Annotated in this window: 51 protein-coding genes (2 of these 51 cut by a window edge); 42 read left to right on the forward strand and 9 right to left on the reverse strand. The window is 70.3% G+C overall.

Annotated features, from left to right (window positions below; all coding sequences use genetic code 11):
• The 3 genes in view from FCL41_RS07475 to FCL41_RS07485 are tightly spaced (at most 48 nt apart) and all read left to right on the forward strand, a layout consistent with a single transcriptional unit that may run on beyond the window.
• Positions 1-1,120, forward strand: partial view of an NAD(P)/FAD-dependent oxidoreductase gene (locus FCL41_RS07475; protein ID WP_239021833.1) — the 3' portion only. The gene continues 74 nt to the left of window position 1, outside the view; the window shows 1,120 of its 1,194 coding nt (coding positions 75-1,194); the start codon falls outside the window, past its left edge; its stop codon occupies positions 1,118-1,120.
• A gap of 48 nt (positions 1,121-1,168) precedes the next feature.
• Positions 1,169-2,245, forward strand: coding sequence for a PIG-L family deacetylase (locus FCL41_RS07480; RefSeq protein WP_137065455.1), 1,077 nt, complete (start codon positions 1,169-1,171; stop codon positions 2,243-2,245).
• Positions 2,245-4,059, forward strand: a complete 1,815-nt coding sequence (locus FCL41_RS07485; protein ID WP_137065456.1) for a sensor histidine kinase — start codon at positions 2,245-2,247, stop codon at positions 4,057-4,059. Before FCL41_RS07480 ends, FCL41_RS07485 begins: the two co-directional genes overlap by 1 nt.
• On the opposite strand, the gene FCL41_RS07490 is transcribed toward FCL41_RS07485, so the two are convergent.
• The 3 genes from FCL41_RS07490 to FCL41_RS07500 form a co-directional block, all read right to left on the reverse strand.
• Positions 3,989-5,044, reverse strand: coding sequence for a hypothetical protein (locus FCL41_RS07490; protein ID WP_212723094.1), 1,056 nt, complete (start codon positions 5,042-5,044; stop codon positions 3,989-3,991). The two genes, FCL41_RS07485 and FCL41_RS07490, sit on opposite strands and share 71 nt — an antisense overlap.
• A gap of 77 nt (positions 5,045-5,121) precedes the next feature.
• Positions 5,122-6,396 carry a glycosyltransferase family 2 protein gene (locus tag FCL41_RS07495; protein ID WP_137065457.1) on the reverse strand — a complete coding sequence of 425 codons (1,275 nt, stop codon included), beginning with the start codon at positions 6,394-6,396 and terminating at the stop codon, positions 5,122-5,124.
• Positions 6,397-6,398: 2 nt separating this feature from the next.
• Complete coding sequence (locus FCL41_RS07500; RefSeq protein WP_137065458.1) at positions 6,399-7,304, reverse strand: ATP-grasp domain-containing protein; 906 nt, start codon at positions 7,302-7,304, stop codon at positions 6,399-6,401.
• A gap of 128 nt (positions 7,305-7,432) precedes the next feature.
• Between FCL41_RS07500 and FCL41_RS07505 the strand changes: the two genes are divergently transcribed.
• The 7 genes from FCL41_RS07505 (at position 7,433) to FCL41_RS07535 (ending at position 16,110) form a co-directional block, all read left to right on the forward strand.
• Complete coding sequence (locus FCL41_RS07505; protein ID WP_137065459.1) at positions 7,433-7,522, forward strand: potassium-transporting ATPase subunit F; 90 nt, start codon at positions 7,433-7,435, stop codon at positions 7,520-7,522.
• Positions 7,522-9,180 carry a potassium-transporting ATPase subunit KdpA gene (gene kdpA / locus FCL41_RS07510; RefSeq protein ID WP_137065460.1) on the forward strand — a complete coding sequence of 553 codons (1,659 nt, stop codon included), beginning with the start codon at positions 7,522-7,524 and terminating at the stop codon, positions 9,178-9,180. Before FCL41_RS07505 ends, kdpA begins: the two co-directional genes overlap by 1 nt.
• On the forward strand, positions 9,177-11,273 hold the full coding sequence (gene kdpB, locus FCL41_RS07515) for a potassium-transporting ATPase subunit KdpB (RefSeq protein ID WP_137065461.1): 2,097 nt from the start codon (positions 9,177-9,179) through the stop codon (positions 11,271-11,273). Before kdpA ends, kdpB begins: the two co-directional genes overlap by 4 nt.
• A 4-nt stretch (positions 11,274-11,277) precedes the next feature.
• Positions 11,278-11,862 (forward strand): potassium-transporting ATPase subunit KdpC, encoded by a 585-nt coding sequence (kdpC, locus tag FCL41_RS07520; RefSeq protein WP_137065462.1) that lies wholly within the window; start codon positions 11,278-11,280, stop codon positions 11,860-11,862.
• A 4-nt stretch (positions 11,863-11,866) separates the two neighbouring features.
• Entirely contained in the window at positions 11,867-14,416 is a 2,550-nt protein-coding gene (locus FCL41_RS07525; RefSeq protein ID WP_137065463.1) for an ATP-binding protein, read from the forward strand.
• Complete coding sequence (locus tag FCL41_RS07530; protein ID WP_137065464.1) at positions 14,413-15,114, forward strand: response regulator; 702 nt, start codon at positions 14,413-14,415, stop codon at positions 15,112-15,114. The genes FCL41_RS07525 and FCL41_RS07530 overlap by 4 nt, the downstream gene beginning before the upstream one ends.
• Positions 15,115-15,381: 267 nt before the next feature.
• Positions 15,382-16,110, forward strand: a complete 729-nt coding sequence (locus FCL41_RS07535; protein WP_170970217.1) for a phosphatase PAP2 family protein — start codon at positions 15,382-15,384, stop codon at positions 16,108-16,110.
• Positions 16,111-16,172: 62 nt separating this feature from the next.
• Here FCL41_RS07535 and dps read toward each other — a convergent pair whose 3' ends face one another.
• On the reverse strand, positions 16,173-16,697 hold the full coding sequence (gene dps / locus FCL41_RS07540; RefSeq protein WP_137065466.1) for a DNA starvation/stationary phase protection protein Dps: 525 nt from the start codon (positions 16,695-16,697) through the stop codon (positions 16,173-16,175).
• Between the two features lie 150 nt (positions 16,698-16,847).
• On the opposite strand from dps, the gene FCL41_RS07545 reads away from it, so the two are divergent.
• The 5 genes from FCL41_RS07545 (at position 16,848) to FCL41_RS17635 (ending at position 20,256) form a co-directional block, all read left to right on the forward strand.
• On the forward strand, positions 16,848-17,711 hold the full coding sequence (locus tag FCL41_RS07545; RefSeq protein WP_212723095.1) for an alpha/beta fold hydrolase: 864 nt from the start codon (positions 16,848-16,850) through the stop codon (positions 17,709-17,711).
• Positions 17,708-18,148, forward strand: a complete 441-nt coding sequence (locus FCL41_RS07550; RefSeq protein ID WP_137065467.1) for a hypothetical protein — start codon at positions 17,708-17,710, stop codon at positions 18,146-18,148. Before FCL41_RS07545 ends, FCL41_RS07550 begins: the two co-directional genes overlap by 4 nt.
• Positions 18,145-18,792 (forward strand): hypothetical protein, encoded by a 648-nt coding sequence (locus FCL41_RS07555; RefSeq protein WP_137065468.1) that lies wholly within the window; start codon positions 18,145-18,147, stop codon positions 18,790-18,792. Before FCL41_RS07550 ends, FCL41_RS07555 begins: the two co-directional genes overlap by 4 nt.
• Before the next feature lie 278 nt (positions 18,793-19,070).
• Positions 19,071-19,496: an AMP-binding protein gene (locus FCL41_RS17630; protein WP_275403774.1), complete on the forward strand. Its 426-nt coding sequence runs from the start codon at positions 19,071-19,073 to the stop codon at positions 19,494-19,496.
• 49 nt (positions 19,497-19,545) lie between these two features.
• On the forward strand, positions 19,546-20,256 hold the full coding sequence (locus tag FCL41_RS17635; protein ID WP_275403775.1) for an AMP-binding protein: 711 nt from the start codon (positions 19,546-19,548) through the stop codon (positions 20,254-20,256).
• Between the two features lie 94 nt (positions 20,257-20,350).
• Here the strand turns inward: FCL41_RS17635 and FCL41_RS17260 are convergent, their stop codons facing one another.
• The gene (locus FCL41_RS17260; protein ID WP_212723096.1) at positions 20,351-20,692 is read right to left on the reverse strand and encodes an AMP-binding enzyme; all 342 of its coding nucleotides are present in this window, start codon (positions 20,690-20,692) and stop codon (positions 20,351-20,353) included.
• A gap of 12 nt (positions 20,693-20,704) precedes the next feature.
• The gene (locus FCL41_RS07565; RefSeq protein WP_170970218.1) at positions 20,705-21,958 is read right to left on the reverse strand and encodes an AMP-binding protein; all 1,254 of its coding nucleotides are present in this window, start codon (positions 21,956-21,958) and stop codon (positions 20,705-20,707) included.
• Positions 21,959-22,162: 204 nt separating this feature from the next.
• Here FCL41_RS07565 and FCL41_RS07570 point away from each other — a divergent pair, with 204 nt between their 5' ends.
• Positions 22,163-23,350, forward strand: coding sequence for a TetR/AcrR family transcriptional regulator (locus FCL41_RS07570; RefSeq protein ID WP_137065469.1), 1,188 nt, complete (start codon positions 22,163-22,165; stop codon positions 23,348-23,350).
• Positions 23,351-23,434: 84 nt separating this feature from the next.
• On the opposite strand, the gene FCL41_RS07575 is transcribed toward FCL41_RS07570, so the two are convergent.
• A complete protein-coding gene (locus FCL41_RS07575) occupies positions 23,435-24,622 on the reverse strand; it encodes an oxygenase MpaB family protein (protein ID WP_212723097.1) in 1,188 nt (395 codons plus the stop codon).
• A 263-nt stretch (positions 24,623-24,885) separates the two neighbouring features.
• Here FCL41_RS07575 and FCL41_RS07580 point away from each other — a divergent pair, with 263 nt between their 5' ends.
• Positions 24,886-26,535 (forward strand): succinic semialdehyde dehydrogenase, encoded by a 1,650-nt coding sequence (locus tag FCL41_RS07580; protein ID WP_137065471.1) that lies wholly within the window; start codon positions 24,886-24,888, stop codon positions 26,533-26,535.
• 43 nt (positions 26,536-26,578) lie between these two features.
• Positions 26,579-27,742 (forward strand): acyl-CoA dehydrogenase family protein, encoded by a 1,164-nt coding sequence (locus tag FCL41_RS07585; RefSeq protein WP_137065472.1) that lies wholly within the window; start codon positions 26,579-26,581, stop codon positions 27,740-27,742.
• Between the two features lie 5 nt (positions 27,743-27,747).
• On the opposite strand, the gene FCL41_RS07590 is transcribed toward FCL41_RS07585, so the two are convergent.
• Positions 27,748-28,155 (reverse strand): DoxX family protein, encoded by a 408-nt coding sequence (locus FCL41_RS07590; RefSeq protein WP_137065473.1) that lies wholly within the window; start codon positions 28,153-28,155, stop codon positions 27,748-27,750.
• 136 nt (positions 28,156-28,291) lie between these two features.
• Between FCL41_RS07590 and FCL41_RS07595 the strand changes: the two genes are divergently transcribed.
• The 3 genes from FCL41_RS07595 to FCL41_RS07605 all read left to right on the forward strand — a co-directional run bounded on the left by FCL41_RS07595 (position 28,292) and on the right by FCL41_RS07605 (position 30,505).
• A complete protein-coding gene (locus FCL41_RS07595) occupies positions 28,292-28,567 on the forward strand; it encodes a DUF7218 family protein (RefSeq protein WP_137065474.1) in 276 nt (91 codons plus the stop codon).
• 101 nt (positions 28,568-28,668) lie between these two features.
• Positions 28,669-29,481 carry a tryptophan-rich sensory protein gene (locus FCL41_RS07600; RefSeq protein WP_170970219.1) on the forward strand — a complete coding sequence of 271 codons (813 nt, stop codon included), beginning with the start codon at positions 28,669-28,671 and terminating at the stop codon, positions 29,479-29,481.
• Positions 29,482-29,545: 64 nt separating this feature from the next.
• Positions 29,546-30,505 carry a TIGR03557 family F420-dependent LLM class oxidoreductase gene (locus FCL41_RS07605; RefSeq protein ID WP_137065476.1) on the forward strand — a complete coding sequence of 320 codons (960 nt, stop codon included), beginning with the start codon at positions 29,546-29,548 and terminating at the stop codon, positions 30,503-30,505.
• 19 nt (positions 30,506-30,524) lie between these two features.
• On the opposite strand, the gene FCL41_RS17015 is transcribed toward FCL41_RS07605, so the two are convergent.
• Positions 30,525-30,701, reverse strand: a complete 177-nt coding sequence (locus FCL41_RS17015; protein WP_170970220.1) for a hypothetical protein — start codon at positions 30,699-30,701, stop codon at positions 30,525-30,527.
• A gap of 100 nt (positions 30,702-30,801) precedes the next feature.
• Here FCL41_RS17015 and FCL41_RS07610 point away from each other — a divergent pair, with 100 nt between their 5' ends.
• The 21 genes from FCL41_RS07610 to FCL41_RS07710 form a co-directional block, all read left to right on the forward strand.
• Complete coding sequence (locus tag FCL41_RS07610) at positions 30,802-30,993, forward strand: CsbD family protein (protein WP_137065477.1); 192 nt, start codon at positions 30,802-30,804, stop codon at positions 30,991-30,993.
• A gap of 29 nt (positions 30,994-31,022) precedes the next feature.
• On the forward strand, positions 31,023-31,667 hold the full coding sequence (locus FCL41_RS07615) for a trimeric intracellular cation channel family protein (protein WP_137065478.1): 645 nt from the start codon (positions 31,023-31,025) through the stop codon (positions 31,665-31,667).
• 104 nt (positions 31,668-31,771) lie between these two features.
• Complete coding sequence (locus FCL41_RS07620) at positions 31,772-32,932, forward strand: exonuclease SbcCD subunit D (protein ID WP_137065479.1); 1,161 nt, start codon at positions 31,772-31,774, stop codon at positions 32,930-32,932.
• The gene (locus FCL41_RS07625) at positions 32,929-35,817 is read left to right on the forward strand and encodes an AAA family ATPase (protein ID WP_137065480.1); all 2,889 of its coding nucleotides are present in this window, start codon (positions 32,929-32,931) and stop codon (positions 35,815-35,817) included. Before FCL41_RS07620 ends, FCL41_RS07625 begins: the two co-directional genes overlap by 4 nt.
• Before the next feature lie 64 nt (positions 35,818-35,881).
• A complete protein-coding gene (locus FCL41_RS07630) occupies positions 35,882-39,391 on the forward strand; it encodes a proline dehydrogenase family protein (protein WP_137065481.1) in 3,510 nt (1,169 codons plus the stop codon).
• Positions 39,388-40,272: a matrixin family metalloprotease gene (locus FCL41_RS07635; RefSeq protein WP_137065482.1), complete on the forward strand. Its 885-nt coding sequence runs from the start codon at positions 39,388-39,390 to the stop codon at positions 40,270-40,272. Before FCL41_RS07630 ends, FCL41_RS07635 begins: the two co-directional genes overlap by 4 nt.
• A gap of 155 nt (positions 40,273-40,427) precedes the next feature.
• Positions 40,428-43,322 carry an ExeM/NucH family extracellular endonuclease gene (locus FCL41_RS07640; protein ID WP_137065483.1) on the forward strand — a complete coding sequence of 965 codons (2,895 nt, stop codon included), beginning with the start codon at positions 40,428-40,430 and terminating at the stop codon, positions 43,320-43,322.
• A gap of 73 nt (positions 43,323-43,395) precedes the next feature.
• Positions 43,396-43,815, forward strand: coding sequence for a Fur family transcriptional regulator (locus tag FCL41_RS07645; RefSeq protein WP_137065484.1), 420 nt, complete (start codon positions 43,396-43,398; stop codon positions 43,813-43,815).
• Positions 43,816-43,855: 40 nt separating this feature from the next.
• Positions 43,856-46,051 carry a catalase/peroxidase HPI gene (gene katG, locus FCL41_RS07650; protein WP_239021834.1) on the forward strand — a complete coding sequence of 732 codons (2,196 nt, stop codon included), beginning with the start codon at positions 43,856-43,858 and terminating at the stop codon, positions 46,049-46,051.
• A 215-nt stretch (positions 46,052-46,266) separates the two neighbouring features.
• Positions 46,267-46,803 (forward strand): MaoC family dehydratase, encoded by a 537-nt coding sequence (locus tag FCL41_RS07655; protein ID WP_137065485.1) that lies wholly within the window; start codon positions 46,267-46,269, stop codon positions 46,801-46,803.
• Between the two features lie 4 nt (positions 46,804-46,807).
• Positions 46,808-47,842, forward strand: a complete 1,035-nt coding sequence (locus tag FCL41_RS07660) for an LLM class flavin-dependent oxidoreductase (RefSeq protein WP_137065486.1) — start codon at positions 46,808-46,810, stop codon at positions 47,840-47,842.
• Entirely contained in the window at positions 47,839-49,068 is a 1,230-nt protein-coding gene (locus FCL41_RS07665) for a CaiB/BaiF CoA transferase family protein (RefSeq protein ID WP_137065487.1), read from the forward strand. Before FCL41_RS07660 ends, FCL41_RS07665 begins: the two co-directional genes overlap by 4 nt.
• Positions 49,068-50,471 (forward strand): MmgE/PrpD family protein, encoded by a 1,404-nt coding sequence (locus FCL41_RS07670; protein ID WP_137065488.1) that lies wholly within the window; start codon positions 49,068-49,070, stop codon positions 50,469-50,471. Before FCL41_RS07665 ends, FCL41_RS07670 begins: the two co-directional genes overlap by 1 nt.
• Complete coding sequence (locus FCL41_RS07675; protein ID WP_137065489.1) at positions 50,468-51,709, forward strand: RidA family protein; 1,242 nt, start codon at positions 50,468-50,470, stop codon at positions 51,707-51,709. Before FCL41_RS07670 ends, FCL41_RS07675 begins: the two co-directional genes overlap by 4 nt.
• Before the next feature lie 9 nt (positions 51,710-51,718).
• Positions 51,719-52,234 (forward strand): FAS1-like dehydratase domain-containing protein, encoded by a 516-nt coding sequence (locus FCL41_RS07680; protein ID WP_137065490.1) that lies wholly within the window; start codon positions 51,719-51,721, stop codon positions 52,232-52,234.
• A complete protein-coding gene (locus FCL41_RS07685; protein ID WP_137065491.1) occupies positions 52,231-52,707 on the forward strand; it encodes a MaoC/PaaZ C-terminal domain-containing protein in 477 nt (158 codons plus the stop codon). Before FCL41_RS07680 ends, FCL41_RS07685 begins: the two co-directional genes overlap by 4 nt.
• A complete protein-coding gene (locus FCL41_RS07690; protein WP_137065492.1) occupies positions 52,704-53,852 on the forward strand; it encodes an acetyl-CoA acetyltransferase in 1,149 nt (382 codons plus the stop codon). The genes FCL41_RS07685 and FCL41_RS07690 overlap by 4 nt, the downstream gene beginning before the upstream one ends.
• Positions 53,849-54,274 carry a Zn-ribbon domain-containing OB-fold protein gene (locus tag FCL41_RS07695; RefSeq protein WP_137065493.1) on the forward strand — a complete coding sequence of 142 codons (426 nt, stop codon included), beginning with the start codon at positions 53,849-53,851 and terminating at the stop codon, positions 54,272-54,274. The genes FCL41_RS07690 and FCL41_RS07695 overlap by 4 nt, the downstream gene beginning before the upstream one ends.
• Positions 54,275-54,332: 58 nt before the next feature.
• A complete protein-coding gene (locus tag FCL41_RS07700; protein ID WP_137065494.1) occupies positions 54,333-55,505 on the forward strand; it encodes an acyl-CoA dehydrogenase family protein in 1,173 nt (390 codons plus the stop codon).
• Positions 55,505-56,338 carry an HpcH/HpaI aldolase/citrate lyase family protein gene (locus FCL41_RS07705; RefSeq protein ID WP_137065495.1) on the forward strand — a complete coding sequence of 278 codons (834 nt, stop codon included), beginning with the start codon at positions 55,505-55,507 and terminating at the stop codon, positions 56,336-56,338. Before FCL41_RS07700 ends, FCL41_RS07705 begins: the two co-directional genes overlap by 1 nt.
• Positions 56,339-56,601: 263 nt before the next feature.
• Positions 56,602-57,671: the 5' portion of a hypothetical protein gene (locus FCL41_RS07710; RefSeq protein ID WP_137065496.1), read on the forward strand. The gene runs 193 nt beyond the window's last position; only the first 1,070 of its 1,263 coding nucleotides appear in the window; the start codon lies at positions 56,602-56,604; its stop codon lies off the right edge, out of view.

The raw sequence follows: 57,671 nt of genomic DNA on the forward strand, positions 1-57,671 counted from the left end.
CCTTGCTGCACTGCAGCACTCGCCGCACCTGCGGGTGGCACTCCTGGACAGGGAGGCATTTCCCCGTGACAAGTGCTGCGGCGACGGGATAGCGCCCCACGTGCTCGACGTCCTCGCTCCGTTGGGGGCGGCAGACGTGGTGACTGGCTGGCACCCCGTGGAACGTCTCGACCTGGCCCACGGGCAGGAGGTGGTGCAGGGACGCATGCGCCGGCCGGTCCACGTGGTCCCCCGTACGGTCTTCGACGCGCGCCTCGTGGAACGGGCGACGGCGGCCGGCGCCACCCTGTTGCGGCACCGGGTGCGCGCGGTGGCGTCGACGCCGGCCGCGACGGTGCTGGACGGGCTGCTCAGCGCCACGGTCGTCATCGGCGCCGATGGAGCGCACTCGGTGGTGCGTCAGGCGTTGGTGCGCGCGGGTGGCCGAGTCTCCCCGAAGGGCGCGCGACCCCGGGCGGTGGCACTTCGCGGCTACGCGCCGGTCTCCGGGCGATTGGCGGGACGACAGCTGATCCGGTTCGGCGACCGGGTCCAGCCCGCGTACGCGTGGTCGTTCGACCGCGGTGACGGGCTCGCGAACGTCGGCTACGGCGAGCTCGCCACCGACGGTGCGCCGCTCACCCGGCAGCTGATGCTCGGCGAGCTCGAACGACTGGTGCCGGGCGTGGTCGAGACCGGCACGGACTGGCGCGCGCACCACCTCCCCCTCTCGTCCTGGCGGTCGGGCCGTGAACAACCCGACGGTCCCGTGCTGCTCACCGGGGACGCGGCAGGTCTGGTCAATCCGATGACCGGTGAGGGCATCTACTACGCCGTGGCCACGGGTGCGCTCGCCGGCCGGGTGGCCGCGCAGGCACTGGCCCGCGAGGAGCCGGCCGAGGCCGGTTCGCAGCTCCGCTTCGCGGTCGGACGCCTGTTGGGGCGGCACCTGCGACACACCTGGGCTGCCGGCCGCCTCGCGCGGATGGCGCCCGTCATCGACGCCGGGATCCGTTCTGCGACCCACGACCCACGGGTCTTCGACCAGCTGGTCGAGCTCGGCCTGGGGGACGGGCGGATCACGCGCCGTCTTGCAGGCGGGTTGGCCCGCGAGCTGGGAGGCGCTCGAGGGCGTAGGTGAAGAGGTGGCCCTGCGCGTAGTGTGTGAAATCACCCTCGGGAGGTGTAGATGGAAGACGACCGCTTCCGTGCGCTGGTGCTCGAGGACGACGCCGACGCCGCTCGCTTCATGCGCATCACGCTGGAGAGGTACGGCGGCATGGAGGTGGACGTCGCCAGCACGTCGGCCGAGGCGCTGGAGGCGTTGCGGGCGAAGACGTACGACGTGTTGGTCAGCGACATCGCGCTCCCTGACCGTTCCGGGCTGGAGACGTTGCCGGAGGTGCACGCCCTCGATCCTGACCTGACCGTCATGATCGTCACGGCCTACCCGACCTACAGCCACGCAGTCCAGGCGTTGCGCGAGGCAGCTGACGAGTTCTTGGCGAAGCCGGTGGCAGCCGAAGAGGTGGTCGAGCGCGCCACGGAGCTCGCCCGGGTCACCCGCTCGCGCCGCGAGGCGCACCACCAACGGGTGCTGGCCGTGGGGGCCCATCCCGACGACGTCGAGATCGGCGTGGGTGCCACGCTCGCCGCCCATGCGGCGGCGGGTGACAAGATCACGATTCTCACCATGTCGCAGGGGGCGGTCGGCGGTGACACGGCCGCCCGGCACGCAGAGGCTACGGCGGCTGCCGCGGTGGTGGGCGCGGAGCTGGTGCACCTCGACTTCCCCGACACCCGGATGGACGTCGCTCCCGGCCTGATCACGGCGATCGAGGAGGTGGTGGCCCGGGTCGAGCCTGATCGGGTCTACATGCACGGGATCCACGACCGGCACCAGGACCACCGTGCCGTCCACTCGGCGGTCGAAGTCGCGGCCCGGGGAGTGCCCAGTGTGTGGTGCTTCCAGAGTCCGTCCTCGACGGTCAGCTTCATGCCCAACAGGTTCGTGGACGTCGACGGCTTCGTGGAGACCAAGCTGCGCATGCTGGCGGCGTACGCCTCCCAGTCCCACCGCGAGTACATGCAGCCCGACGTCGTGCGCGCCGCGGCTCGGTACTGGAGCCGCTTCAGCCCAGCCGAGGAGGTCGAGCCGTTGGAGACGCTGCGGGCCACCGAGCTGATGGTGGACACGTCCGCGGTGAGGCTGGGCCTCGCGGTGGAGGGTCAGGAGGCGCACGGCCGGGCCGGGGCGCTGGCGTGATGGCCGACCCCCTCGTGGGTTGGCCACAGAGTCGTTCCGACTCCCTCGTGCTGCACAGTCGCCTCGGACGCGCCTGGTACAAGGACACGGCAGAAGGGCTTCGACAGGTGCCGGCCACGGTCACGTTGTGCGTCAGTGCGCTCATCGTCCTGGCCGTGGTGGACGTCCGGAGACCGGCGCTGCTGTGGCTCTCCCTGGCTCTGGTGGCTCTGGTGCAGGTGGCCGCGAGCCTCACGCCCTGGGAGAGGTGTCCACGATGGGTGCGCTGTCTCCCACCGCTGTTCCAGATGATCGCGGTCGGGATGATGGATGTCGGTGCGGGACTGCAGATGTGGACGCTGGACATTCTGCTCCTCCTTCCCCTGCTGGGCCTGTCGTTGCAGACGGGCGCTGCAGCTCTGGCCAGCGGACTGGTGGTCTCCTGTGCGGTCATGGTGGCTCCGGTGTTGGCGGGCGTGGACCGCATCTATCCCACCGTGCACCTCGTCGTCACGATGGCAGTGCTCGGGGCGGTGGGCGTCCGCGCCCAGGCCACCGTGTCCCTCATCCGCTTCCAGTGGCGGAGACTGGCGCTGGCCCAGGACGAGGTGGCGCGCCGGGCCCGGCAGCTCGCGGCCTCCCGGGACACCCTGCGCAGCGTCATGCGGGCAGCCACGGAGCAGGCGATCATCGGGACCGACGAGCGAGGGGCAATCCTCTCGGTCAGCTCCGGGGCGCAGCGCATGTTCGCGCGCTCGGAGCAGGAGCTGCTGGCCATGCACGTCACCGACGTCATCCCCGTCGTCTCCGAGGGTGGCGACCGGGACCTTGACTCCCGTCGCGACCCCGGCCGGGGCGAAGCACCGGGTGAGGAGCAGCTCTCCAGGCTCGTCGGCAAGGCCAGCACCGGCGGTGCGCACATGGCCGAGCTGGAGGACCACGACGTCGACGGTGCCGTGCGCCACCTCGAGTACGTGGTGACGGCGCGACCACGGCTGGAGGGGGCTGACCCGGACCTGTCGCCCGGCTACCTGTTCGTCGTGACCGACGTGAGCAGTCGCTGGGAGGACGAGCGCCGACAGGACGAGTTCATCAGCCTCGTGAGCCACGAACTGCGGACACCGCTGGTCTCCATCCTCGGCTACGTCGAGCTGCTGCGCCTCAGCGGAGCCAACCTCGACGAGGAGCAGCAGGAATACATTGACGTGCTCGAGCGCAACACCCAGCGCCTGCGAGGACTCGTGGACGACCTGCTCGCCAGCGCACAGCTCGTCTTCGGTGCACCGCTGTCGGGCTCCAACGCCGACGTCGTGAAGGCGGTGGAGGCCGCCGTGAAGGCACAGCTTCCCGCGGCGCGCGCGGCCGACGTGGAGATCGAGGTCGGCGGCGACCCGGTGGTGCAGCTCGTCACGGACCCGACCAGGGTCGAGCAGGTGGTCGACAACCTGGTGAGCAACGCCGTGAAGTACAGCGTGGACGGCGGCCGGGTCACGGTCTCCGTGCACTCGGCTACCACGGAGGAAGGTCACGGGGCGGCCCGGATCACCGTGACGGACCACGGGACCGGCATCTCGCAGGAAGAGCTCACGAAGATCACGGAGCGCTTCTACCGGACGCACGACTCCCGGCGGCGACGGGTGCGAGGCATCGGGCTCGGGCTGTCGCTGGTGCAGGCGGTGGTCGCGGAGCACGGCGGCACCCTTGACATCCGCAGCGAGGTCGGGGTCGGTACGCAGGTGGAGGTGGTGCTCCCTGACCTTCCGCTCACTGCTTCGGCCCCCACAGACGTTCCAGGACCTCCCAGTGCTCCTGAGTCATCAGGGAGAGCGGGGTGACGTTCACGTAGCTCACTCCGTTGGTCTGGGCCTCGCGGACGGCACGCTCAAACCGATCTGGTGCGATCGGTGTGCTCTGCTCGGTCTCCGGTCGATCTGCCCAGAGGCCGACGGAGAGGGCGAAGCGCTCCATGTCCAGCCCAGCGTCGGCCAGTCCTGCAGTCAGGCGTTCCAGCTCTTCGGGCCTTCGGTCGCGGTAGAGGTACGCCCACAGGAGGAGTCGGTCGACGCTGCCGAGCAGCGTCCGGTAGCCGTGTCCGCTGCCCGGTCGTCCCATGGCCGGATCCTCCCAGTTGACGCGGACCTCCATCGTGAGGTCGATCGTCCGACCGTCCTCGACCTCGTCCAGGGCACGCCGCATGCGGTCGAGCAGGTCGGCCACCACCCGTGAACGCCACGAGGTCACCACCTCGGCGTCCCCGTCGGGTCGTCCGTCGGCCGCGAGGGGCCAGCCGGACTCTCCGGTCATGCGTCGGAACAGCTCCAGGTCGTCCTCGCCGAACGAGGCGTTGAGGAACAGCTCCGTGACCGAGATGCTGGCGGGCTGGTAGCGCTCTCCGAGCGTGGCGACGAACTCGACCAGCCGCCGCCCCACGGCGCCGTCGGTCAGCTGGCTGGCGGAGGCCTGGTAGCGGGACCGGGTCCCGTCGGCGAGGACCCCGGCGATCGAGGGGTCCCCCTTGATCCATTCTGGAACATAGGCGTCCGCGATCAGCCCGAAGTGACGGACCGACCCGTCCGAGGTCTTCTGGAGGACCCGCGCCGCCCGGGCGATGTGGTCCCTGCCGGGCTCGGCGGCGTCCTCGGGGTGGGCAGGCCAGTCGAAGGCGGTGAACTCCACCCGCCCGGCGGAGAGCTCGACGCCGTTGGCGCCCGCCGCGTCGAGGCGCTCGTCGACCTCGGCCCAGTCGGTCTCCGGGTCGACGACCGTGCCGAAGTCCACGCTGACGGTGTGGAGCACCGCAGGCTGGTCGTCAGGACGCATGGTGGGAGGCACGTCCTTCCATGGCTGGACGCTCAGGAACGCCGTCGCCACGCTGGCGACGAGGAAGAGGGGGATGATCAGGAGCCACGGTCGTCGTCCTCGAGGAGGCCCTTGACCGAGACTGTTCCACTGCGTTCCAGCTTGTTCCATCGGTTCTCCGCATTCCCGAGTTCGAGCCTCACCGCTTCGATCATCACGAACGTCATGGCCGTCGAGTAGATCGGCCAGAGGACGACGGTCCACAGGTAGCGCAGATCCCCCGGCGTGCGGTCCAACGCCACTGCCAGCAGGAGGAGCAGGACGGACGTGATGAGGCCCAGCCCCAGCAGCCATCCCAGCCACGTGTCAGGGAGGACACCGGGGCCACGTACGGCCACCAGCGCCGCGAGCGTGAGGAAGGCAGCCGCCTGGAGGAAGGGAGCGACCACCTGGGTGACGGTGTTGAAGGCGAGGTACAACCCGAAGGTGCCGTAGCGCGGACGCCCCACCATGTCCCAGTGGAGTCCTGTGGCCTGCAACAGTCCGCGGGCCCACCGCACGCGCTGACGCCACAGGCCGGACACGGTCGAGGGTGACTCGGCGTAGACCAGGGCAGTGGGGGCGAAGGCCACCTGGAAGCCGGCGCGGTGCACGCGCCAGGTGAGCTCGAGGTCCTCACCGAGAGTGTCGGTACGCAGCGGGCCGGTCTCCTCCAGCACCTCACGGCGGAAGGCGCCGAGGTTGCCGGAGACGACGGGCAGGCAGCCGAGGGCGTCCAGGGCCCGGCGCATGAGGCCCGTCCCCACGTGGCTGATCAGGGCGAGCAGCCGGGTCAGGGTCCGGTCCAGGTTGACGGGCCGGTCGTTGCCGCACACCGCGCCGATGCTGGAGTCGCGGAACCCCTGCAGCAGACGAGTCAACGTGTCGTGGCGGAAGAGGCCGTCGGCGTCGACCAGGACCAGAACCTCGCCGCGCGCCTGGGCGATGCCGGTGTTGAGGGCGGCTCCCTTGCCCGCGTTCTCCTGGCGGTACGCGCGCACCCGTGGGTCCGCATCGGCGACCCGTCGCATCCGCTCGAAGGTGTCGTCCGCCGAACCGTCGTCGACACAGACCACCTCGAAGTGGGGGTGGTCGCTGCGCAGGATCGAGGCGAGGCAGTTGTCGATCACCGGGCCCTCCTGGTAGGCGGGCACGACCACGCTCAGGAAGGGTGGCTCGGGGAAGAGGGGCCCGCATCCGGCAGGGCCGTCGTCCTCGTGTCGTCGCTGCGCCTCGAAGGAGAGGGCGAAGGGGATGAACGCGAAGCGCATCGCGCCGCTGACCACCAGCGGGAACACGAGCAGGAGGAGCAGCACCCCCAGGACGGACGCCATGGTCAGCGGGGCCAGTCGGCCAGCACGTGGTCGAGAAGCTCAGGCGCGTGAGCCGAGACGGCCCCGAACCTGCTGTTCACCTCCAGGACGACCGGTGTGCCGTCAGACAGCCGGCGTACGTCCATGTCGACCGGACCCACCAGGTCGAGGGACTGCACGACACTCTCGGCCAGGGCCGCGACGTCGGGCGCGTCCCGATCGCCCAGGCGCCTGACGGTGGTGGCGTTGCCGACCCGCCCCTCCTTGCGGCCGGTCTTCTCCAGGACCACGACGGTGGTCCGGCCCGAACCGGGGGAGCGGTAGAGCTGCGGGCTGTACTCCGTCCTCGGCGCGAACGCCTGCACGATCCAGGAACCGTCGAGTCGCTCCCACACCTCGTCGTGCGGGTCCTCCACGACATGGACGCCGCGGCCGCCGCGTGCCACGCGAGGCTTGACCACCACCGGTCCGCCGGCCCACGACAGCGCTTCAGGTGCCGAGGTGAACTCGTCAGCACCGGCGTGCTTCGGCACTGGAATGCCCTCGCGCGCCAGGGCCCACATGGTCAGCAGCTTGTCGGCGGCGATCGCCGCCGGCCCCGGTGCGGACAGCACCACCTGGTTGCCCAGTCCTGCGCTGGCGGTCAGGACCGCCATGCGCGGCAGCTCGTCGGCGACCGTGGGCACCACCAGGTCGGGCGCGTGCCGCGCGATGAGTGCGAGCATGGCCCGGTCGTACGCCGGGTCTGCCGCGGCAGGCACGGCCTCGACGCTCTCGTAGCCCGTCACCTCGCGGGGTGTCATGTCGACCCCGAGCACTCGCAGGCGTCGTGAATCCGCGACCTGCGTCAGCTGCGCACCCAAGGTCCGCCCAGCGGGACCGCCCGCGCCGGTGACCACGATCGTCGAACGCTGCGCGGCGTCACCCATCTTCGGAGTGTAGACCGTGGGTCACCGCCGGGGGAGCCTCCGCGACGGCCCTGCCAAGAGCGCGTCAAACGGCGTCAAGACGGCGTCAAGACGGCCCGGGTCGCCGCGAAGAGGCGTTGGCTGGGGCCATGTCCTTCATGAGTGGCCTTCTGATTGCCGCCGTCGTCGCCGTAGCGGTCTACCTGCTGGCGGCCCTGATCCTTCCGGAGCGTTTCTAGTGTCCGACACCACCGCCGGCCTGCTGACAGTGGCAGTGCTGGTTCTGTTCCTCGCCTTCGTCCACCGACCCCTCGGTGACCACATGGCGCGGGTCTACGACTCCCGACACCATCGACGCGTCGAGCGTCTCGTCTACCGCCTCGCCGGCGTCGATCCGGACGCGGAGCAGAGTGCGCGGGCCTACGTCCTGAGCGTCGTGGGCTTCAGCCTCGTCGGGGTCGTCCTGATGGCCGCCATCCTGATGGGACAGGCAGCCCTGCCCTTCGACCGTGGCATGGCGGGCATGGGCCCAGCGATGGCCGTCAACACCGCGATCTCCTTCGTGACGAACACGAACTGGCAGTCCTACGCCGGTGAGTCCACGCTCGGATTCACCAGTCAGATGGCCGCCCTGGCGGTGCAGAACTTCCTCTCCGCGGCCGTCGGCATGGCGGTGGCCGTGGCGCTCGTGCGTGGGTTCGTCCGCACCCGCACCGGGACCCTCGGCAACTTCTGGGTCGACCTCGTGCGCGGCACCTGGCGCATCCTGCTGCCGATCGCTTTCGTCGGTGCCGTCGTGCTGATGGTCGCAGGGGTGGTGCAGACCTTCTCCGACTCCACGATGACCACGCTGGAGGGGACGCAGCAGGTGCTCACTGGTGGACCCGTGGCCAGTCAGGAGTCCATCAAGCTGCTGGGGACCAACGGCGGAGGGTTCTTCAACGCCAACTCGGCCCACCCGTTCGAGAACCCGAGCCAGTTCGCCAACCTCTTCGAGATCTTCCTCATCCTGCTCATCCCGGTGAGCTTCACCCGGACCTTCGGCACCATGGTGGGCCAGCGCAGCCAGGGGTGGGCGCTCCTCGCGGCGATGGTCGTGCTCTTCGCATTCGCACTCGCTGGCACGGTCGCCTCCGAGGTCGGGGCCCGCTCATCGACTGCCGCTGCGGCAGGAGCGGCCATGGAGGGCAAGGAGACCCGGTTCGGGGAGTGGGGTTCGGCCCTCTTCGCGGTGGCCACCACCGGCACCTCGACCGGTGCCGTCAACGCTGCTCACGACTCGTTCACGCCGGCGGGCGGCGGCACCGTGCTGCTCACCATGATGTTCGGGGAGGTGACGCCCGGGGGTGTCGGGTCCGGCATCTACGGGATCGTGGTGATGGCGATCCTGGCCGTCTTCGTCTGCGGCCTCATGGTGGGGCGTACACCTGAGCTGCTCGGCAAGAAGATCGGCGCGCGTCAGATGACCTACGTCGCGCTCTACACGCTCACGACCCCGGCGCTGGTCCTGGTCGGGACGGCGACGGCGATCGGCCGGGACTCCACGCTCGACGCCCTGGGCAACTCCGAGGCACACGGCTTCAGCGAGGTGCTGTACGCCTACACCTCCGCCGCCAACAACAACGGCAGCGCTTTCGGTGGCCTCACCGTGACCAGCGACTTCTTCCAGCTGACGCTGGCCCTGGCCATGCTCCTGGGCCGGCTGGTCCCCATCGTCCTGGTGCTGCTGCTCGCCGGTTCGCTGGCCGAGCAGGGCCGCGTACCGGTCACCGCAGGCACGCTCCCCACCCACCGACCCCTCTTCGTGGGGATGCTGGTCGGCGTCATCCTCGTGATGACCGCCCTGACCTACTTCCCCGCGCTCTCTCTCGGCCCGATCGCGGAGGCACTCGCATGAGCACCACAGTCACCAGGGCCACCGCCGACGACACGGTTGTCGGCTCACACTCGGTCCACACCCGGGGACCCGCCGCCGGGACCTCGCTGCGGCTGCTCGCAGCCCAAGGGATCGCCCAGCTTCCGGAGGCGTTCCGCAAGCTCGACCCACGCCACCTGTGGCACTCCCCGGTGATGTTCGTGGTCTGGTTGGGTGCGGTGGCCACCTCGGTCTCGGCGCTCGTCTCGCCCAGCTTCTTCGCCGTGTCTTTGGCCTTCTGGCTGTGGCTCACGGTGCTCTTCGGCAACCTCGCCGAGGCGGTGGCGGAGGGACGGGGCAAGGCACAGGCCGCCTCGTTGCGCGAGACGCGTACGCACACCCTCGCGCGACGCCTGGACCCTTCCGGCATCGAGTCCCTCGTGGCAGGGGCCGATCTCGCGGTGGGCGACCTCGTGGTCGTGGAGGCCGGCGAGACCATCCCCGGGGACGGCGACGTCGTCGAGGGAGTTGCCTCGGTGGACGAGTCGGCGATCACCGGCGAGTCAGCGCCTGTCATCCGCGAGGCCGGAGGGGATCGCAGTGCCGTGACCGGCGGTACGACCGTGCTCTCCGACCGCATCGTCGTGCGCGTCACCACCGCGGTGGGGGAGTCGTTCCTGGACCGGATGATCGCGCTGGTCGAAGGGACGACGCGGCGACGCACGCCCAACGAGATCGCGCTCTCGATCCTGCTCGCCAGCCTGACGCTCGTCTTCCTCTGCGCGGTGGCGACCTTGGTGCCGATGGCCAGCTACGCCGGCGCGCCCCAGGAGTTCGTCGTGCTGGTGGCGCTGCTGGTGTGCCTGGTCCCGACCACGATCGGTGCGCTGCTGTCGGCGATCGGGATCGCGGGGATGGACCGCCTGCTGCGGGTCAACGTCCTGGCGATGTCCGGTCGGGCCGTCGAGGCAGCGGGAGACGTCAGCACGCTCTTGTTGGACAAGACCGGGACGATCACCCACGGCAACCGTCGGGCCGTCCGACTCCTTCCGGCTCCCGGGGTGTCGGGCGAAGCGATGCGCGACGCTGCTCACCTCGCCAGCCTCGCCGACCAGACTCCTGAAGGACGCTCGATCGTCGAGCTCTGCGGGCAGCTCGGCAGCGACGAGACCGCAGTGCCCGACGGCACGGTCCTGGTGGAGTTCAGCGCCCACACCCGCATGTCGGGCGTCGACCTGCCCGACGGTCGCCAGGTCCGCAAGGGGGCGGGTTCGGCGGTGGCAGCCTGGGTGGAGGCGCCCGCGGACCCTGAGGTGACCGACGCCGTGGAGGAGGTGTCGCGCCACGGTGGGACCCCGCTCGTGATCGCCGAGCGCACCGCGTCCGGAGGACGCCGGGTGCTGGGCGTGGTCCACCTCAAGGACGTCGTCAAGGAGGGGTTGCAGGAGCGGTTCGCCGCGCTGCGGTCCATGGGCATCCGCACCGTGATGGTGACCGGCGACAACGCGCTGACGGCCGCGGCGATCGCCGAGGAGGCGGGCGTCGACGACTTCCTGGCCGAGGCCACGCCGGAGGACAAGCTGGCCTTCATCCGCAAGGAGCAGGAGGGCGGGCGTCTGGTCGCCATGACCGGTGACGGCACCAACGACGCCCCGGCGCTGGCAGCCGCCGACGTCGGGGTGGCCATGAACACGGGCACCTCGGCCGCCAAGGAAGCGGGCAACATGGTCGACCTCGACTCCGATCCCACGAAGCTGATCGACATCGTCGAGATCGGCAAGCAGCTCCTGGTGACCCGGGGCGCCCTCACCACCTTTTCGCTCGCCAACGACGTGGCGAAGTACTTCGCCATCATCCCCGCCATGTTCACCGTGGCCTACCCGTCCCTCGAGCGCCTGAACGTGATGGGTCTGTCGTCGCCGCAGTCAGCGATCACCTCGGCGGTGATCTTCAACGCCCTCGTCATCGTGGGGCTGATCCCGCTCTCGCTGCGAGGGGTCCGCTTCCGCGCCGCCAGCGCCTCGGCGGTGCTGCGCCGCAACGTCCTCGTCTTCGGGCTGGGCGGACTCGTCGTCCCCTTCGTCGGCATCAAACTCATCGACCTGGTCGTCTCTACTCTCCCCGGAATGGGCTGATCCCGTGCTGCACCTTCTGCATGACCTCACCCGCCAGTCGCTGGCCTCCCTGCGCGTCCTGCTCGTCCTCACGGTCGTGCTCGGCATCGCCTACCCCGTCGCCGTGTGGCTGGTCGGACTCCCGATGGGGGAACGGGCGCACGGCCAACCGATCCGCGTCGACGGACAGGTCGTCGGTTCCCGGCTCCTGGGTCAGCAGTTCACCGGTGAGCAGTGGTTCCACCCACGGCCCTCCGCCAACGACCACGACACCCTGGCCTCGGCGCCGAGCAACCTCGGCCCACTCAGCGACGAGCTCCTCGCCCTGGTGGCGGAGCGGCGCGCGGCCGTCTCGGCCTCCGAGGGGGTCGACCCGGACGACGTGCCTCCCGACGCCCTCACAGCGTCCGGCTCGGGGCTGGACCCTCACATCTCCCCGGAGTACGCCGCTCTCCAAGCGGATCGGGTGGCCGCGGCCAACGGCCTGGACGCCGCCGAGGTGGAGGAGTTGGTCGCCGAGCACACGACCGGTCGCTTCCTGGGTTTCGTCGGCGAGCCGGTCGTCAACGTGCTGGAGCTCAACGTGGCCGTGCGTCAGGCGGCACACTGACCCCATGAAGGCCAAGGAACGGGGCCGGCTGCGCGTCTACCTCGGTGCCGCACCCGGCGTCGGCAAGACGTTCGCCATGCTGGACGAGGGCAACCGCCGTGGTGCGCGTGGCACCGACGTCGTGGTGGGCTACGTGGAAACTCACCAGCGGCCCCACACAGCGGCCGCCATCGGCGACCTCGAGGTGGTCCCGCGCCGCACCGTGGACCACCGCGGGACGGTGCAGGAGGAGTTCGACCTCGACGCGGTGCTGGCTCGTCGCCCCGCGGTGGTGCTGGTGGACGAGTTGGCGCACACCAACGTCGTCGGCAGTCGGCACGCGAAGCGGTGGCAGGACGTGGAGGCTCTGCGCGACGCCGGCATCGAGGTGGTCACGACCGTCAACATCCAGCACCTCGAGTCGCTCAACGACGTCACCGAAGCCATCACCGGTGTCCGCCAGCGCGAGACCGTGCCCGACGACGTGGTCCGTTCAGCCGACCAGATCGAGCTGGTGGACATGAGTCCGCAGTCGCTGCGCCGCCGGATGGCCCACGGCAACGTCTACGCGCCGGCCAAGGTGGACGCGGCGTTGGCCCACTACTTCCGCGAGGGCAACCTCACCGCGCTGCGCGAGCTGGCCCTGCTGTGGCTCGCTGATCGGGTCGACGAGGGGCTGGAGCGCTATCGCGAGCAGCACGAGATCACCGGCACCTGGGCGACGCGCGAGCGCATCGTGGTGGCGGTGTCGGGCGGTCCCGAGTCGGTAACGCTGATGCGCCGTGCGTCCCGGATCGCCTCGCGTCGATCGGGGGGAGAGTGGCAGGCCCTCTTCGTCTCTCGCCACGACGGTCTGAGGGGTGTCTCTCCCGAGGAGCTGGCCCTGATGCGGGAGAAGGCAGAGGAGCTCGGCGGCACCTTCCACACCGTCGTCGGCGACGACGCGGCGGAGGCGATCCTCGCCTTCGCGCGGGCCGAGAACGCCAATCAGGTCATCATCGGAGCAAGCCGACGCAGCAGGACCTCCTCGTTGCTGCGCCCGGGAATCGGTGAGCGCGTGGTCTCCGCCGCGGGCGAGATCGACGTGCACATCGTCACCCACGCCTTGGCGGCCCAGCCGAAGCGAGCCGGCGACGCAGATCCCGTGCTCGGCGCGGGGCGACGCCTCGGCGGGTTCGTCCTGGCCCTGGTCGCCCCCGCGCTCGTGACCGGTGGTCTCCACCTGACGGGCGGGCAGGCCGGCCTCGAGGTGGAGTCGATGGCCCTGATGGCGGTGGTGGTCGGCACGGCGCTCGTCGGCGGGCTGCTCCCCGCCGTGGCCGCAGCGCTGTGGAGCGGACTGCTCCTCAACTTCTTCTTCACCCCGCCGCTGTACAACCTGTCGATCAACGCGCCGGGCAACGCCGTGGCGGTGGTGCTCTTCGTCCTGGTGGGGATCGCCGTGGCAAGTGTCGTCGACCACTCCGCCAGGCTCGCCTCGACGGCGCGCAGGGCGCGGGGCGAGGCCGACGCCCTGACCGTGCTGTCGCACAGCCTGCTCAACTCCAGCGACGACCTCACCGGGTTGCTCACCTCCGCCTGCCAGGTGTTCAGCGCCAGTGGAGGCGTCATCCTGCGCCGGACGGCCCATGAGGGCCCGGGGAGCACGGTGGTGGCGCAGGTCGGCGACGCGCCCAGCGACTTCTGTGGTGGCGACATCCGCAACGGTGACAGCTCCATCGCCATCGACGACGAGACGACGCTGGTGCTGCGTGGCGGGGTCCAGACCGCCTCCGAGCGTCGGCTGCTGAATGCGTACGCCGCGTACGCCAAGGTCATCGGCGAGCGCCAGCTAGCTGCCCGTGCGGAGGTCGACCGACTGCGGCTCACGGAGGTGGACCGGACCCGCACCGCGTTGCTCGCGGCGGTCTCCCACGACCTCCGCTCGCCCCTAGCCGCGGTCAAGGCGTCGGTGGCGACCCTGCGCAACGACGAGCTCGACCTGTCGTCAACCGACCGGGCGGACCTGCTCGAGAACATCGAGTCCTCCACCGACCGCCTCACCGCGCTGGTGGCCAACCTGCTCGACATGAGTCGCATCCACACCGGGGCCGTCTCGGTACGCCCGGAGGTGGTCAGTCTCGACCACTCGGTACGCTCCGCGCTGGCCCCGCTGCCGGGCCAGGAACGCATTCGGGTGACGATCGACCCTGAACTGGTCGCTCTCGCCGATCCAGGACTGTTGGAGCGGGTGATCGCCAACATCGCCGAGAACTCGCTCAAGTACACGCCGGAAGGGGCCGCGATCAGTGTGGACGGGACCGCGATCGACGACAGGAGCGGTCTTTCCCGCGCGGTCATCCGCGTCTCCGACAGGGGGCCGGGGGTGGGGGAGCAGGACCACCAGAAGATCTTCGCGCCCTTCCAACGGCTGGGTGACGTGCCGGCCGAGGACGGGGTGGGGCTGGGGCTCGCCGTGGCTCGCGGCCTGACCGAGGCCATGGGCGGGACGATCACCTCCGAGGACACGCCGGCGGGCGGCCTGACGTTCGTCCTTGAACTCCCGCGACCCGGTCCCGAGGAGGAGGTGGCATGACCTTCGTGCTCGCCGTCGACGACGACGCCGCCATCCTGCGTACGCTCACCATCAACCTCCGGGCTCGTGGCTACGACGTGGAGACCGCTCGCGACGGCAGATCAGCACTCCTCGTCGTGGGCGAACGCATGCCCGACGTCGTCCTGCTCGACCTCGGCCTGCCCGACCTCGACGGCATCCAGGTGCTCACGCGGCTGCGATCCTTCGGCAAGGTGCCCGTCATCGTGGTCTCGGCCAGGACCGAGCCTGACGACAAGGTGGAGGCCCTCGACCTCGGGGCGGACGACTTCGTCACCAAGCCGTTCTCCATCGATGAGCTGCTCGCCCGGATCCGCGTCATCACTCGCCGAGCCGAGACCAGGGATGACCAGTCGTTCGTCGTGCGCGTGGAGGACCTCACCCTCGACGTCACCGAGGCCCGTGCCGCCCGGGGCGCCGAGGAGATCCACCTCACACCCACCGAGTGGAGGATCGTCGAGACGCTGGCGCGACGGCCCGGGCGCCTGGTGCGCCAGAGCGAGCTCCTGCACGCGGTCTGGGGTCCCGGGTACTCGCGCCAGACCAACTACCTGCGGGTGCACCTGGCAAGCATCCGGCGCAAGATCGAGACCGACCCCGGGGCCCCGCGCATCTTCGTGACCGAGCCCGGGATCGGATATCGCTTCGCCCCGTGGAGCGAGCCCTCGTCGCAGGGGTAGGAACGCAGACCTTGGCCAGTCAGACGTCGCTCGAGCGACGCCACTTGCCGAAATGAGCGTGCCCGGCACGGTGCGGCGTGCAACCCTGTGACCGAAAACGGACGGACTGGGGAACGAGAAGGCATGCGGGTGGACGAGTGCGGCGCCGCCACGGTTGACGGCGCCCCGACACAGGGTGGTCCGGCACAAGGGGCTCCGGAGGGCGGTGCCGTGGCACTCGGGACCGGGGCGGGGCGCCTTGGCGGCTGGCATTCCCGCCCACTCCTGGTGCGTGCCGCTCTGGAGGTCGGGCTCGTCCTGGTGCTCTTCGCGCTCTACAAGTTCGGGCGCGCCATGGTCGCCGACCAGGTCTCCCAGGCGATGCGTCATGCCGAGGTGGTGCGCACCCTCCAGGCAAGTCTCTGGCTGCCGTCCGAGGCCGCCATCCAGGCGAGCGTCCACGTCGAGTCCCTGATGCGTGCGGCCAACGTCTACTACACCGTCGTTCACTTCCCGCTCATGGTGGCGTTCCTGGTCTGGGGGTTCCTGCGCCGCAACCCGGGGGAGTACCGCTGGGCGCGCAACCTAGTCGTGATCCAGACCGGAGCGGCGCTCGCCATCCACGTCTTCTTCCCGTTGGCACCCCCGCGCATGTTCCCCGAGTGGGGCTTCGTCGACACGATGGAACGCTACGGACCGTCGCCCTACGAGGGCGTGAGTGGAGACGTGGCCAACCAGTTCGCCGCGATGCCGAGCCTGCACGTCGGGTGGGCGGTGCTCATTGCCTACGTCGTGGCGCGTACCGGCCCCCGGTGGCTCGCCTGGCTGGCTGGGTGCCACGCCGCGCTGACGGCGATGATCGTGGTGATCACCGCGAACCACTGGTGGCTGGACGGCGTCATCGGGGTCGCCCTCCTGCTCGTGGCGGCCGCCGTGCTTCCGCGCCCGCCCACGGCGAAGCGCGAGGTCGCGCAGCGACGGGAAGCCTCCGCGACGCGTGACGACGTCGCCGCCTGAGCCGTGGCCACGCACCAGGACGCCCACACCGCAGCAGCGGTGCGGACGTCCCGGAGGTGTGGTCAGTCCTTCTCGTGGTGAAGGGCCCCGCCCTGGTCCTCCAGGTGCGCCCGGACGAACCAGTGGAACTGCTCCAGCTGCGAGGCCTGGCTGATCAGCATGTCCTCGGTGATGGGGTCGAGATCGCCCGCCTCCTCGATGGCTGCGCGCTGCGAGGAGACGACACCCTCGTAGACGCCGTCGAGGGCCGAGAGGTGCTCCTGGGTCGTCGCACGGCCGACCGCGTAGTCGTCCCACTCGCGGGCCTTGACGAGGGCGCCGGGGGTTCCCACCGGCGTACCGCCCAGTGCCGCGATGCGCTCAGCGGTGTCGTCGGCCATGGCGCGGACCTCGACGACCTGTGGGTCGATCATCTCGTGCACCGCGATGAAGTGCGGACCGACGACGTTCCAGTGCGCATGCTTCAGCGTCAGGTGGAGGTCGTTGAAGGCGTGGAGACGGGCCTGAAGGATCTCGATGAGTCGCTTCGCGTCCGCGTCGTCCAGCCCGGGGATCGTGTACGGAAGTGCCTTCTTCTTCTGGGTCATGAACGTTCACTACCCACGCTTCCGCACGACCTAACCCAAGAATTGCCACGAGTGCTCGGACGGTGTCCTTGGCGGTCGAGACCGGGATCACACCACGTCGGCACCGCGTGTCCGGCTACGTTGAGGTGTCACCAAGAGGAGGAGGCCCTCATGCCCATGACGCCCCAGACCGCGCTCCTGCACGGGCACGAGCTCTCCTACGTGGACAGCGGTGAAGGACCCGTGGTGCTCTTCATCCACGGGATCCTCGGTTCGCAGCACAACTGGAAGCACCTCGTCGACCAGCTCGACGACTCCTTCAGGGTCATCGTCCCGGACCTGTTCGGGCACGGCGCGTCCGCGAAGCCCATGGGTGACTACTCGCTCAGCTCGCACGCCGCCACCCTGCGTGACCTGCTCGACCGCCTCGAGGTCGAGACGGTCACGCTGGTCGGTCACTCGCTCGGCGGCGGCATCGCCATGCAGTTCTTCTACCTCTTCCCTGAACGCGTGGAGCGTCTCGTGCTGGTGGCCAGCGGAGGGTTGGGCCGGGAGGTCAGCCCGTGGCTGCGATCGGCGACACTTCCTCTGGCCGAGCAGGTGCTCGGGTTGGTCGCGTCGGACTGGATGACCACCAAGGTGGACCGGATCGGTCGCAGGGCGTCGCATCTCGGTTGGAAGCCCGGCGCCGACGTCGGTGCGATGTGGCGGGGGTTCCGGTCCCTGTCCGACCGCGAGAGCCGTCGTGCCTTCCTCGCCACCACGCGGGCGGTCGTCGACGTCGGGGGCCAGACGGTGAGCGCGCACAGTCGGCTGGGAGACGTGGTCCCACCCCCGACCCTTCTGGTGTGGGGCTCGAAGGACAGGGTGATCCCGGCGTGGCACGCGCTCAAGGCCCGCGAGTCGGTGCCCGGGATCAGGGTGGAGCTGTTCGAGGGGGCCAGCCACTTCCCGCACCTCGACGACCCGGAACGGTTCACGGCGCTGCTGCGCGAGTTCGTGGCCGACTCCGGTCCCGAGACGGAGCCAGAGTGATCGTGGAGCCGGGTGCGCCGCCGGCACGCCGGCTGCCTGCGCGTCTGCTCGGGCCTGACGGGGCGGCGTTCGCGCTGCTCCCTGTGCCGACGTTCGACGCCACCGAGCTCCGCGTCGACATCGAGCTGCTCAGTCCTGACCGGGTCGTGCGCTACCTGTCCCGGCCGATGTCGCCCGGCTTCGCCGACGACGTGGCCGGCTTCCTGCTGCGGGCAGCCTCGGACCACGTGCCCGAGGAGACTCTCGGGGTGGTGGAGGACCGGGAGGCCGGCCTGGCTCTGAGCGTGGTCGAGTCGACACCGTTGGCGGTGACGCTGGAGGTCGTGGTCCTCGCGGATCTGCACGTGGAGGAGCCCGACGTCGACGGGATCGCCTTCGACCTGCCACGCGCCAGTCTGATCGAGGCCTCCCATGCGGTCGGGGAGTGGTGGACGTGACCGCCCTGCAGGACCTCCTCGAGCTCCAGGCGGGGTCGCGCCTGACCGGTGTGGCGGTGCTCCCCCTGGCGCACGAGGTGTCGGACGGCACGGGGCAGGTCGTGCTCCAGGTGGCGGTCGGGCTGAGTGAGTCCAGTGACGTCGCGGTCCAGGCGGTGAGTCGCTTCCTGAGCCGGTGCGTGCTGGCGATCAACGGCAAGCAGGCCGACGGCAGTGAATGGTTCGCGACCTTCCAGTACGTCGAGACCGGGGACGATCCCGACCAGCTCTACGACATCTCCTACGACATGCTCGACCGGGCACTCACGCTGACCGGGGTGGAGGCCGACGACGTCTGGGGACACGTGCTCGGCTGGAGCGACCTCCACGCGATCTACGCGTCGTACGCCGTGGGCGGGATCGTGGACTGGAGCACGCTCGACCTGGCGATCGGGCTCGTCGTGACGCTGACGCAGGGTGACCTCGCCACCCTGGTCCCTCTGGTTGACGGAGCCGAGGGCGACGCTCCCGACGAGGGAAGAGACGCCACGACGTACGAGGCGACCGACCCACGGGAACGCTCAGCCGGAAGGCGTCGACGTTTCGACGTGCTGCTGCGCCAGTGGGCGGCCACCTACGACGGTCCCGACGCGCAGGAGTGGTGAGGGCCAGCTCCGACCACTGACCGCTCGGCGCGTCTGTGGGCCGTTCGCCGAGATCGACGGGCCCCGAGGTGGCGGACGGCAAGCCGCATGCCACAGGGTGGTGACGACTGTCACACAGCGACCGCCATGACGACGCCTCCCCGCAGGAGCCCCGGTGACGGATTCGATGACTTCCTCCACCCCCTTGCCCAGCCACGCCGTCGGTCCGACGGACACGCCCCTGCTGGAGACGACGATCGGCGACAACCTCGACGCCACCGTGGCGCGATTCGGGGCGCGTGAAGCGCTGGTCGACGTCGCCCAGGGGCGCCGGTGGACGTACGAGCAGTTCCGCGAGGACGTCGACCGCCTGCGTCCTCAACCAGGCCGGCATCTCCACCCTCGTCGCCGTTCCCTCGTTCAGGGACAGCGACTACGCGGCCATGATCGAGGAGGTCCGCCACGACACCCGTGCCCTGGAGCGGGTCCACCTCATCGGCACGCCCGGTTGGGACGAGCTGGTGGCCGGTGCTGACGAGGTCTCGAGCGAGCAGCTGGCGACGGTGCAGCAGAGTCTGGACCCGCACGACCCGATCAACATCCAGTACACGTCGGGCACGACGGGCTTCCCCAAGGGGGCAACCTCGCCTGCACCACCCACGGCGCCTGCATGGTCGTCCCGGCCCCGGCCCCGGCCCCGGGCTTCGACGCCGAGTCGACCCTGAGGGCGGTGCAGGAGGGGAACGCTGCACGAGCCTCTACGGCGTCCCCACCATGTTCATCGCCGAGTGGAACCTGCCGAGCTTCAACGACTTCGACCTCTCCTCCGTTCGCACCGGCATCATGGCTGGTTCCCCGTGCCCGGCCGAGCTGATGAAGGAGCTCATCGCCTCGGGCATCGAGGAGATGACCATCGCCTACGGGATGACGGAGACCTCGCCGGTGTCGACCCAGAACCGCACCGACGACACCTTCGAGCAGAAGACCGGCACGGTCGGCCGCGTCGGGCCGCACCTCGAGGTGAGGATTGTCGACCCCGCCGGGGAGACGGTGCCACGCGGCGCGGCCGGAGAGTTCCTGACCAAGGGCTACTCGGTGATGCTCGGCTACTGGGACGAGCCCGAGAAGACTGCCGAGGCGGTCGTGGACGGCTGGATGCACACCGGTGACATCGGCGTGATGGACGAGGACGGCTCCGTGCGCATCACCGGGCGCATCAAGGACATGGTGATCCGCGGCGGAGAGAACGTGTACCCCCGCGAGATCGAGGAGTTCCTCCACACCCACCCCGACGTCGTCGACGCGCAGGTGATCGGCGTGCCTGACGAGCGCTACGGCGAAGAGCTCTGTGCCTGGATCCAGATGCGGGAGGGAGCCGAACCGCTCGACGCCTCGACGCCTCGACGTTGCGCGAATTCTGCACCGGCCGGCTGGCGCACTACAAGATCCCGCGCTACGTCGAGGTCGTGGACGAGTTCCCGATGACCGTCACCGGAAAGGTGCGCAAGGTGGAGATGCGTCGGACCATGGCCAGGAGACTCGGGCTCGTCGGGGGCGGAGGGGGCGGACCACCCCGCGCTCAGCCCTGGGGGAGCAGCATCTCGCCGCCAGCGGTCTCGTCGGTGGCGCGCAGCGCGCCCTTCACGATCTTCCCGCCCGCGTTGCGGGGGAGCTCGGGGAGCACGACGAGGTCCTTGGGAGTCTTGTACGACGCCAGCCTGCCGCGGAGGAAGTCGACGAGGTCGTCGAGCGTGAGGTCGTGGCCGGGGAGGGTGGACACGACCGCCACCGGCACCTGGCCCCAGCGCTCGTCGGAGCGTCCGATGACCGCGACCTCGCGGACGGCAGGGTGGCCGGCGATGACATTCTCGACCTCGGCGCAGTAGATGTTCTCGCCGCCCGAGATGATCATGTCCTTCATCCGGTCGACGACTCAGACGAATCCCTCCTCGTCCTGCTTGACCAGGTCGCCGGAGTGGAACCATCCTCCCGCGAAGGCCTCGGCCGTGGCGTCAGGCTTGTTCCAGTATCCCTGCGTGACCGTGGGGCCGCGGTAGACGATCTCGCCGACCTCCCCGGTGGCCACGTCGTTCATCAACGGGTCGACCACCCGGTACTGGATCGTGGGGATCGGCTGGCCGACGGAGCCGAGCTTGCGCAGCGAGTCCTCCCCGCGCAGGACGCAGGTGATGGGGGAGGTCTCGGTCTGGCCGAAGACCGCCACGTTGAGGGCGTCGGGGAACTTCTCCGCCATCTCACGCAGGGTGGTGTCGGAGGCTGGGGCTGCTCCCCAGCTGATGATGCGCAGCTTGAGGTCGCGCTGGTCGATGTCGGGCTGGCTGCAGAGGAGGTCCCACTGCATGGGGACGTTGAAGACGATGGTGGCCCCTTCCGCCTCGTAGGCGTCCAGCACCTCTGCGGGGTCGAACGCCCCCAGCGGATGGATCACGGTGGGCACGCCGACGACGATGTTGGCCACGACGGAACCGAGGCCGGCGATGTGGAAGAACGGTGCCGTCAGGAAGCCGACGTCGGTCTCGTCGACCATGCCCATGGCCCGGATGCAGGTGAGGGCCTGGACCTGCATGTTGCGGTGCGACAGCATCGCGCCCTTCGGGTGGCCGGTGGTCCCGGAGGTGTACATGATCAGCGCGACGGCCTCCTCACTCACGTCCGGCAGCTCGATGGGAGGTTGGGCGGCGAGGAACTGCTCGTACGCCACCACGTGCGGTGCCTCCGCGGAGAGGTCGGCCTCGCCGATGACGACCACCGTGCCGATCGAGGCCGAGGCCGGCGCGGCCTTGAGCAGCGGCAGCAGCATCGCGTCCACGAAGACCGCGCTCGGGGTGCTGTCTCCGAGGATGTGGTCGAGCTCGGGGGGAGCGAGCCGGAAGTTCAGCGGCACCGCCATCGCGCCCAGGCTGTTGGCGGCGAAGACCGCCTCGACGAACCACGGGTGGTTCAGGGTGAGCAGGGCGACCCGGTCGCCCTCCGCCACACCGCGTTCCTGCAGTCCCGCGGCGCCTCGGAGGAAGCGCTCCGCGAGCTGGGCCCACGTGGTGCTCACGCCACGGTGGCGCAGCGCAGGATCGTCGGGCCGCATGGCTGCGTGCGCCGACGTGTGGGCCATCCAGTGGTTCCGGAAGGTCCAGGCGGGGGCCTGGGCAGGGTCGGCACTCGTCGTCATGGCGTCGCTCCTCGGGGCTGCGTGCGCTGGCTGGTGTGCTGGTCAGTATGCCGAGGAGGAGGCGGCAGGGGAATCCTTTAGTTAATGGAGAATCACATTTTTGTTAATCATTGTTCACCCGAGGGCGTACGCGTCGTGGCCAGCGTCGGACGTGGTTGACTGGGCGGCGCACCGGCGGGAGCAGTCCGGGCGGACGGGGGAGAGATGACGGTCGAAGAAGTGGCGGTGCGCCGGCGTCCGCGCAACCGTCGCCAGCTCGTGGTGGACGCGGCTGGTCCGGTCTTCAGCGAGCTCGGCTACCACGGTGCCTCGATGGAGGAGGTGGCCGCCAAGGTCGGCATCACCGCCGCTGCCCTCTACCGGCACTTCCCCAACAAGTACGCCCTCTTCGTCGAGTGCGCGAACCTCATGGTCGACCGTCTGGTGAGCGTCATCGACGTCTTCGATGAGGATGCGTTCCTCACGGACCTGCTCCCGGCGTTGGCGCAGATCTCCGTGGAGCACCGTGCCTCGGGCGGGACCTACCGCTGGGAGGCGCGGTTCCTGGAGCCTGAGGAGCGGCGCGAGCTCAGGGCGAAGTTCACCGTGGTGGTGGACGCCACCGCCGAGGCGCTGGAGCGGGAGTTCGGCGGGGGACGTACGCGGTTGCGCGCCGCCGCCTCGCTGGGCGCGGTCGGTTCCATCACTGCGCACCGGACGCCCATCGCACGCCAGCGTGCCGAAGACCTCCTCGTGGCCGCGGGGCTGGGGGTGGCCGCAGTCGATCTCGACGACGTCGCCCCGACGGCGTCGCGGGTTCGCCTCCCGGCGCGCGCCGCGGCGGTCAGTCGGCGGGCCGAGATCCTGCGCGCAGCGATCCTGCTCTTCGCCCGCTCAGGGTTCCACCACGTCAGCATGGGCCAGATCGCGGCGGCCGTGGGGGTGGGCTCCTCGGCCATCTACCGCCACTACGCCACCAAGGCCGACATCCTCGCCGCCGCGTGCCTCCAGGCGGCAGGCTCGTTGGAGCAGGCCGTGGGTCAGGCGCTCCACGGGGTCCACGGCGCGGAGGAGCAGCTCGAGGCGCTCGTTGCGGCCTACGTGGCGTACAGCTTCGAGAACCTCGAGCTCATCAGCGTGGCCGAGGCCGAGATCATGGGCCTCCCGCCCGAGCTGCGACGTCCGGTGGTCCTGGCCCAACGCGAGCACGTCGAGCTGTGGGAGCAGCGGCTCCGGGCCGTGCGCCCCGACCTGGATGCGCGCGCCGCGCGCACCCTGGTGCACGCGGGCTTCGGTGTCGTCGTCGAGGCGGGGCGCCAGCTGCGGTGGCGCGACGAGGGTGACAACCGCGACGTCGTGACGGCCCTGGTGCTGGGCGCGTTGACCAGTGCCGGACCGACGGCCCCGTCCTGACGTCAGGGCCGTGACCGCGCACGACCGTCCCCACCGGGCCGGGCTGCAGTGGGGGTGTGCTCACCGGCCCCGATGGGTGGGCCGTCAGTTGCTGGGGCGGTTCATGTCCGGGATGGTGATCGGCGTGGTCCGCACGTCCTTCCCCTTGTTGAGGAACGCCATGGCGAAGGCCCGGATGAACTGGTCGAGTCCGTAGTAGGCCACCGGCAGGAACGGGATGGTGCCGCGGCGGAAGGCCATGTAGACCGGCCACGCCGTCCTGATGAGCGCCGCGGCGACGTAGTCACGCTTGAGGCCGAGCCAGTCGCCGATGTCGTCGTTCAAGAGGTAGCGCGTGAACTCGTTGAGCAGACCGCGGCTGAGGCCGAAGGTCAGCGAGTTCGGCATGTTGAGCAGCTCCTCGGCCAGCTTCTTGCCCTCCGGGGTGGGGGCCAGAATCGGGGTGAGGACCTGGCGCGACTGCTCCTCGGCGTCCTCCCACGAGGCCGGGATGTACTCGTCGCGTACGCCGAGCTGGCTGAGGGCGACCTGCCACGAGTGGAGGAACGCGCGGTCGTCGTCCTTGTTCTTCAGGAAGCCCCACTCCTTCAGCTTCATGTGGGCGAAGGTGCCCGTGGAGTGGAAGGTCACCAGGATGTCGGCCTGGCTGATCGGAATGGTCTCGTCGGCCACGGCGCGCCAGTGCGGCGACTGGGGGAGGAGGTGGCGTACGGCGGCGTGCACCAGGCGAGTCTTGTTGGCCGTGACGAGGAACTGGCCGCGCGGGGTGAAGCCACCGATCTCCGCCATGTCGTAGCCGAAGGCGAAGGTCTTCGCCGCGCGGTCCTGCATGTCGGCGCCGCCCTTGGACCAGTACACCGACTTGGCCTCACGGGGGATGACGGTGCTCATGATGCCGCCGCCCACCCCGTAGAGGATGAAGAAGTGGGTGTCGAGACGCCGGGAGACGTCTGTCGACCTGGCGAGCAGGGCGGGGTCGGCCCAGGTCGGCAGCCTGGTCTTGCGATGCAACCAGTCGCGCAGGTCTGCGGGGACGTCGGCAGGGAGGGGGTCGTTGTTGTTGACCCAGCTGAGGAGCGCCTTGTTGGTCCGGGCGGTGTCACCCCGGTCGATGAGGTTGGCCATGAGCTGGTCGATCTCGTCGTCCCACACCCACCGGGGGTCAGCTCCGGTGCCGGCGCCGGCAATCGATCCCGAGGGGGCCCACGACCAGGCGGCGGTGGTGGGGGCGAGCGCTCCCGTCAGGCCGAGGGCGGCGCCGAGGGACAACACGTTTCGTCTGGAGACTGTGGTCATTTGCTTGTCCGCTTTCAGGTGGCCGGACGCCTCGGTGGGCTGTTTGACCGCGACGGGGAACTGCGGTTGTGGTCCGCTCCTGGCATCCACGAGTGATGTGATTCCCCGTTAACATAGCCAGCGGTCATTCCGCTTGACAAGGGGTGCGGCAGATCATTGACTTGCGCCCTCCCGGGCCCTAGCGTCCGAAGCTCGACATGGCGCCCGTCACGTCGCTGCCGAGCCCGCAGGAGCTGGCCATGACCGCTGAGATGACTCCCCCCGCTCCCACCGGCAACGCTGGCCAGCCTGAGGCGGCCCAGGAGCTCTCGCCGCGCGGCGCCTTCGCCGGCCGTCCCTCGTGGGTGACCGAGGAGCGCCTGTCGCAGTGGTCCGGATGGGTGGTCGCAGGCGACGCCGCGGAGGGCGCCCACCAGATGGCCGCGGCCCCCTTCACGCTGGAGCCCACCGCGGTGGTGCCCTGCAGCCAGCGGGGCGACGTCGAGTCAGCCGTGCAACGCGCGCGTTCCGCCCAGCGCTCATGGGCCACGACCTCGTACGCCGACCGGGCTCGGGTCCTGCTGGCCTTCCACGACGCCCTGCTCGCCGAGCAGGACGAGGTCCTCGACCTGATCCAGTGGGAGACCGGCAAGGCCCGCTTCCACGCCTGGCAGGAGGTGGGACAGGTCGTGACGATCGCCCGCCACTACGCCCGCCGCGCCCAGCACTACCTCAAGCCCGCCAAGGTCCGCGGGATGGTGCCCGGGGCCACGGCCGTCAAGGAGGTGCGGGTGCCCAAGGGCGTCGTGGGCATCATCTCGCCCTGGAACTACCCGCTCTACCTCGGCGCCGGCGACGTCCTCCCCGCCCTGATGGCGGGCAACGCCGTGGTGTCCAAGGCTGACTCGCAGACGCCCTTCACGCTCCTGTGGGCGCGCGCCCTGATGGCACGGGCCGGGCTCCCCGACGACGTGTGGCAGGTCGTGACCGGCTCGGGCGGGGAGACGGGCACGGCGCTGGTCGACACGGTCGACTTCGTCGCCTTCACGGGCTCGACCGCCACGGGACGCGAGGTCGCCAGCCGAGCCGCGAGGCGTCTGGTGGCCGCGTCCCTGGAGCTGGGGGGCAAGAACCCCCTCATCGTCCGCCGGGACGCCGACCTTGAGGCAGCGGCCCGGGGCACGGTCACGGCTGCGTTCGCCAACACCGGTCAGATGTGCATCCACGTCGAGCGGGTCTACGTGCACCAGGACGTCTACGAGGCGTTCCGCGACGAGCTCGTCCGGGCCACCGAGGATCTCCGGCTCGGGAGTGCCTACGACTACGGTGCCGACGTCGGGTCACTGACGTCGACCGCCCAGCTGGAGGCCGTGCGCGAGCACGTGCAGGACGCCGTCGACCGCGGCGCGCGAGTGCTCACCGGAGGCGGGCCGCGTCCGGATCTCGGCCCGCTGTTCTTCGCGCCGACGCTCCTCGAGGGGGTGACGCCCCAGATGCGGGTGCACGCCGAGGAGACCTTTGGCCCGGTCCTGTCGCTCTACCCGGTGGTCGACGACGACGAGGCCGTCGCCCTCGCCAACGAGGGGACCTACGGGCTCTCGTCCTCGGTCTGGTCCAAGGACGTCGCAGCGGCTGAGTCCATCGCCCACCGCCTGCGGGCCGGGGCGGTCAACATCAACGACGGCGCGGCAGCCGCCGCCGGCAGCATCGAGGCGGGCATGGGCGGCATGGGCGAGAGCGGTCTCGGGCGCCGCCACGGCGCGGAGGGGATCCGCAAGTACACCGACGCGCAGACCATCGCCCGTCAGCGTTGGTTGCCGCTGGGGCCGCCGAAGGGCAAGCCGGTCGAGGGGTTCGTGCACATGACCAATGCCCAGCTGGGCCTGATGCGGCGGCTGCGCCTGCGCTGAGCGACCAGCACGACGGTGATGGACGACGAGGACGGAGACTCAGATGAGCAGTGGCGTGGTCGCAGGACGGTCGCTCTACGACGAGGACCACGAATACCTGCGCGACACCGTGCGGGCCTTCGTGGCGAAGCACGCCGAACCCAACGCGGAGCGGTGGAGCGCCGAGGGCAAGGTGGATCGCTGGCTCTTCACGGAAGCGGCCCGGGCCGGACTGCTCGGCTTCAACATCCCCGAGGAGTACGGCGGAGGCGGCATCACCGACTTCCGTTTCAACGCGGTGATCGGCGAGGAGTTCTCCCGCAACCCTGTCTCCGACGGACTGGCGTGCGTAGGGCTCTCGAGCGACATCGTCATTCCGTACTTCACCGGCCTCACGAACGACGAGCAGAAGGCGCGCTGGCTTCCCGGTATCGCCGCAGGAGAGCTGGTCGTCGCCGTCGCGATGACCGAGCCCGGTACCGGCAGCGACCTCGCCGGGATCAGCACCTCGGCGATCCGCGAGGGCGACGACTACGTCGTCAACGGGAGCAAGGTCTTCATCTCCAACGGGCAGAACGCCGACCTGGTGGTGACGGCGGTGCGTACCGGTGACCACCCGCACCACGGCCTCAGCCTCATCGTGATCGAGGCCGACCGTCCGGGCTTCACCCACGGACGCAACCTGCAGAAGGTCGGTCTGCACGCCCAGGACACCAGCGAGCTCTTCTTCACCGACGTGCGCGTGCCGGTCGACAACCTGCTGGGCCAGGAGGGTGAGGGGTTCGCGGGCCTCATGCGCAACCTGCCCCAGGAGCGGATCTCGATCGCCGCCAACTCCGTGGCAGCTGCGGAGGGGGTCCTCGAGCGCACGCTCGGCTACGTCAAGGACCGGACGGCGTTCGGTGCGCCCATCGGGTCGTTCCAGAACACCCGGTTCGAGCTGGCCGACATGGTGACCGGGGTGCGGGTGTCACGGGCGTACGTCGACGACCTGCTCGCTCGGCACACCCGCGGCGAGCTGAGCGCTGCCGACGCGGCGGCCGCGAAGTTCTGGTGCACCGAGCAGTACGTCAACGTCGTCAACCGCTGCGTGCAGCTGCACGGCGGCTACGGCTACATGCTCGAGTACCGGATCGCCCACGACTACCTGGACTCCCGCATCTCGACGATCTACGGAGGCACCACCGAGATCATGAAGGAGATCGTGGGGCGCGACCTGGGGTTGTGAGGCGTTCAGGCGTCCTCGGTCTTCTTGCGTCGCAGCCAACCGCCGGCGAAGAGCGCCCAGAGCACCAGCACCGGCTGGAAGAAGAGGCGCACCAGACGGGCACGATCGGTGTCCAGGCCGAAGGCGTCCGTGCCCTCCGCGTACTGGGCGATGTTGCCCGGGAAGATGGCCACGAAGAACGCGGCCAGCAGGGCGCTGAAGAGCCGCTTGTGCCTCGGGAGCGCCACCAGGCCGGCGCCCAGCGCGATCTCGACCACGCCGGAACCGACCACGGTGAGGTCCTCGTCGAGGGGGAACCAGCTCGGCACCTGGGCCTGGAACTCCTCCCGCTGGGTCGTGAGGTGGAGGACGCCAGCGGTCACCATGATCGACCCGAGGGCGACCCGGGCCACGGTGCGGGGGAGTGAGGTCATGGCACGAGAGTACGGACGGCGGCAACTGGTTGGCGGCGTTCCGCATGGTTGACTGCCGACAGACGTGGGTACCCGACCACGTACACGTCCGCCGAGCGCCAGCCGTGGAGAGGCGCGTGGCCAAGCAGGAGGAAAGATGGCCACCCGGAAGAAGGATCCCGGTCCCAGCGTCAAGGACCCCGAGCTCTACGAGGAGCTGCGCGCCGACGGCGCCAGCAAGGAGAAGGCGGCCCGCATCGCCAACGCGGCAGCGAACACCTCCCGCTCGGAGGTCGGCCGCAAGGGTGGCGAGTCGGGGTCGTACGAGGACTGGACGGTCGCCGAGCTGCGTCGCCGGGCGGCCGAGCTCGGCGTCGAAGGGCGCTCGACGATGCGCAAGGACGACCTGGTCGACGCCTTGCGCTCGCACTGACGGCACTAACCGCACTGACCGGACTGACCCGATGACCGCGACACCCACCCGCACCACCACCGCCGGCAGAGAGGTGTGTCATGACCACGCAGGAGCATGACGTGACCAGGGGACGCGCCCCAGCCGCCACCGGGAACGACCGGGTGCGACAGGTGGGGGTGGTCGCCAGCGCGGTGCTGGGCATCGCGGGCGCCTTCTGGGGCTCGGGCGCCTGGGGCGGGGAGCCGGTCGCCGAGGCTGCCGGAGGTGCCCTGTCTGCCGACGCCACGCTCCTGGCCCCCGCCGGCGCGGCGTTCTCGATCTGGTCCGTCATCTATGCCGGCCTCGTGGCCTGGACCGTCTGGCACAGTCTTCCGGGCCAGGCGTCCTCTGCGCTGGCCCGCGCCACTGGTTGGTGGGGCGCGGCCTCCCTGCTGCTCAACGCGCTGTGGCTCCTCACCGTCCAGGCCGGTCTGCTCTGGCTGAGCGTCGTGGTGATCCTGTTGCTGGCACTCGTCCTGGGGCGTCTGCTGACGCTGGTGGACGAGTCCCAGCCGCGGGCGGGTGTCCTGATCACCCAGGTCACCCACGGCCTCTACCTGGGGTGGGTGAGCGTCGCCACCTGCGCCAACATCGCGGCAGTGCTCGTCGACAGCGGCATCGCACCGGGGCGCGGCGTCGGCGAGGTCGTCGCCCTGGTCGTGCTGGCAGCCGTGTGCGGCCTGCTCTGGCTCTACGCGACGTACGTCGGCACCGCGCGCTGGTCCGCCACCGCCGCCGCGGTCTGGGGGTTGGCGTGGATCGCCGCGGGCCGACTGAACGACGCGCCCGACTCCACCGTGGTGGGCGTCGGTGCCATCGGGGCCGCGCTGGTGGGCGTGATCCTCACCGTGCTGGCTGCCCGCAGCAGGGGCGCGTCGCTGGCACGTCGTTGAGGAGTTGTTCTCCGGCGCGTGGGTACAGGGGCACCAGTCCCAGACCCCGACCAAGGAGGACGATGTGACGCGTTTCGGCTACTTCCTGAGCTGCGAGGAGTACGGCCCCCAGGAGCTGGTGGAGCAGGCGGTGGCGGCCGAGGAGGCCGGTTTCGAGGCCTTGTGGATCAGCGACCACTTCCACCCGTGGAACGACGAGCAGGGGGAGAGCCCCTTCGTCTGGTCGGTCATCGGAGCTCTGTCGCACGCCACCGACCTTCCGGTGACGACGGCAGTCACGTGCCCCACCGTGCGCATCCACCCGGCGATCATCGCGCAGGCAGCTGCCACGTCTGCCGCGATGCTGAGGGGCAAGTTCATCCTCGGTGTCGGTAGCGGGGAGGCGCTCAACGAGCACATCCTCGGCGACGCGTGGCCTTCCGCCGACGTACGCCTGGAGATGCTGGAGGAGGCTGTCGAGCTGATCCGTGAGCTCTGGAAGGGCGACTTCGTCACGCACCGGGGGCGTCACTACACCACCGACACCGCGCGGATCTACACGCTTCCGGACGAGCCGCCGGAGATCTGGGTGTCCGGCTTCGGTCCCAAGGCCACGGACCTGGCGGCACGAATCGGAGACGGCTACGTCACCACGACCCCGGACGAGGAGCTGTTGCAGCGGTTCCGGGAGAAGTCAGGTGGCAAGCCGGCGATGATCGGGACGAAGGTGGCCTGGGCGCCCACCGAGGACGAGGGTGCCGACCACGCCCACCGCCTGTGGGGAACCAGCGGCCTGCCCGGTGAGCTCGCCCAGGTCCTGCCCTCGCCCCGACACTTCGAACAGGGAGCCGCGCTGGTGACCAAGGAGCAGACCGCCTCCTCGGTCACCTGCGGTGCGGACGTGGACGCTCACGTCGCCAAGCTCAAGGAATGCGTCGACGCGGGCTTCGAGCAGGTCTACGTGGCCAACATGGGACCGCACTGGCGCGAGATGATCAGCGCCTACGGCGAACACGTGCTCCCGCGGTTGCGTTCCCAAGGATGAGCCCGCGCCCCGGCGGGGGTCAGTGGTCGCCCCGTCGGCGGCGTCGGCTGCCTCGGGTGGCGTCGGGATCGACGTTCTTGCGCTCCGGGTCGTGTTCCTGGCGCTCGGAGCGACTGGCGTCGATGCGCCACACGACGAAGAAGAGCAGGGCCAGCACGACGACGGGGATCATGAACGTGAGCAGTGTCGTAGTCATGGGGAGGCTCTACCCCGTCCCGAGCCGTTCCATGCCTCAGGGTTGAACCCCCGATGAGGGGGTAGACGGAGGACTCACCCACTACTGAGGAGGTCCTTCCATGGGACTGGATGACAAGGCCAAGCACAAGGTCGAGGAAACCGTCGGTCGGGGCAAGGAGGCGACGGGCGCCGCCACGGACAACGACTCCCTGCGCGCCGAGGGCAAGACCGACCAGAACAAGGCGAAGGTGAAGGACAAGGTCACCGACGTCAAGGACAAGGTCGAGAAGAAGATCGACGACCTGGGGTGACCAGGTCCAGGCCGTGCTAGACACGTCGCGTGGACACCACGACGCCGTTGTTCCTCGCGCTCGACCTGACCGGCGTGTTCGCCTTCGCCCTCAACGGGGCGCTGGTGGCGCTGAAGGTGACGCGGATCGACGTGGTCGGAGTGGTCACGCTGGCGATGTTCACGGCGCTGGGCGGGGGCATGGTGCGCGACATCTTGTTGGGCGCCGTGCCCCCCGCCACGTTCGTGGACTGGCGCTACCTGACGGTCGCCGCGGCAGGCGGGGTGGCCGCCTCACTCTTCGCCGGAGGTCTCGAACACCTGGCACGGCCGATCCTCGTCCTGGACGCCGCGGGGCTGAGCCTGTTCGCTGTCACGGGTGCCCTCAAGGGCCTCGACTTCGGGATGGGGGTCGCCCAGGCCACCATCCTGGGAACCATCACTGCCGTGGGCGGCGGCACCCTGCGTGACGTGCTGGTCCGGGAAGTTCCGTCGGTTCTCTCCAGCGGGTTGTACGCCGTGCCCGCGATGCTGGGAGCCCTGATTCTCGCCGGGGGCGTCACGCTGGGGGTTGCGGCGCTTCCAGCAGCGTTGACCGGTGCGATCGTCTGCTTCGTCGTGCGGATGCTCGGCGTTCGCTACAACCTCCATGCGCCGTTGCCGCGCTCCGTACGTCGAGCCGCACGTCGACGCTGAGGTACCTCCCTCTCGCCGGCCGGAGCCCCGGTCTCCCCGGTCGCTCGTGCGGCGCGCGAGGACCGTCCCCCAAAGTGTCGGAGGGCGTCCTTAGCCTTGGTGGCGTGAAGATCCTGCACACGTCCGACTGGCACGTCGGCCGCACGTTCCACCAGCACTCGACCGCCCAGGCGCTCGCGGAGGTGCTCGACGCGCTGGTGGCCGCTGTCGAGGCGCACGACGTCGACGTGGTGGTGGTCGCGGGCGACGTCTTCGACTCCTCCATGCCGTCCGCCCACTCCGTGCAGGAGCTCGACCGCATCCTCGTCGCGCTGAGCCGCACGGGTGCCACCGTCGTGGTGACCAGTGGCAACCACGACTCGCCCGCACGGCTGGGGTCGCGTTCCGTCTTCACCGCCGAGGTGGGCGTCCACGTCCTGACTCGCCCTGAGCGTCTCGCAGACCCGGTGGTCATCGAGGACGAGCACGGGCCCGTACACGTCTACGGGATTCCGTTCCTGGAGCCCACGCTGGTGCGCCACCTCTGGCCCGAGCGCAAGCTGCGTACGCAGGCCGACGTCATGGGCGCCGCGCTGGAGCAGATCCGTGACGACGTCGCGGAGCGAGCTGCCCGGCGTACGGTCGTGGTCGCCCACACCTTCGTCTCCGGCGCCGACGGTGAGTCGTGCGAGTCCGAGCGCGGGATCACTTCCGGAGGGGTCGACCGCGTGCCGGTGCCGAGCTTCGACGGCTTCACCTACGTGGCGCTCGGCCACATCCATGGCCGCAGCACCCTGGCCCCCGCCGTCAGGTACTCAGGTGCTCCGCTGCACCTCTCCTTCTCCGAGCAGGACAAGCCCCGCGGCGCGTGGCTGGTCGAGCTCGGCCCGGAAGGGATGGTGGGGGCCGAGTGGATGGAGCTTCCCGTCCCGCGCGCGCTGGTCACCCTGGAGGGCACCTTGGAGGAGCTCCTCTCGGACCCCGCGCACGCGCAGCACGAAGGCGCCTGGGTGCGGGCCCGACTCACCGACCTCGATCGGCCCGTCGACCCGATGCGTCGCCTGCAGAAACGGTTCCCGGGCTGCGCCATCCTCGAGTTCGCTCCCTCGGTGATCCGCGAGGTGCCGGCGCGTCTCGACCGCGAACGGTTCTCCCGGCTCAGTGACGAGGAGGTCGTCGCCGAGTTCCTCACCCACGTGCGTCAGGGTGAGGCACCCAGTGACTCCGAACGCGACCTCGTGCACGAGGTGCTCGGCGAGATCCGTGCCCAGGAGGCCACGCGATGAGGATCCACAGCATCGAGATGGCCGGGTTCGGCCCCTTCCTGGTGCCGCAGCGGGTGGACTTCGACGCCTTTGCCGACGACGGGATCTTCCTCATCCAGGGCAGGACCGGCGCCGGCAAGTCGAGCATCCTGGACGGTGTCGTCTACGCCCTCTACAACAGCGCCCCGCGCTACCGTTCCGGTGCCGCGACCCAGCTCCGCAGCCACCACTGCTCGGCCGACGACGCCACGTGGGTCCAGCTGGAGTTCAGCACCGACGACTGCCGCTACCGCGTCCGTCGCTCCCCGGAGTACGAACGTCCCCGCAGCCGCGGTGAGGGCACCACGACCGAGCGGCCGACGGCGCACCTGTGGCGCCTGGACGGCGGCGAGTGGATCGCACTGGAGGCGGGCGTACGCCCCGTGGCCCAGGCGTTGGACGAGATCCTGCCGCTCTCCTGCCAGCAGTTCCTGCAGGTCGTCCTGCTCGCCCAGGGTGAGTTCGCTCGTTTCCTGGTAGCCGACAGTGCTGAACGCAAGGCGCTCCTGGGCGCGCTCTTCGACACCAAGCGGTTCGAGACCCTCGACCACCTCCTGCAGGAGCGTGTGTCGCGTCGCCGGGCCGAGATGGAGCGTGCCGCCTCGGCGAACGCCACGCTCGTGGAGGCACTCGCCCTCCACCTGCGGGTCGACGCCCCTGCTGAGCCGGACGAGGAGTGGCTGGCCGGCCTCCACGACATGACCGCCGCGGAGGCGGCCGAGGCCGAGGCCACCCGCGTCGCAGCCCGGCGGCAGATGGAGGAGGTCCGCACCGAGTGGGAGCGGCTGCGCGCCGTGCTGACGCTCCAGGAGCGTCGGGACTCGCTCCGGCGCACCCTCGAGCAGCTGGAGGAGGAGCGGGAGTCGGTCGCACGTTTGCGCGAGGTGTGTGACCGGGCCGTTGCGGCCCAGAACGTGCGCCCTGCCCTGGAGGCGCGCGCGCGTCACGCCACGCGTCTGCGCGAGGCACGGGTGGAGCTGACCAAGGCCGAAGCCAGCTACGAGGAGCTCTGTGGGGCCACCGTCCCCGACGACCTGCCGGGGGTGAGGGATGCATTGGTCGGGGAGGTCGACGCGGCCCGCCGTGCCCTCGAGGCGGAGGCGCGTCTGGCCGCCACGCGGTCGCAGGTGGCCGAGGCCGAGCGTGAGCTGGTCGGACGGCGGGCGGAGGTCGAGGCGATCGACACCGAGCTGGGCGCGCTGCGTCAGGTGCTCGAGCGTGAGGTCACGACCAGCGTCGAGAAGGCCAGCGCCGCGGTGCACGAGCTCGTCGACGAGCTCACCCGTGCTCGTCGCCACGCCACGGCCACGGAGGCCAGTGCTCTGGCCGAGCAGCGGCTGATCGAGGCCGGCGAGTCGCGGACCCGAGCCTCAGCGGCCCTGGACGAGCTTCGTCGGTTGAGCTTCCATCAGTACGCCGGGCGGCTGGCCGAGACCTTGGTGGAGGGTGAGGCGTGCCCGGTGTGCGGAGGCGTGGAGCACCCCTCACCCGCTCCGCGGTCGGGCGCGCCGGTGCAGGACGAGGACGTCGAGCAGGCGGAGCGCGCCTTCGACGAGGCACAGCAGGCCTACGAGGGGGCGAAGGCCGCCCGCGCGGCTGCTCGGGCGACCGAGGAGGCCTACGCAGGCGCCCGCACGGTCGAGGTCCTGTCGGATCGAGTCGAGGAAGCCACCGGCGTCCTGCGTCAGGCGGAGCGCGACGAGCGCGAGCGTCGTGATGCCGCCGATGCAGTGACGAACCTGTCCGAGCGACGCCAGCAGTGCGCCGAAGCCGCCGCAGGCCTGGTCGTGCGCGTGCAGGCGCTGGGCGAGACGATCGACGACCTCGTCCAGCGGGTCGAGTCCGCGCGCTCCGGTTCTGACTCCGTGGCTGATCGCCTCGATGGCCTTCGGGCACATCTCACGGCGCTGGACGCGGTGACGGCGTCGCGCCACGACGAGGCGCGGGCGTACGCCGACCACCTGGCCGCCACCGAGCACCTCGGCGAGGCGGTGGAGCAGCACGGCTTCACCGACGAGCAGGAGTGCCTGGCTGCGGCTCGTCCCGCCGAGGAGATCGAACGGCTCGTTCGGCGCGTGCGCCGCCACGACGAAGCCTGGACCGTGACGACGACCGGGCTGGCCGACGAAGCCCTGGCCGCGCTGCCGGACGTCCTCGTCGACCCAGCTCCCCTCGAGGCTCGCGTGAGGGAGGCTGCGGCCGACCACGACGCTGCCGCAGCGGCTGCCGGAGTGGCGGCACAGCGCCACGAGACCACTGCTGACCTCGTCCGGCGGGTGCGGACCGCGTGGTCGCGCGGGGCAGCCGAGCGGCGCGAGTTCGAGGTCCTGCGCCGTCTTGCCGCCTCCGTCCACGGGGAGCAGCCCAACACCCGTCGGCTGCGACTCGAGAGCTACGTCCTGGCGGTGGAGCTGGAACAGATCGTGCTGGCGGCGAACCGCAGGCTCCAGGTGATGTCCGACGGCCGCTACGCCCTGCTGCTCGACGACCGGGTCGCCACCCGCGGCAACAACTCCGGGCTCGGTGTCAGGGTGCTGGACCACCATACCCAGGAACCGCGTACGCCGGAGTCACTGTCGGGCGGCGAGAAGTTCCTGGCCTCGCTCTCCCTGGCACTGGGCTTGTCGGAGGTGGTCACCAACCGAGCCGGAGGGGTCAGCCTCGACACCCTCTTCATCGACGAAGGGTTCGGGTCGCTCGACGGGGAGACCCTCGACCTGGCCATGCACACGCTCGACTCGTTGCGCGAGCACGGCCGGACCGTCGGGGTGATCAGCCACGTGGAGGTGATGAGGGAACGGATCCCGGCGCAGCTGCACGTGGAGCACGCCCCGGGAGGGTGGAGCACGATCCGCGCGCTGGCCTGAGAGGCGGTTGCACGTCCGCCGACACCCCCGCAGACTCGTGACCTGTCGACGATGGAGTTCCACGATGACGACCGATCTGCCCAGCTCCGATCTGCCCAGCTCTGATCTGCCCAGCCCGGACTCTCGTGCCCCGCGCAGCCCGGCGGACGACGGGCTCGTGGACGCAGCCGTCGACCAGGCACGACGCTGGTTGGCCGGTGCCGGGACCGGGCGCGAGGTGGCCGGCGCCGCGCACCTGGCGCGTCTGCTTCGAGCACCCGGCGGTCTGGGGTTCGCGCTCGGGTTCGTCGACGGGGTGGTGCGCCCGGAGGATCCCGCCGTGGCGGCCAAGGAGCTGCACCGCATCGCGGCGGAGGCTCCTGAGGCGCTGCCGGCCCATCTCCGCGCGGCCGTGCGACTTGGCGGCGCCGTGGGTCCGGCGCTTCCCCAGGTGGTCGTGCCTGCTGCCAGACGGGCGCTGCGCCACCTGGTCCGCCACCTCGTGGTCGACGCCCGCGACCCGGCCCTGGGCCGCTTCCTTGCCACCCACCAAGGGGGAGGGGTGGAGCTCAACCTCAACCTGCTCGGGGAGGCGGTGCTCGGCCGCGCGGAGGCGGGGCGGCGCCTCGACGGCGTACGTCGCCTTCTCTCCCGTCCCGAGGTCTCGCACGCGTCCCTCAAGGTCTCCTCCGTCGTCGGGCCCCACAGCCAGTGGGGCCACGACGACGCCGTGGCCGAGACGGTCCGCCTCCTCGACACGCTGGTGCGTGAGGCGTCGCAGGGCGAGGCGCCCACGACGCTGATGCTCGACATGGAGGAGTTCCGCGACCTCGACCTGACGCTCGACGTGTTCATGCACCTGCTCGACCAGCCGCAGCACCATCAGGTCACGGCAGGCATCGTGCTCCAGGCCTACCTCCCTGACTCCACGGCGGCGCTGACCCGGTTGCAGGACTGGGCCCAGGACCGGGTGGCGAGGGGAGGTGCGCCCGTCCGCGTCCGACTGGTCAAGGGCGCCAACCTGCTCATGGAGCGTGTGGAGGCTGAGCTGCACGGCTGGGCGCCCGCGCCGTGGGCGGAGAAGAGCCAGACCGACGCCCAGTACAAGCGCCTCCTGCACCAGAGCCTCGATCCCGCCTCGACCCCGTCGCTGGGGGTGGGTGTGGCCAGCCACAACCTCTTCGACGTCGCCTACGCCTGGCTGCTGGCTCGCAGCCGCGACGTGGAGCAGGCCATGACGATCGAGATGCTGCGGGGCATGGCGCCGGGCGAGGCCGAAGTCGTGCGGGCGAGCACCGGGCGCCTCCTGCTCTACGTCCCGCTGGTGCACCCCGACGAGTTCGACGTCGCCGTCTCCTACCTCGTGCGGCGCCTGGACGAGGGCGCGAGCCCCGACAACTACCTCTCCCGCGCTCCGCGGCTGCGGGAGGACGAGGACGCCTTCGCCCACGAGGAGGCCCGCTTCCGCCGGGCCGCGGCCGACGCGGACACCCCGGGAGTGGCCACCCGACGCGTCCAGGTCCGGCGCCAGGAGGGGCAGGGGGACACGGCAGCGTCGGCGGGCTCGGGCCGTCTGGCGTTCGCGAACGCCCCGGACACGGACGCGGCGGTCGAGCCGAACCGGCGGTGGGGCGCCGCGCTGCTCGGCCGCGCCGTCGAGTGTGCGGGGCCGGAACGGCTCGCCGACGCGGGTGAGGTGCAGGCGGTGTCGGCGGACGTGCGCCGTGCCGCCCGAGAATGGGCCGGCCTCGGTGCCACGGGCCGGGCCGCGGTCCTGCATCGGGTGGGCGACGAGGTGGAGCGCCGGCGCGGCGAACTGCTCGGGGTGATGGCACAGGAGTGCGGCAAGACGCTCGAGCAGGGCGACCCGGAGGTGTCGGAGACCGTCGACTTCGCGCGCTACTACGCCGGGCGAGCCGAGGCGCTGGAGACGGTGGCCGGGGCGTGTCCGGTACCGGTGGGGCTGACGGTGGTGACCCCACCCTGGAACTTCCCGGTCGCCATCCCCGCTGGAGAGACCCTGTCGGCCCTGGCGACGGGCAGTGGCGTGGTGCTCAAGCCGGCGCCGGAAGCCATGCGGTGTGGGTCGTTGCTGGCCGAGATCGCGTGGTCGGCCGGCGTGCCGCGCGAGGTGCTGCGCTGCGTCGACGTGGACGAGGAGGGAGCCGGACAGGCCCTGGTCGCCGGGGAGGAGGTCGACCGGGTGTTGCTGACCGGCGCGTGGGAGACGGCGCAGCTCTTCAGGTCGTGGCGCAGCGACCTGCCGCTCCTTGCGGAGACGAGCGGAAAGAACGCCGTCGTGGTGACGCCGAGCGCCGACGTCGACCTCGCCGTACGGGACGTGGTCGCCGCCGCCTTCGGCCACGCGGGGCAGAAGTGCTCCGCGACCTCCCTCGTCATCCTGGTGGGGTCGACGGCCCGCAGTGCGCGGTTCCGACGCCAGCTGGTCGACGCGGTCCGCTCGTTGCGCGTCGGCAGTGCCCTCGACCCGGCGTCCCAGATGGGCCCCTTGATCCGCCCGGCCGAGGGCGCGCTCCTCGCCGCCCTGACCCGGCTGGAGCCGGGCGAGCAGTGGTGGGTGGAACCGCAGCGCCTGGATGCCGAGGGGCTGACCTGGACCCCGGGCGTCAAGGCCGGGGTGGCGCCGGGCTCGACCACACACCTGACGGAGTTCTTCGGGCCCGTCCTCGGGGTGATGGTGGCCGCCGACCTGGACGAGGCGCTCGCGCTGCAGAACGCCACCGACTACGGACTCACCGCTGGTCTGCACTCCCTCGACCCCGACGAGGTGGAGCACTGGGCCCCCCACGTCGAGGCGGGCAACCTCTACGTCAACCGCGGGACCACGGGTGCCGTCGTACGGCGCCAGCCCTTCGGGGGGTGGAAGCGGTCGTCGGTCGGCCCCGGCTGGAAGGCGGGAGGCCCACACCGGTTGCACGGTCTCGTCGACTGGCGTGACGCGCCGTCACCACACGGCGGCCCGGTCCCCGAGCACCGGGCCCACGTCGTCCGCGCGGCTGCCGCCACGGGGGCGGACGCCGACGAGGTGGCGTGGCTAGGCAGGGCCGTGGCCAGTGACGTGGCGGCCTGGCGGGTGCTCTCGACCCCGGTGGACCCCTCGGAGCTGCGGGCGGAGAGCAACGTCCTGCGCCACCTCCCGGCGCCCACCTCGCTGCGGTTCGGGCCGGCGACCACGGTGGTGCAGGCGCTACGGGCGTACGCAGCGGCACTCACCGCCGTCGCCGGGACGCCACAGGTCTCGGTCGATCCCGCCGCTGGCGAGCAGGTGCACTCCGCCCTCCTGCGCGTCGGCGGCCACGCGGTCGTCGAGGACGACGGCTCATGGTCGAGGTCGCTGGCGGGCGGGGCGGACCAGGTCCGCGTGGTCGGCACGGACCGGGAGAGCCTGGCCCGGGTGGCGGCCGCGCACCCCGAGGTGACGTTCTTCCAGCAGCCGGTGGTGGAGGCGGGGGAGGTGGAGCTGCTGCCGTTCGTGCGGGAGCAGTCCGTCAGCGTCACTGCCCACCGCTACGGGACACCCGCGGGGTGGGTGCGCTCACTGTCGTGGGTCGCCGACGCTCGGAGTGCACGATGAGCGACCGGACGCCCGAGGCCGGCGGCGTACCCGTGCCGCGTCGCGCGGCGCTCGCCCCCACGCACACCTCACGGGCGGGCGACTCCGGCAGCGCGGTCCGCGCGGCACAGGAGTACCTGCGTCGATTCGGCTACCTGCCCAACCCCGACCTGGCCGCGCAGTACGTCCACTGGCGTCCCGCGGTCAACACCGCACCACGGACGGACGACCACTTCGACGAGCCGATGGAGGAGGCCGTACGCCTCTTCCAACGCGCCTACCGCCTCGACGAGTCGGGCGAGGTGGACGAGGCCACCATCGAGCTGATGGCGAGGCCGCGATGTGGCTTCCCGGACGTCGTGACGAGCCAGGGGTTGGAGCCCTTCGTGGCGCAGGGCAACCGCTGGCCCGGCCCCGTCGTCACCTATCGACACGTCAGCTTCACCCCCGACCTGCTGCAGGCCGACGTGCGGGCGGCGATCCGCGGCGCCTTCGACCGGTGGGCGGCCGTCACCCCGTTGAGCTTCTCCGAGTCGGCGATCGCCGCGACGGTGGCCGACATGGAGATCGGGTTCTTCGCGGGTGACCACGGCGACGGGGCTGGGAACGCCTTCGACGGGTCCGGCGGGGTGCTTGCACACTGCTACTACCCGCCACCCAACGAGGGCCAGCTGGCGGGAGACTGCCACTTCGACGAGGCCGAGGCGTGGAGCGTCGACACACCGCCGTCGGGGACCGACCTGCCGAGCGTCGCGCTGCACGAGCTCGGCCACGGCCTGGGCCTGGCGCACTCCGAGGACCCGGACGCGGTCATGTACGCCTACTACAGCGGGCCACGCCGTGAGCTCGCGCCGGACGACGTGACGGGCATCCAGTCCGTCTACGGGCAGCGGCGCGGCTGAGCCCTCGACGAGGCGGCCTTCTCTGACGCGGGCGCGCACCCCCCCGGGGGACGGGTGGCGGGAGTTCGCCTCGCAGTCAGCCGGACCCCTTCCCGGAATGCCACCCCCGCCCCTAGGGTCGAGCCGACAAGACATCGGGGTCTTCGGAGGCTGGAATGCGCGCTGCACCTGCTCGTGGGAAGGGTGGGCGCACGGCGACGTCCACCGGCTCGTCCCTCACTCGTCCTGCCACCTGGGCCATCGTCACGGTCACCGCTCTGGCCACCGCTGGAGCGAGCGTGGTCGCACCCGTCCGTGCAGGCGCCGCCGACGTCGGCGCGACGCTCCTGCTCAGTGAGTACGTCGAGGGCTCCGGCAACAACAAGGCGCTGGAGCTCCACAACGCCTCCGGGGCCCCCGTCGAGCTCGCGGCCGAGGGCTACGACGTCCAGATCCACTTCAACGGCGCGACGGCACCCGGGGTGACGATCGCCCTGACGGGCACCGTGGCCCCCGGTGACGTGCACGTGCTGGCCCATGCCGAAGCAGCGGCCGAGGTGCTGGCGCAGGCGGACCAGAGGGTCACCGCCAGCCTCTTCAACGGTGACGACGCCGTCGTGGTCCGCCGCGCCGGGGTGGTGGTCGACTCGGTGGGACAGGTGGGGGTCGATCCCGGGACGCAGTGGGGGAGCGGGCTGGTCTCGACGGCTGACAACACCCTGCGTCGCCTCCCGAGCGTGACGGTGGGCGACACGGACCCCACTGACGCCTACGACCCGATCGACGGGTGGGACGGCTTCGCCGTCGACACCTTCGACGGCCTCGGCCGCCACGGCAACGGTGCGGGACCCGACCCGGACCCGGATCCTGAGCCGGAGCCGGGAACCCCCGACCCGACGTGCGGCGCGGCCGCCACCCCGATCGGCACCGTGCAGGGGCCCGGCGACACCACGCCCGTGAGCACCCCGGTCGCGATCGAGGGCGTGGTGGTCGGTGACCACGAAGGGCCCGCCCCCGCCCTGCGCGGCTTCTACCTCCAGGACGCCGGCGACGGCGACCGCGCGACCTCCGACGCCGTCTTCGTCTTCAACGGCAACGACGACCGGGTAGCCCTCGGTGACCGCGTACGCGTGGTGGGCACGCCCGCCGAGTACCAGGGGCAGACCCAGGTGGGCGCGACCACCTCCCTCACGGTCTGCGGCACAGCTCAGGAGGTCGACCCGACCTCGCTGACCTTCCCGACGACGCCCGCCACCCTGGAGTCCCTCGAGGGGATGCTCGTCCGGGTCCCGCAGACCATGAGCGTCACCGAGCACTTCCAGCTGGGTCGCTTCGGCCAGGTCGTGGTCTCCTCCGGTGGGCGGCTCCAGCAGCCCACCGACGTGGTGGCGCCCGGGGAGGAGAGTGCTGCGCTCCAGGCGTCCAACGACGCGCGACGTCTGATCATCGACGACTCCTCCCAGGCCCAGAACCCGGACCCGGTGCCGTGGGGCCGCGCGGGAGAGCCCTTGTCGGCGACCAACACGCTCCGCGGCGGTGACACCGTCACCGCCGCCGTCGGAGTCCTGACCTACACCTGGGGTGGCAACAGCGCGAGCCCCAACGCGTATCGGCTCCGCCCCCTCGGGGCACTCGGGGGTCGGGCCGTGTTCGAGCCGACCAACCGGCGACCGGCCGGACCGCCCGACGTCGGTGGCCGCCTCCGGGTCGCGGGGATGAACGTCCTCAACTACTTCAACACCTTCACGGGCTGCACGCTCGGCGTGGGCGGCGAGACCGATGACTGTCGCGGTGCGGACGATGCCGTCGAGTTCGAGCGTCAGGCGTCCAAGACGGTCGCCGCGCTCGCGGGCATGGACGCCGACGTGGTGGGTCTGGTCGAGATCGAGAACGACGGCTACTCCGCCTCCAGCGCCCTGGCCGACCTCACCGACCGCCTCGAGGCCGTCGAGGGGGCAGGGGAGTGGAGCTGGGTCGACGCCGATGCCGGCACCGGCCAGCTCAACGCCCTGGGCACCGACGCGATCAAGGTCGGACTCATCTACCGCTCCGGGGCCGTCACGCCGGTGGGCAGGACCGCGGTGCTCAACACGGAGTCGTTCGTCACGGGTGGTGACGCCGAGCCCCGCAACCGTCCGGCGATCATGCAGTCGTTCCGCGAGGACGCGACCGGAGCTGTCTTCTCCGTCGTCGTCAACCACCTCAAGAGCAAGGGCTCTGCCTGCGCGGTGCCCGACGCGGGGGATGGCCAGGGGGAGTGCAACCAGGTACGGGTCAACGCTGCCCGGGAGCTGGCTGCCTGGATCGCGACCGACCCGACAGGGGTCGACGACGACGACGTGCTGATCCTCGGTGACCTCAACGCCTACGCCAAGGAGGATCCGGTCCGGGTGCTGGAGGAGGCCGGCTACACCAACCTCGTCGACGAGCGGCTCGGCGAGGGCTCCTACAGCTACGTCTTCGACGGTCAGTGGGGCTCGCTGGACCACGCCCTCGGGACGGCCAGCCTGGACGGACAGGTGACCGGGGCGGCGCCGTGGTGGGTCAACGCCGACGAGCCCTCGGTACTGGACTACAACACGAACTTCAAGTCCCCTGCCCAGGTCGACGCCCTCTACTCACCTGACGAGTTCCGCAACTCCGACCATGACCCGGTCCTCGTGGGCCTGTCGTTGGCCACGCCGCCGTCGGGCGCGGTCCTGGGCGCGGGCTGGGTGGACGCCGTCCCGGGGGGACGTGGCCAGCAGAAGGCGTTCTTCGCCCTCGCGGCGCACCTGCCCCGGGCGGGTGCGGACGCCGGCATCCTGCTGACCCACCGCGACGTGTCTGCCAAGCTCAACCTGGTGGCTGTCGGGGCGGCGCGTGTGCGCGTACGCGAGGGAGGCGGCCTGACCTTCACCGGGAGCGCCCGGGTCAACCAGGTCCCCGGGCACCGCTACGAGTTGACGGTCGTCGACGGGGGTCGCCGGGACCTGCTGCGGCTGCGGGTGTGGGAGCCCGCCGGAAGCACGGTGCTGTACGACAGCAGGCTGCAGAGGGTGCAGGGCACGGTGCAGGTGGAGATCGACTGAGAAGGACCCGCGGCCGTCCGCACGGCGTGGCGTTAAATTGAATGATTCCAGATTAAGTGCTTGAATCAGGCGCATGCCCGCCCCCGCCCCCGCCGACCTGCTCCGCGAGGCGTCACTGCGTGTGACCAAGCCCCGCGTGGCGGTCCTGGAGGCACTCGTGCAGCACCCGCACGCCGACGTCGACGAGATCGTCCACGCCGTCCGTACTGACCTCGGATCTGTCTCGACCCAGGCTGTCTACGACGTGCTCCATGCCCTGACGGACGCCCGTCTGGTACGCCGGATCGAGCCGAAGGGTTCGCCTGCGCGCTTCGAGACCCGTGTCGGCGACAACCACCACCACGTGGTCTGCCGCTCCTGCGGTCGCATCGGCGACGTCGACTGCGCCGTCGGGCACGCGCCGTGCCTGACGGCGTCCGACGACCACGGCTTCTCGATCGACGAGGCCGAGGTCCTCTACTGGGGCACCTGCCCCGACTGCACGAACCGCTGAACCCCCACGAATCCCCATCCCGAGCAACCGGAGGAACCGAGTGTCCGACAAGCCTGACGCCGTAGTTGGCGAGATCAACGAGCCCGAGGTCGGCAAGTGCCCCGTCATGCACGGCCAGCCGCACCCGGCCCAGGGTGACGCCAACAAGACCTGGTGGCCGAACACCCTCAACCTGAAGATCCTGGCGAAGAACACCGACGTCGCCAACCCGCACGACGACGACTTCGAGTACAAGGCCGCCTTCGAGTCCCTCGACCTCGACGCGGTGAAGGCCGACCTCAAGGCCGTCATGACCGACTCGCAGGACTGGTGGCCGGCTGACTTCAACCACTACGGCGGCCTCATGGTCCGCATGGCCTGGCACTCCGCCGGCACCTACCGCTCCGGTGACGGTCGCGGCGGCGCGGGCCACGGACAGCACCGCTTCGCCCCGCAGAACTCCTGGCCCGACAACGGCAACCTCGACAAGGCTCGTCGTCTGCTGTGGCCGGTGAAGAAGAAGTACGGCCAGCAGATCTCGTGGGCCGACCTGATGATCCTCGCCGGCAACGTCGCGCTCGAGGACATGGGCTTCCCGACCTTCGGCTTCGGAGGTGGACGCCCCGACGTCTACGAGCCCGACGCCGACGTCTACTGGGGTCCCGAGACCGAGTGGCTCGGTGACGAGCGCTACTTCGGCGACCGCGACCTGATGGACCCGCTCGCCGCGGTGCAGATGGGCCTCATCTACGTCAACCCTGAGGGCCCCAACGGCAACCCCGACCCGCTGGCCTCGGCCCGGGACATCCGCGAGACCTTCAAGCGCATGGGCATGAACGACGAGGAGACCGTCGCGCTCATCGCCGGTGGTCACACCTTCGGCAAGACCCACGGTGCCGGCGACGCCGCACTGGTCGGCCCCGAGCCCGAGGCCGCCCCGATCGAGGAGCAGGGCCTGGGCTGGAAGTCGGCCCACGCGTCCGGCAAGGGCATCGACGCCATCACCTCGGGCCTGGAGGTCACGTGGACCTACCACCCGACCCGGTGGGACAACGAGTTCTTCCACATCCTCTACGGCTACGAGTGGGAGCTCTTCACCTCGCCGGCCGGCGCCAAGCAGTGGCGTCCGGTGAACGGCGGCGGCTCCGACATGGTTCCCGAGTCGTTCGGCGACGGCAAGCGTGAGCCCCGCATGCTCACCTCCGACCTCGCGCTGCGCGTCGACCCGGCGTACGACGCCATCTCGCGCCGTTTCAAGGACGACCAGCAGGCCTTCACCGAGGCCTTCGCCCGCGCGTGGTTCAAGCTGACCCACCGTGACATGGGCCCCAAGGCGCGCTACCTCGGCCCCGAGGTCCCCGATGAGGACCTCATCTGGCAGGACCCGCTCCCGGCGTACGAGGGCGAGCCGCTGACCGACGCGGACGTCGCCGTCCTGAAGCAGAAGATCGCGGCCACCGGCCTCACGGTCTCCGAGCTCGTGTCGACCGCGTGGGCCTCGGCCGCGACCTTCCGCTCGTCGGACAAGCGCGGCGGTGCCAACGGCGCCCGCATCCGCCTGCAGCCGCAGGCGGACTGGGCGGTCAACAACCCGGGTCGTACGGCCAAGGTGCTCGCGGTGCTGGAGAAGGTCAAGGCTGACTTCGACACCGACGGCAAGCAGGTCTCGCTGGCCGACCTGATCGTCCTCGCTGGCGGCGTGGGCATCGAGCTGGCGGCGCAGGCTGCCGGCACCGACGTGGTCGTCCCGTTCACCCCGGGCCGCACGGACGCCTCCCAGGAGCAGACCGACGTCGAGAACTTCGGGTGGCTGGAGCCGCGCTACGACGGCTTCCGCAACTACCTCGAGAAGAAGTCGAAGGCCGCCACCGAGTACCTCCTGCTCGACCGCGCCAACCTGCTCAGCCTGTCGGCGCCCGAGATGACCGTGCTCGTCGCGGGCCTGCGCGTCCTGGACACCAACTGGGACGGCTCCAGCACCGGGGTCCTCACCCAGCGCCCGGGCCAGCTGACCCAGGACTTCCTGGTCAACCTGCTCGAGCACCAGACCTGGACCGCGACCGACGAGAGCGAGGAGCTCTTCACCTCGTCGAACGGCTGGACCGGTTCGCGCTACGACCTGATCTTCGGCTCCAACTCGGAGCTGCGGTCGTACGCCGAGGTCTACGCGGGCGACGACGCGAAGGAGAAGTTCGTGCGCGACTTCGTCGCCGCCTGGGTCAAGGTCATGGAGCTGGACCGCTTCGACCTGCGCTGACCACGCTGATCGACAGACTGGTCGACAGACTGGTCGACACCGCCCCCTCGTCAGGGGGAGCACTCCGATGGGTCCACCGCCACGGCGGTGGGCCCATCGGCCATTTCGCTGCGTCGTGTGCGAGAAACCAGCCGAATCCTGTGGAATGCGCTTGACCGGTATACGTCAGACATTTAGGATGACGGAGTCGTTGCATCACACGTGAGGAGTGCGCCATGGGCGTCAAGGCTGGTTGGCAGGGTCGTTTCTTCGAGGACTTCGAAGTGGGTGACATCTACCAGCACCCGTTGGGTCGCACCGTGACGGAGTACGACAACACCCAGTTCACGCTGATGACGATGAACACCAACCAGATGCACTTCAACACGGAGTACGCCGCCAAGTCGGAGTTCCAGAAGCCGCTGGTCGTCTCCACCCTGACCGTGGCCATCGCCGTGGGTCAGAGCGTCACCGACCTCACCCAGAACGCGTTCGCCAACCTGGGCTGGGACGACATCAAGATGACCCACCCGGTCTTCGCCGGCGACACGCTCTTCAGCGAGTCGGTCGTGCTCGAGAAGCGTGAGTCGGCCAAGCGCCCCCACGCCGGCATCGTGACCGTCAAGACCCGCACCCTGAACCAGGACGGCGACGAGGTGTGCTCGTTCAAGCGCATGTTCTACGTCTACAAGAAGGGCGCCCAGCAGCTCGAGGGGCTCTTCCCCGAGGGCAAGCGCTCCCTGCTCGCCGGCACTGACCTGAGCGAGGACTGACCTGATGCGCATCACCTTCGCCCCTTGGGGTGAGACCCTGGCCGAGCTGGCCGACGCCGGCCGCCGCGCCGAGGAGGCCGGGGCCGAGGTCATCTGGCTCCAGGAGCTCCACCGCAGCGCGTCCATCAGCGCCGCCGCGGTCATCCAGGCCACCAGCACTGCCCAGGTCGGCACTGCCATCCAGCTGGCCTTCACCCGCAGCCCGATGGTCACCGCCCTGGAGGCCATGGACCTCGACGAACTGGCCGACGGCCGCTTCGTGCTCGGTCTGGGCACCGGCGTCCAGCGCCTCAACGAGGACTGGCACAACGCCCGCTGGGGCAAGCCGGTCGGCCACATGCGTGAGGTCGTGCGCAACGTCCGTCACTTCACGGCCAACGCCACCTCGGGGGCCGAGATGGCGCTCGAGGGTGAGTACGAGCCGATGCGCATCCGCGGCTACGAGCGTCCCTACCCGGTGCGTCGTACCGAGATTCCCGTCTACCTCGCGGCCATGGGCCCGGCGATGACCCGCCTGGCCGGGCGCATCGGTGACGGATGGATCAGCCACGAGCTCTGCTCGCCCACCTACCTGGCCGAGCGCACGCTGCCCGAGATCCAGGCTGGCGTCGACGCTGTCGAAGGGCGCCAGCGCTCCGACATCGAGCTCGTCGTCTCCGCCTGCTGCTCCGTCGACTCCGACCTCAAGGCCGCGGTCGACCGCGTCCGCCCGCACGTCGGCTTCTACGCCAGCGTGCGCACCTACGCCGACTTCTTCGAGTTCCACGGGCTCGCCGAGGACCAGCAGCGCGTCATCGACGCCTTCCGCGCAGGCACGGGAGCCGACTACCTGGGCGACGAGGTCAGTACCGCCATGGTCGACGCCATCACCCTCAACGGCGACCGCGACCGCGTCATGGAGCAGCTCTCCGCGTACGAAGGCCTCGCCGACGCCGTGAAGCTCTCCGCCCCCACCCACGGCCTGACCCCGGCAGAGATCCGGCAAGGCCAGGACGAGGTCATCGGCCTCATCCAGACGATCACCGGAGGACGCAAGTGACCACCGCACAGGCTCGCCCCAAGCCGCTCGAGGGCATCCGCATCATCTCGCTGGAGCAGTACGGCGCCGGTCCCTTCGGGTCGGTGCACCTGGCCGACCTCGGCGCCGAGGTCATCAAGATCGAGGACCCCTCCGTCGGCGGCGACGTCGGCCGCTACGTCCCGCCGTACTTCGAGGAGGAGGACTCGCTCTTCTTCGAGACCTTCAACCGCAACAAGAAGTCGATCAGCATCGACATCAAGACCGAGGCCGGCCGCGCCGTCTTCGAGGACCTGGTCCGCAACGCCGACGCCGTCTACTCCAACCTGCGCGGCGACGTGCCGGTCAAGATCGGCATCACCTACGACCAGCTCAAGCACATCAACCCCGCGATCGTGTGCTGCTCCCTGACCGGCTTCGGCATGACCGGACCGCGCATGAAGGAGCCCGGCTACGACTACGTGCTGCAGGGTCTGGCCGGCTGGATGGAGCTCACGGGCGAGCCCGACGGCCCGCCGACCAAGTCCGGCCTCTCCCTGGTCGACTTCTCCGGTGGCTACGTCGCCGCGCTCTCCCTGCTCGCCGGCCTGAACGCCGCGAAGCGCGACGGCATCGGCATGGACTGCGACGTCTCGCTCTACGACACCGCCATGGCGATGCTGACCTACCCGGCCACCTGGCACCTGAACGCCGGCTACCAGCCGCGACGCATCTCGCACTCCGCGCACCCCTCGCTGGTGCCCTTCCAGGCCTTCGAGGCCTCCGACGGCTGGTTCGTCGTCGGATGTGCGAAGGAGAAGTTCTGGGTGCGTCTCGCCGAGGTCATCGGCCACCCGGAGTGGGCCCAGCCCGGCTCCAAGTACGCCACGTTCTCGCTGCGTGACCAGAACCGCGACGAGCTCACCGCCGAGCTCGAGGCGATCTTCCGCACCAACACGGTCGACCACTGGCTCGGCCAGTGCTACCCGGCGCAGATCCCGTGCGGGCCGATCAACGACGTCGAGGCCGCGCTGAAGGACGAGCACCTCTCGGCTCGCCACATGCTGGTCGAGACCGACCACCCGCGCTACGGCACGGTGACCCAGCTGGCCTCCCCGGTCCGCGTCGGGTCGGAGCTGCCGTCGTACGTCCGTGCGCCGCAGCGCAACGAGCACTTCTCCGAGGTGCTCACCGAGGTGGCGGGCTACGACGAGGCGCGCATCGCCGAGCTCAAGGCCGCCGGTGCCTTCGGGGCGGACGCACGCTGATGATTGCCCGCCAGCTCGCTGCCTGGATCGTCGGTGAGGTGAGCGTGCCCGCCGCCGTGGAGCACGCGGCCCTGCGCCACCTGCTCGACGGCTTGGGCAACGCCGTGGCCGGGGCCAGGTCCGGCGCGGCAACGCCTGCCGTGACCGTCGCGCTCGGCCTGGGCGGACCGTCGGAGGCCACGGTCCTCGGCACCAGCGACAAGATCTCCGCGGTGGCCGCCGGACTGGCCAACGGGACGCTCGTGCACGCCCTCGACTTCGACGACACGCACGCCGGAGGACTGGTGCACGCGACGTCGGTCGTCCTGCCCGCCGCCTTCGCGGTCGGCGAGCAGGTCGGCGCCACCGGGCGCCAGGTCCTGGACGCAGCCGTGGTCGGCTACGAGGTGGCCTGCCGGGTCGCTGCCGCGGCCCCCAACGGGTTCCACTCCGGTGGACTGCACGCGACGATGGTCGCCGGGGTCTTCTCCTCGGCCGCCGTGGCGGCGCGCCTGATGCGCCTGGACGTCGAGACCACCGTGAACGCCCTCGGCCTCGCCGGGAGCCAGGCCGGTGGACTGCTCGCCTTCCTCGCCACCGGCGCCAGCACCAAGCAGCTCCACCCGGGATTCGCCTCGCAGGCCGGAATCCAGGCCGCACGCCTCGCGCAGGCCGGGGCCACGGGGCCGGAGACAGTCTTCGACGGTCCGCACGGCGTGTACGAGGCCCTTGCTCCGGCGGCCCTCGCCAAGGGCATCGTGGACCGCGAGGTCCTGACCCGCGGGCTGGGCAGCTCGGACGCCGCCGACTGGGAGACCACCCGGATCGGCATCAAGCCCTGGCCCACCTGCCAGCTCGCCCATGTCACCATGGCGGCCGCCCAGGTGGCCCTGGCCGAGGCCGGCGTGGGCGTTGACCAGGTCCGGGCGCTCCACGCGAAGGTCCACCCCGACTCTGCCGCCGTGGTCTGCGCCACCGACCGTGACCTGACCCGCCCGGCGAGTGGGTACGCCGCGAAGTTCTCCCTCCCGTGGAGCGTGGCGGCGATCCTCGTCGACGGCCACGTGGGCGTCGAGACGTACACCCCGAGCCAGCTGGCACGCAACGAGATCGCCGAGCTGGCTGCCAAGGTCTCCTTCGACGTCGTCGACCCCGGCGTCGTGGCCGCCGACGCGCCCGGTGACGTCGTGCTCACGCTCGCCGACGGACGCCAGGTCGCCGGTCACCTCGACCGCAGCCCCGGTGGCGGCTCCAACCCGCTCTCGGACGAGGGCCTGTTCACCAAGTTCTCCGGCAACGTCGGCCCGCTGGCCGACGACCTCGGTGCGGCCCTGCGTGCGCTGCCCGAGGCCGCTGACCTCACACTCATCCTGACGCTCGCCGCCCAGGCGGCCGCCGACTCTCCCCAGGAGGCCCTCGCATGACCCTCAACGCCATCAAGCCCGCCGAGTTCCCGTGGTTCCCCTACGAGGGCTTCACCTTCTGCCTCGGTCTCACCGAGGGTGACCACGCCTGGACCTCAGGCCACACCTCGGCCCGTCAGGACGAGGCCCTGGGCAAGATGACCGTCAACGGCACGATGACCGAGCAGGCGGAGATCGCCTACGCCAAGACTCTCGCCATCCTCGAGGCCGCCGGGTTCAGCGCCGACGACGTCACCCGCGTCACGGAGAACGTGACCAGGGCGGGGATGCACGCCTACGAGGAGCAGGCAGCCGTGCGCCGCCGCATCTACGGCGACCGTCCGACGGTCCGCACCGTCGCGGTGGAGCGCCTCGTCCGCCGCAACGCCTGGCTCGAGGTCGAGCTGCACGCCACCAAGGGTGGCGGCAAGACCCTGGTCGCGACCTCGTCGGAGCCGCAGGCCGGCACGTTCCGCCCCTCCGCGATCACCGAGGGTGCGCACGGCGTCGTCTACCTGCCCACCGTCGTGCCGATCGACGAGAACGGTGAGGTCGTCTTCCCCGGTGACTTCGTCGCGCAGTACCGCTACATCCTCGAGAAGGCGGGCGAGATGCTGGAGTCGGTGGGCCTGACGTTGGGCCACGCCGTCACCACGTTCGACTACTCGACTCCGGAGACGCGCGACGTCTACCGCAAGACGCACTGGGTCCGCAAGGAGCTCCTGGGCCAGAACAAGAACGGCGTCTTTCCCGGCGCCGGCGGCATCCTGATGAGCGAGCTCCACGCCCCCGGCGTGATGGTCGCCATGGACGTCACCGCCTCGCGCCACGAGCTCGAGCTCGTCAACCCGGGCTGGAGCCGTTACGACACGCTCACCTACGCCCCGGGCATCAAGGCTGGTCGCATGCTCTTCATGTCCGGCTTCGCCTCGCTCGACATGGAGTCGCAGCAGGCGCTGCACGACGGCGACCTCGGCAAGCAGGCCGAAGTGACCTTCGGCGCGATCCTGCACCTGCTGGAGTCGGAGGGCCTCACCGCCGCCGACCTGCTCGAGACCACGGAGTACTGCGTCGAGTCCTACGTGGGCGACTACAAGGCCGTGGCCGAGGTGCGCGAGCGCCTGCTGTGCGCTCCTTGGCCCGCCTCCACCGGCGCCCTGTGCCACTCGCTGCTGCGCCCGGAGTTCGGCCTGGAGGTCTTCCCGACCGCGCTCTACCCCGAGGACCACCCGCGCATCACCGGCGCCACCGAGGCCTGAGGAGCACCGATGAGCCTGCTCACCCCCGAGATTGCCGCACTGGAGGGCACGAAGCGCGTCTACACCGCGCCCGAGCCCTTCGGGGGCGCGGCCGGTCGCTACTTCGGCCTGGCCGTCGGCGACCACAACCCGCTCTACTCCGACCCCGCGTACGCCCGCGCCCAGGGCCTGGCGGACGTCACCGCCCCGTTGACGCTGATCACGGAGACCAACCAGTACGCCGCCCTCCCGATGGACGAGGAAGGCTACGCCGGCCACACGTGGGGCCTGAACGTGCCGAACACGCGCCAGGTGCGCGGCGGCAACTCCTACACCTTCCACCGTCGCCTCCGGCCCACCGACGTGGTGACCGCGACCTGGTCGATCGACAAGGTCTCGACCAAGGTCAACAAGGCCGGTGCTGAGATGCTGCTGGTGAACTCCAGCGCCACCTACACCAACCAGGACGGTGAGGTGCTGGCGGAGAACGCGGAGACCATCATTTTTGTCGAGCTGGCCCCCGCCCCGAAGGAGGCACAGGCATGACCTGGACCGACGCGTACCCGACGGAGTTCGTCGACCACGCCTCCATCGCCGTCGGCGACACCGTGCCGCAGCTGGAGCGCACCATCACGCTGACCGACATGGTGGCCTACGCGGGCGCCACGTGGGACTGGCACAAGCTCCACTACGACATGGACTACGTCGCCGAGAAGAAGCTGCCCGGCCCGATCGTCGACGGCCAGGTCTACGGTGCCCTGCTGGTCGAGATGCTCCAGGACTGGCTCGGCCCGCAGTCCTTCGTGCACAAGCTCGACTTCGCCTTCCGCAACCTGGTCTTCGCCGGCGAGACGCTGCGCTGCTCGGGCGAGGTCACCGAGGTGGCTGAGGACCGGATCACCGTCTCCATGCAGGTGGTCGTGGTCGACGCCGAGGGCAACGACGGGCGAGCGGCGGCAGCTCCCTGCAGCGCCGTGGTCCTGCTCGGCACCCCTGACGGTCCGGGAGCCAGCGCATGAGCACCGGCGTCGCGATCGTCGGCGCCGCCGAGTGCGACCTCGGGGTGACCGAGAAGTCCATCCTGACGCTGCAGACCCAAGCCGTCACCCGTGCCCTGGCTGACGCCGGCCTCACGCTGGCCGACGTCGACGGCATCGCGACCAACAACATCTCGCGGTTCTCCGCCACCCAGCTGGCCGACTACCTGGGCGTCGTGCCGACGTGGACGGAGTCGACCTTCGCCGGTGGCTCCGCCTTCGAGATGTACGTCGCGCGCGCCGTCCAGGCGATCGAGGCCGGACAGGCGTCGGTCGTCGTGATCTCGTTCGCGTCCAACCAGCGTTCGGCGAGGTCGCGCAAGATGGGCGGCGTCCACGAGGCGTGGATCCCCGAGGCGCAGTTCGAAGAGCCCTACGACATGCTCTACCCGCTGTCGTACTACGCGATGGCCGCGCAGAGCTACATGCACCGTTACGGCGGGACGCACGAGCAGCTCGCCGAGATCGCGGTGGCGGCCCGGGAGTGGGCCCTGCTCAACCCGAAGGCGTTCCGCCACGGCAAGGGGTCGCTGACGGCCGCGGACATCACCGGGTCGACGCCGGTCTCCTCCCCGTTGACGGTGGGGGACTGCTGCCTGGTCACCGACGGCGGCGGCGCCATCGTCCTGACCTCGTTGGAGCGCGCTCGCAGCCTCAAGCAGAAGCCGGTCCAGGTGCTCGGCTACGGGGAGCGCACCACGAACACCTCGTTCACTGCCGTCGCCGACCTCTCGGTGCCCGGTGCCCGTGGTGCGGCGAAGGACGCCTTCGCCCGGGCTGGCATCACGATCGCCGACGTCGACGTCACCGAGGTCTACGACTCGTTCACCATCACCGCCGCCCTGAGCCTGGAGGCGCTGGGCCACTGCGGTGAGGGGGAGGCTCTGGAGTTCATCCAGGACGGTCGACTTCGCCCCGGGGGAGCCCTGCCGTTCAACACCAACGGCGGGGGACTGTCGTACTGCCACCCCGGTCAGTACGGGATCCTCCTGCTCATCGAGGCGGTCCGTCAGCTGCGCGGCGAGTGCGGCGAACGGCAGGTCGCCGACGCCGAGGTCGCCGTGGCCCATGGCACCGGCGGGATCCTCTCCACCCACGCCACCGTCGTCCTGGGAGCTGACCGATGACCGATCACACTGCCCCCTGGGTGCCCGGGACCGTGCCGCCTGCCGACGAGGTCTCGGCCGCGTTCTGGGACGCCACGCGCGAGCACCGCTACACCGTGCAGACGTGCTCGGCGTGCCAGCACGTGCAGTACCCACCGAAGGCGCTCTGCACGGGCTGCATGTCGATGGACCACCTCACCCAGGTGGCCTCCACCGGAGCTGGCACGGTGGACACCTTCACCGTCGTCCACCGCGCTCCGCGCCCTGACCTCGAGGTTCCCTACACGGTTGCCCGCGTACGCCTGACCGAGGGCCCCGTCGTCCTCACCCGGCTGGAGCCCGCCGTGCCGGGTGAGTCCGGCTGGACGATCGGAGACGAGGTCGTCCTCGACTGGGCCGACCTGCCCGACGGTCGCGCCCTCCCGTTCCACCGCCGGGCCTGAGGCCCGGCACCACCGACCCCACGCCGCGTCCCGCGGCCCGCACCCCCAGGAGCCACACGTGGACTTCACGTTCAACGAGGACCAGCGCGAGTTCAAGGCGCTGCTCCGCCAGTTCGTCGACAACGAGATCAAGCCGGTCGCCCGTGAGTGGGAGCAGGCAGGGCGGTACCCGACCGAGATCGTCGAGGGCATGAAGGAGATGGGCCTCTTCGGCATCACCGTGCCCGAGGAGTACGGCGGCCTCGACCTCGACCCGGTCTCCTTCGGACTCGTCTTCGAGGAGATCGCTCGCGGCTGGATGGGAATCGCCGGCATCCTCGGCTCGCACTCCCTGGCGTGCCGTCTCATCGCCATGCACGGCACCGAGGAGCAGAAGAGCAAGTACCTGCCCGACCTCGCCACCGGCAAGCGTCGTACCGGCATCGGTCTCACCGAGCCTGACGCCGGCACCGACCTCCAGGGCATCCGCACCACGGCCCGCCTGGAGGGCGAGGGCGACGACGCGTACTACGTCGTCAACGGCTCCAAGATGTGGATCACCAACGCCCGCTACGCCGACCCGCTGCCGGTCCTGGTCAAGACCGACCCGTCGGCCTCGCCGGCCCACAAGGGCATGTCCGTCCTCCTGATCGAGGCAGGCACCCCGGGCTTCGAGGTCACCAAGGACATCCCGAAGCTCGGCTACAAGGGCACCGAGTCCTGCGAGATCCTCCTCGACAACGTCAAGGTGCCGGTGAGCCAGCTCGTCGGCGGCATCGAGGGCAAGGGCATGCAGCAGGTGCTCTCCGCCCTGGAGTGGGGCCGCGTCAACATCGCTGCGCGCTCGGTGGGCATCGCCCAGCGCGCCTACGAGGAGGCGTTGGCCTACTCCCAGGAGCGCAAGGCGTTCGGCAAGGCCATCTCGGAGTTCCAGCTCGTGGCCGCCAAGATCGGCGAGCTCGGCACCCAGGTCCAGGCCGCGCGCCTGATGGCCTACTGGGCCGCGGACGCCGTCAAGAACGGTCGCGCCGACGGTGCCACCGGCATGGCCAAGATCTTCTGCTCCGAGGTGGCGCTCCAGGCCTCGATCGACTCGCTCAAGGTGCACGGCGGCTACGGCTACTCGACCGAGTTCGAGGTCGAGCGCCTCTACCGTGACTCCATCCTGATGAGCATCGGTGAGGGCACCAACGACATCCTCCGCACCGTGGTGGCCAAGTCCCTGCTCAAGGGCGAGACGAAGGTCGGCTGATGCTCTCTCGTTCCGCGCTGTACGTCCCCGGTGACGCCCCGGACAAGCTCCGCAAGGCCCTCGACCGTGGTGCCGACGAGCTGATCGTCGACCTCGAGGACGCGGTGGCGCCTGCCAACAAGGCGCTGGCCCGCGACGTGGTCTTCGCCTGGCTCGACGGCATCGAGAAGACCGACGTCAAGATCTGGGTCCGGATCAACCCCGGAGCCGACCGGTTCCTCGACGTCGACGCGATTGCCGAGTGCGAGGAGCTGGAGGGGTTCGTCGTCGCGAAGACCGAGACGGCCGCCGAGCTCGTGGAGCTCGACGCTCGTCTGACGGAGCTCGGCTCCGCGGCCAAGGTGGTGCCCCTGCTGGAGTCGGCCGGTGCGGTGCTCGCCGCCCGCGAGATCGCCGCCGCTCCGCGCGTCGAGCGTCTGCAGATCGGTGAGGCAGACCTCCGTGCCGACGTGGGGATCGAGCCCGGGGTCGACGAGCGCGAGCTGCTCTTCTCACGGTCGTACGTCGTCTTCGCTTCGTCCGCGGCCGGGATCCAGCCGCCGATCGCACCGGTCTCGACCGAGTTCCGCGACCTCGACGCCTACCGTGCCTCGACCGAGGCGCTGGCCCGGATGGGCTTCGTCGGACGCGCCTGCATCCACCCGGCGCAGGCAGCGGTCGCCAACGAGGTCTTCACGCCGTCGGAGGAAAAGGTGGCGTGGGCCCGCGAGGTGCTCGACGCGCTCGAGGCCGCTGAGCAGTCGGGCTCCGGCGTCGCGGTCGACTCCCGCGGTCGGATGCTGGACGAGGCCGTGGCGCGCCAGGCCCGCCTGGTGCTGGCCAGGGTGCGCTGACACAGTCTTCACCACGACTCCCCGGGTGCCGCACGGCGCCCGGGGAGCGGTGCATTTCTCCTCCCGGGCCTGGCCCGGTGACCACCTGACGCACCGTGACGCCCGCGGGAAAAGGCGGGTGTCTCAGGTCACAGGAACCCGGCCAAAAGGCTCCAGCGCGACGGACAAATCATATATCGTCGCCACGTCGTCAGATTTTCTGACGTGCACAGCCTCGTCGTTCCGGGAGTCAGCCCCCGGGTCGACGCTGACAGGAGGATTCAATGCGTTTCAAGAAGTTTCTGGGTGTCGCCGCCACCGGCGCACTCGTCGCGGGCTCCGTGGCGGCCATGGCCGCCCCCGCCCAGGCCGCAACCACGTCCGCCAGCCTTGCCGGTTCCTACGAGTGTTCCGGCAAGTACTCGAGCTTCTCCTTCACCTCGAGCTACACCCCCGGACTTGAGCTGAGCGTTGACGGCACCAAGGCCAGCGCGACGTCCTCGAACATGGGCGCGCTGATCTACAACGGTGCCCCGCTCGGCATGGGCTTCCAGATCCGTGGTGCCGACGTCACCGTCGACACCACGATCAACGGTGCGAGCGTCCAGCTCACTGGTTCCCACGACCTGACCACGCTGACGAGCGCCGAGTTCACCGTGCCTGCGCTCTCGGCTGCGTCCACCGTTGATGACCTGAAGACCGCGCAGATCGCCGGTGTCTCCGCCACGATCGACGTCTTCGTTCCCTTCAGTGGCACGACGGTGCCCGTCGCTATGACGTGCACGGGCACCTCCACCTTGTGGGAGGCACCCGCTGGCCCCTCGATTCCCGAGGGCCACACCGCCTTCGACTGCACCGGTGACTTCGGACCCATGGTCTACACCACGGAGCTCAAGCCCACCGTCAAGCGCGACGGCAAGAACGTCACGATCGCCCTGCAGCCGAACGACCTGGCTGGCATCGTCCCGGTGCCGGTCACCACCAACATGGCTGTGACCATGGGGCTGACCGTCAACGGTGTCGCCGTTGACGCCACCGGCACCGCGGCGACCACGATCGTCCCGAGCACGCCGATCAAGCTGCCCGCTGTGAGCGCCGCGGTCGCCACCACGGCCACGAAGATCGACATCAAGGTCACCTCGATGAAGATCGACGTGCCCTCCTTCAAGATGACGTTCCCGTGCACCTTGGCCGAGCCCGCTGACGCCGGTTCCCACACCGTCGACCCGGCTCCGGTCGTCGTCAAGGCTGCCGCCACCAAGTCGGTGACCAAGGCCACGTACAAGAAGAAGGCCAAGAAGGCCGTCATCAAGACCACGGTGAAGGCCGGCAAGAAGAACGCCACCGGCAAGGT

The sequence above is a fragment of the Nocardioides jishulii genome (assembly GCF_006007965.1).
Lineage (GTDB): Bacteria > Actinomycetota > Actinomycetes > Propionibacteriales > Nocardioidaceae > Nocardioides > Nocardioides jishulii.

Bases quoted from the DNA above. Each gene is read 5' to 3' on its own strand.
- FCL41_RS07480 (WP_137065455.1), top strand. From the start codon at position 1,169: ATGGAAGACGACCGCTTCCGTGCGCTGGTGCTCGAGGACGACGCCGAC.
- FCL41_RS07485 (WP_137065456.1), top strand. From the start codon at position 2,245: ATGGCCGACCCCCTCGTGGGTTGGCCACAGAGTCGTTCCGACTCCCTC.
- FCL41_RS07490 (WP_212723094.1), bottom strand. From the start codon at position 5,044: ATGCGTCCTGACGACCAGCCTGCGGTGCTCCACACCGTCAGCGTGGAC.
- FCL41_RS07495 (WP_137065457.1), bottom strand. From the start codon at position 6,396: ATGGCGTCCGTCCTGGGGGTGCTGCTCCTCCTGCTCGTGTTCCCGCTG.
- FCL41_RS07500 (WP_137065458.1), bottom strand. From the start codon at position 7,304: ATGGGTGACGCCGCGCAGCGTTCGACGATCGTGGTCACCGGCGCGGGC.
- FCL41_RS07505 (WP_137065459.1), top strand. From the start codon at position 7,433: ATGTCCTTCATGAGTGGCCTTCTGATTGCCGCCGTCGTCGCCGTAGCG.
- kdpB (WP_137065461.1), top strand. From the start codon at position 9,177: ATGAGCACCACAGTCACCAGGGCCACCGCCGACGACACGGTTGTCGGC.
- FCL41_RS07525 (WP_137065463.1), top strand. From the start codon at position 11,867: ATGAAGGCCAAGGAACGGGGCCGGCTGCGCGTCTACCTCGGTGCCGCA.
- FCL41_RS07530 (WP_137065464.1), top strand. From the start codon at position 14,413: ATGACCTTCGTGCTCGCCGTCGACGACGACGCCGCCATCCTGCGTACG.
- dps (WP_137065466.1), bottom strand. From the start codon at position 16,697: ATGACCCAGAAGAAGAAGGCACTTCCGTACACGATCCCCGGGCTGGAC.
- FCL41_RS07545 (WP_212723095.1), top strand. From the start codon at position 16,848: ATGCCCATGACGCCCCAGACCGCGCTCCTGCACGGGCACGAGCTCTCC.
- FCL41_RS17635 (WP_275403775.1), top strand. From the start codon at position 19,546: ATGTTCATCGCCGAGTGGAACCTGCCGAGCTTCAACGACTTCGACCTC.
- FCL41_RS17260 (WP_212723096.1), bottom strand. From the start codon at position 20,692: ATGAAGGACATGATCATCTCGGGCGGCGAGAACATCTACTGCGCCGAG.
- FCL41_RS07565 (WP_170970218.1), bottom strand. From the start codon at position 21,958: ATGACGACGAGTGCCGACCCTGCCCAGGCCCCCGCCTGGACCTTCCGG.
- FCL41_RS07570 (WP_137065469.1), top strand. From the start codon at position 22,163: ATGACGGTCGAAGAAGTGGCGGTGCGCCGGCGTCCGCGCAACCGTCGC.
- FCL41_RS07580 (WP_137065471.1), top strand. From the start codon at position 24,886: ATGACCGCTGAGATGACTCCCCCCGCTCCCACCGGCAACGCTGGCCAG.
- FCL41_RS07585 (WP_137065472.1), top strand. From the start codon at position 26,579: ATGAGCAGTGGCGTGGTCGCAGGACGGTCGCTCTACGACGAGGACCAC.
- FCL41_RS07590 (WP_137065473.1), bottom strand. From the start codon at position 28,155: ATGACCTCACTCCCCCGCACCGTGGCCCGGGTCGCCCTCGGGTCGATC.
- FCL41_RS07595 (WP_137065474.1), top strand. From the start codon at position 28,292: ATGGCCACCCGGAAGAAGGATCCCGGTCCCAGCGTCAAGGACCCCGAG.
- FCL41_RS17015 (WP_170970220.1), bottom strand. From the start codon at position 30,701: ATGACTACGACACTGCTCACGTTCATGATCCCCGTCGTCGTGCTGGCC.
- FCL41_RS07610 (WP_137065477.1), top strand. From the start codon at position 30,802: ATGGGACTGGATGACAAGGCCAAGCACAAGGTCGAGGAAACCGTCGGT.
- FCL41_RS07625 (WP_137065480.1), top strand. From the start codon at position 32,929: ATGAGGATCCACAGCATCGAGATGGCCGGGTTCGGCCCCTTCCTGGTG.
- FCL41_RS07630 (WP_137065481.1), top strand. From the start codon at position 35,882: ATGACGACCGATCTGCCCAGCTCCGATCTGCCCAGCTCTGATCTGCCC.
- FCL41_RS07635 (WP_137065482.1), top strand. From the start codon at position 39,388: ATGAGCGACCGGACGCCCGAGGCCGGCGGCGTACCCGTGCCGCGTCGC.
- FCL41_RS07640 (WP_137065483.1), top strand. From the start codon at position 40,428: ATGCGCGCTGCACCTGCTCGTGGGAAGGGTGGGCGCACGGCGACGTCC.
- FCL41_RS07645 (WP_137065484.1), top strand. From the start codon at position 43,396: ATGCCCGCCCCCGCCCCCGCCGACCTGCTCCGCGAGGCGTCACTGCGT.
- FCL41_RS07655 (WP_137065485.1), top strand. From the start codon at position 46,267: ATGGGCGTCAAGGCTGGTTGGCAGGGTCGTTTCTTCGAGGACTTCGAA.
- FCL41_RS07660 (WP_137065486.1), top strand. From the start codon at position 46,808: ATGCGCATCACCTTCGCCCCTTGGGGTGAGACCCTGGCCGAGCTGGCC.
- FCL41_RS07670 (WP_137065488.1), top strand. From the start codon at position 49,068: ATGATTGCCCGCCAGCTCGCTGCCTGGATCGTCGGTGAGGTGAGCGTG.
- FCL41_RS07675 (WP_137065489.1), top strand. From the start codon at position 50,468: ATGACCCTCAACGCCATCAAGCCCGCCGAGTTCCCGTGGTTCCCCTAC.
- FCL41_RS07680 (WP_137065490.1), top strand. From the start codon at position 51,719: ATGAGCCTGCTCACCCCCGAGATTGCCGCACTGGAGGGCACGAAGCGC.
- FCL41_RS07685 (WP_137065491.1), top strand. From the start codon at position 52,231: ATGACCTGGACCGACGCGTACCCGACGGAGTTCGTCGACCACGCCTCC.
- FCL41_RS07690 (WP_137065492.1), top strand. From the start codon at position 52,704: ATGAGCACCGGCGTCGCGATCGTCGGCGCCGCCGAGTGCGACCTCGGG.
- FCL41_RS07695 (WP_137065493.1), top strand. From the start codon at position 53,849: ATGACCGATCACACTGCCCCCTGGGTGCCCGGGACCGTGCCGCCTGCC.
- FCL41_RS07705 (WP_137065495.1), top strand. From the start codon at position 55,505: ATGCTCTCTCGTTCCGCGCTGTACGTCCCCGGTGACGCCCCGGACAAG.